53 protein-coding genes and 2 pseudogenes (1 of these 55 cut by a window edge) are annotated in these 57,055 nt (G+C 58.6%); 22 read left to right on the plus strand and 33 right to left on the minus strand.

Annotated elements, in window-relative coordinates; translation table 11 throughout:
* Positions 1-363: pseudogene (locus AC0L3C_RS10925) on the plus strand (hypothetical protein); the annotation flags it as partial.
* A gap of 658 nt (positions 364-1,021) precedes the next feature.
* Here AC0L3C_RS10925 and AC0L3C_RS10930 read toward each other — a convergent pair.
* From AC0L3C_RS10930 to AC0L3C_RS10940, 3 genes are all read right to left on the minus strand, one after another.
* Positions 1,022-1,414 (minus strand): hypothetical protein, encoded by a 393-nt coding sequence (locus AC0L3C_RS10930; RefSeq protein ID WP_473407945.1) that lies wholly within the window; start codon positions 1,412-1,414, stop codon positions 1,022-1,024.
* A 165-nt stretch (positions 1,415-1,579) separates the two neighbouring features.
* The gene (locus AC0L3C_RS10935; protein ID WP_473407946.1) at positions 1,580-1,858 is read right to left on the minus strand and encodes a hypothetical protein; all 279 of its coding nucleotides are present in this window, start codon (positions 1,856-1,858) and stop codon (positions 1,580-1,582) included.
* A gap of 234 nt (positions 1,859-2,092) precedes the next feature.
* Positions 2,093-2,344 carry a hypothetical protein gene (locus tag AC0L3C_RS10940; RefSeq protein WP_473407947.1) on the minus strand — a complete coding sequence of 84 codons (252 nt, stop codon included), beginning with the start codon at positions 2,342-2,344 and terminating at the stop codon, positions 2,093-2,095.
* 657 nt (positions 2,345-3,001) lie between these two features.
* Here AC0L3C_RS10940 and AC0L3C_RS10945 point away from each other — a divergent pair.
* From AC0L3C_RS10945 to AC0L3C_RS10955, 3 genes are read left to right on the plus strand one after another with little or no spacing between them, the layout of a single operon-like run.
* On the plus strand, positions 3,002-3,820 hold the full coding sequence (locus AC0L3C_RS10945) for a YqaJ viral recombinase family protein (RefSeq protein WP_473408079.1): 819 nt from the start codon (positions 3,002-3,004) through the stop codon (positions 3,818-3,820).
* Positions 3,804-4,943: an ERF family protein gene (locus AC0L3C_RS10950; protein ID WP_473407948.1), complete on the plus strand. Its 1,140-nt coding sequence runs from the start codon at positions 3,804-3,806 to the stop codon at positions 4,941-4,943. Before AC0L3C_RS10945 ends, AC0L3C_RS10950 begins: the two co-directional genes overlap by 17 nt.
* Complete coding sequence (locus tag AC0L3C_RS10955) at positions 4,940-5,563, plus strand: hypothetical protein (RefSeq protein ID WP_473407949.1); 624 nt, start codon at positions 4,940-4,942, stop codon at positions 5,561-5,563. Before AC0L3C_RS10950 ends, AC0L3C_RS10955 begins: the two co-directional genes overlap by 4 nt.
* Before the next feature lie 701 nt (positions 5,564-6,264).
* Here the strand turns inward: AC0L3C_RS10955 and AC0L3C_RS10960 are convergent.
* Together AC0L3C_RS10960 and AC0L3C_RS10965 are read right to left on the minus strand one after the other, a co-directional pair.
* A complete protein-coding gene (locus AC0L3C_RS10960; protein ID WP_473407950.1) occupies positions 6,265-6,996 on the minus strand; it encodes an FkbM family methyltransferase in 732 nt (243 codons plus the stop codon).
* A gap of 391 nt (positions 6,997-7,387) precedes the next feature.
* Positions 7,388-8,800, minus strand: a complete 1,413-nt coding sequence (locus tag AC0L3C_RS10965) for a mannose-1-phosphate guanylyltransferase/mannose-6-phosphate isomerase (protein WP_473407951.1) — start codon at positions 8,798-8,800, stop codon at positions 7,388-7,390.
* A gap of 214 nt (positions 8,801-9,014) precedes the next feature.
* Between AC0L3C_RS10965 and gmd the strand changes: the two genes are divergently transcribed.
* Positions 9,015-10,106 (plus strand): GDP-mannose 4,6-dehydratase, encoded by a 1,092-nt coding sequence (gene gmd / locus AC0L3C_RS10970; protein ID WP_473407952.1) that lies wholly within the window; start codon positions 9,015-9,017, stop codon positions 10,104-10,106.
* A gap of 56 nt (positions 10,107-10,162) precedes the next feature.
* Entirely contained in the window at positions 10,163-11,662 is a 1,500-nt protein-coding gene (locus AC0L3C_RS10975) for a phosphomannomutase/phosphoglucomutase (RefSeq protein WP_473407953.1), read from the plus strand.
* A gap of 40 nt (positions 11,663-11,702) precedes the next feature.
* Here AC0L3C_RS10975 and AC0L3C_RS10980 read toward each other — a convergent pair whose 3' ends face one another.
* The 9 genes from AC0L3C_RS10980 to AC0L3C_RS11020 all read right to left on the minus strand — a co-directional run bounded on the left by AC0L3C_RS10980 (position 11,703) and on the right by AC0L3C_RS11020 (position 23,660).
* A complete protein-coding gene (locus tag AC0L3C_RS10980; RefSeq protein WP_473407954.1) occupies positions 11,703-13,013 on the minus strand; it encodes a glycosyltransferase in 1,311 nt (436 codons plus the stop codon).
* Positions 13,014-13,128: 115 nt separating this feature from the next.
* On the minus strand, positions 13,129-14,298 hold the full coding sequence (locus AC0L3C_RS10985) for a glycosyltransferase (protein ID WP_473407955.1): 1,170 nt from the start codon (positions 14,296-14,298) through the stop codon (positions 13,129-13,131).
* Between the two features lie 55 nt (positions 14,299-14,353).
* Positions 14,354-15,664: a hypothetical protein gene (locus AC0L3C_RS10990; protein WP_473407956.1), complete on the minus strand. Its 1,311-nt coding sequence runs from the start codon at positions 15,662-15,664 to the stop codon at positions 14,354-14,356.
* A 69-nt stretch (positions 15,665-15,733) separates the two neighbouring features.
* A complete protein-coding gene (locus tag AC0L3C_RS10995; RefSeq protein ID WP_473407957.1) occupies positions 15,734-16,972 on the minus strand; it encodes a lipopolysaccharide biosynthesis protein in 1,239 nt (412 codons plus the stop codon).
* 31 nt (positions 16,973-17,003) lie between these two features.
* Positions 17,004-18,290 carry a pectate lyase family protein gene (locus AC0L3C_RS11000; protein WP_473407958.1) on the minus strand — a complete coding sequence of 429 codons (1,287 nt, stop codon included), beginning with the start codon at positions 18,288-18,290 and terminating at the stop codon, positions 17,004-17,006.
* Positions 18,291-18,305: 15 nt separating this feature from the next.
* Positions 18,306-19,517, minus strand: coding sequence for a glycosyltransferase (locus AC0L3C_RS11005; RefSeq protein WP_473407959.1), 1,212 nt, complete (start codon positions 19,515-19,517; stop codon positions 18,306-18,308).
* A 45-nt stretch (positions 19,518-19,562) separates the two neighbouring features.
* Complete coding sequence (locus AC0L3C_RS11010; RefSeq protein ID WP_473407960.1) at positions 19,563-20,903, minus strand: glycosyltransferase; 1,341 nt, start codon at positions 20,901-20,903, stop codon at positions 19,563-19,565.
* Positions 20,904-20,913: 10 nt separating this feature from the next.
* Complete coding sequence (locus AC0L3C_RS11015) at positions 20,914-21,891, minus strand: GDP-L-fucose synthase family protein (protein ID WP_473407961.1); 978 nt, start codon at positions 21,889-21,891, stop codon at positions 20,914-20,916.
* Between the two features lie 761 nt (positions 21,892-22,652).
* Positions 22,653-23,660, minus strand: coding sequence for an ABC transporter substrate-binding protein (locus tag AC0L3C_RS11020; protein ID WP_473407962.1), 1,008 nt, complete (start codon positions 23,658-23,660; stop codon positions 22,653-22,655).
* A 185-nt stretch (positions 23,661-23,845) separates the two neighbouring features.
* Between AC0L3C_RS11020 and AC0L3C_RS11025 the strand changes: the two genes are divergently transcribed.
* On the plus strand, positions 23,846-25,402 hold the full coding sequence (locus AC0L3C_RS11025) for an undecaprenyl-phosphate glucose phosphotransferase (protein ID WP_473407963.1): 1,557 nt from the start codon (positions 23,846-23,848) through the stop codon (positions 25,400-25,402).
* A gap of 58 nt (positions 25,403-25,460) precedes the next feature.
* Here the strand turns inward: AC0L3C_RS11025 and AC0L3C_RS11030 are convergent, their stop codons facing one another.
* From AC0L3C_RS11030 to AC0L3C_RS11060, 7 genes are all read right to left on the minus strand, one after another.
* Positions 25,461-25,859, minus strand: a complete 399-nt coding sequence (locus AC0L3C_RS11030; protein WP_473407964.1) for a hypothetical protein — start codon at positions 25,857-25,859, stop codon at positions 25,461-25,463.
* Positions 25,850-26,599, minus strand: coding sequence for a hypothetical protein (locus AC0L3C_RS11035; protein ID WP_473407965.1), 750 nt, complete (start codon positions 26,597-26,599; stop codon positions 25,850-25,852). Before AC0L3C_RS11035 ends, AC0L3C_RS11030 begins: the two co-directional genes overlap by 10 nt.
* A 25-nt stretch (positions 26,600-26,624) precedes the next feature.
* Positions 26,625-28,880, minus strand: a complete 2,256-nt coding sequence (locus AC0L3C_RS11040) for a polysaccharide biosynthesis tyrosine autokinase (RefSeq protein ID WP_473407966.1) — start codon at positions 28,878-28,880, stop codon at positions 26,625-26,627.
* 287 nt (positions 28,881-29,167) lie between these two features.
* A complete protein-coding gene (locus AC0L3C_RS11045; RefSeq protein ID WP_473407967.1) occupies positions 29,168-29,782 on the minus strand; it encodes a hypothetical protein in 615 nt (204 codons plus the stop codon).
* Positions 29,783-29,923: 141 nt separating this feature from the next.
* On the minus strand, positions 29,924-31,411 hold the full coding sequence (locus AC0L3C_RS11050) for an O-antigen ligase family protein (protein WP_473407968.1): 1,488 nt from the start codon (positions 31,409-31,411) through the stop codon (positions 29,924-29,926).
* 69 nt (positions 31,412-31,480) lie between these two features.
* Positions 31,481-32,140, minus strand: a complete 660-nt coding sequence (locus tag AC0L3C_RS11055; protein ID WP_473407969.1) for a hypothetical protein — start codon at positions 32,138-32,140, stop codon at positions 31,481-31,483.
* Positions 32,141-32,219: 79 nt separating this feature from the next.
* Positions 32,220-33,422: a polysaccharide biosynthesis/export family protein gene (locus AC0L3C_RS11060; protein WP_473407970.1), complete on the minus strand. Its 1,203-nt coding sequence runs from the start codon at positions 33,420-33,422 to the stop codon at positions 32,220-32,222.
* A 250-nt stretch (positions 33,423-33,672) separates the two neighbouring features.
* On the opposite strand from AC0L3C_RS11060, the gene AC0L3C_RS11065 reads away from it, so the two are divergent.
* The 3 genes from AC0L3C_RS11065 (at position 33,673) to AC0L3C_RS11075 (ending at position 36,036) form a co-directional block, all read left to right on the plus strand.
* Positions 33,673-34,233: a hypothetical protein gene (locus AC0L3C_RS11065; RefSeq protein ID WP_473407971.1), complete on the plus strand. Its 561-nt coding sequence runs from the start codon at positions 33,673-33,675 to the stop codon at positions 34,231-34,233.
* 73 nt (positions 34,234-34,306) lie between these two features.
* Entirely contained in the window at positions 34,307-34,582 is a 276-nt protein-coding gene (locus AC0L3C_RS11070) for a hypothetical protein (protein ID WP_247776593.1), read from the plus strand.
* 173 nt (positions 34,583-34,755) lie between these two features.
* The gene (locus tag AC0L3C_RS11075) at positions 34,756-36,036 is read left to right on the plus strand and encodes a hypothetical protein (protein ID WP_473407972.1); all 1,281 of its coding nucleotides are present in this window, start codon (positions 34,756-34,758) and stop codon (positions 36,034-36,036) included.
* A 10-nt stretch (positions 36,037-36,046) separates the two neighbouring features.
* On the opposite strand, the gene AC0L3C_RS11080 is transcribed toward AC0L3C_RS11075, so the two are convergent.
* Positions 36,047-36,670: a transglutaminase-like cysteine peptidase gene (locus tag AC0L3C_RS11080; protein WP_473407973.1), complete on the minus strand. Its 624-nt coding sequence runs from the start codon at positions 36,668-36,670 to the stop codon at positions 36,047-36,049.
* A gap of 192 nt (positions 36,671-36,862) precedes the next feature.
* Between AC0L3C_RS11080 and AC0L3C_RS11085 the strand changes: the two genes are divergently transcribed.
* Together AC0L3C_RS11085 and AC0L3C_RS11090 are read left to right on the plus strand one after the other, a co-directional pair.
* Positions 36,863-37,600 (plus strand): metallophosphoesterase family protein, encoded by a 738-nt coding sequence (locus AC0L3C_RS11085; RefSeq protein ID WP_473407974.1) that lies wholly within the window; start codon positions 36,863-36,865, stop codon positions 37,598-37,600.
* Positions 37,601-37,659: 59 nt separating this feature from the next.
* A complete protein-coding gene (locus AC0L3C_RS11090) occupies positions 37,660-38,322 on the plus strand; it encodes a hypothetical protein (protein ID WP_473407975.1) in 663 nt (220 codons plus the stop codon).
* Between the two features lie 39 nt (positions 38,323-38,361).
* Here AC0L3C_RS11090 and AC0L3C_RS11095 read toward each other — a convergent pair whose 3' ends face one another.
* On the minus strand, positions 38,362-38,811 hold the full coding sequence (locus AC0L3C_RS11095; protein WP_473407976.1) for a hypothetical protein: 450 nt from the start codon (positions 38,809-38,811) through the stop codon (positions 38,362-38,364).
* Positions 38,812-38,953: 142 nt separating this feature from the next.
* Here AC0L3C_RS11095 and AC0L3C_RS11100 point away from each other — a divergent pair, with 142 nt between their 5' ends.
* Complete coding sequence (locus AC0L3C_RS11100) at positions 38,954-39,346, plus strand: hypothetical protein (RefSeq protein WP_473407977.1); 393 nt, start codon at positions 38,954-38,956, stop codon at positions 39,344-39,346.
* 843 nt (positions 39,347-40,189) lie between these two features.
* On the opposite strand, the gene AC0L3C_RS11105 is transcribed toward AC0L3C_RS11100, so the two are convergent.
* Positions 40,190-40,441 carry a hypothetical protein gene (locus AC0L3C_RS11105; RefSeq protein WP_007595529.1) on the minus strand — a complete coding sequence of 84 codons (252 nt, stop codon included), beginning with the start codon at positions 40,439-40,441 and terminating at the stop codon, positions 40,190-40,192.
* Positions 40,442-40,624: 183 nt separating this feature from the next.
* Here AC0L3C_RS11105 and AC0L3C_RS11110 point away from each other — a divergent pair, with 183 nt between their 5' ends.
* Positions 40,625-41,860, plus strand: a complete 1,236-nt coding sequence (locus AC0L3C_RS11110; RefSeq protein ID WP_473407978.1) for a hypothetical protein — start codon at positions 40,625-40,627, stop codon at positions 41,858-41,860.
* A gap of 20 nt (positions 41,861-41,880) precedes the next feature.
* Here the strand turns inward: AC0L3C_RS11110 and AC0L3C_RS11115 are convergent, their stop codons facing one another.
* The 3 genes from AC0L3C_RS11115 to AC0L3C_RS11125 all read right to left on the minus strand — a co-directional run bounded on the left by AC0L3C_RS11115 (position 41,881) and on the right by AC0L3C_RS11125 (position 43,112).
* Positions 41,881-42,156: a hypothetical protein gene (locus AC0L3C_RS11115; RefSeq protein ID WP_473407979.1), complete on the minus strand. Its 276-nt coding sequence runs from the start codon at positions 42,154-42,156 to the stop codon at positions 41,881-41,883.
* A gap of 195 nt (positions 42,157-42,351) precedes the next feature.
* Positions 42,352-42,768, minus strand: coding sequence for a hypothetical protein (locus AC0L3C_RS11120; protein WP_473407980.1), 417 nt, complete (start codon positions 42,766-42,768; stop codon positions 42,352-42,354).
* Positions 42,769-42,809: 41 nt separating this feature from the next.
* Positions 42,810-43,112 carry a hypothetical protein gene (locus AC0L3C_RS11125; RefSeq protein WP_473407981.1) on the minus strand — a complete coding sequence of 101 codons (303 nt, stop codon included), beginning with the start codon at positions 43,110-43,112 and terminating at the stop codon, positions 42,810-42,812.
* Between the two features lie 984 nt (positions 43,113-44,096).
* Between AC0L3C_RS11125 and AC0L3C_RS11130 the strand changes: the two genes are divergently transcribed.
* Both AC0L3C_RS11130 and AC0L3C_RS11135 read left to right on the plus strand, forming a co-directional pair.
* Complete coding sequence (locus AC0L3C_RS11130; RefSeq protein ID WP_162847250.1) at positions 44,097-44,270, plus strand: hypothetical protein; 174 nt, start codon at positions 44,097-44,099, stop codon at positions 44,268-44,270.
* A gap of 663 nt (positions 44,271-44,933) precedes the next feature.
* Positions 44,934-45,299: a VanZ family protein gene (locus AC0L3C_RS11135; protein ID WP_473407982.1), complete on the plus strand. Its 366-nt coding sequence runs from the start codon at positions 44,934-44,936 to the stop codon at positions 45,297-45,299.
* A gap of 30 nt (positions 45,300-45,329) precedes the next feature.
* On the opposite strand, the pseudogene AC0L3C_RS11140 reads toward AC0L3C_RS11135, so the two are convergent.
* Positions 45,330-45,422: pseudogene (locus tag AC0L3C_RS11140) on the minus strand (CHRD domain-containing protein); the annotation flags it as partial.
* 46 nt (positions 45,423-45,468) lie between these two features.
* Complete coding sequence (locus AC0L3C_RS11145; protein WP_473407983.1) at positions 45,469-45,753, minus strand: hypothetical protein; 285 nt, start codon at positions 45,751-45,753, stop codon at positions 45,469-45,471.
* Positions 45,754-46,145: 392 nt separating this feature from the next.
* Between AC0L3C_RS11145 and galE the strand changes: the two genes are divergently transcribed.
* The gene (galE, locus tag AC0L3C_RS11150) at positions 46,146-47,138 is read left to right on the plus strand and encodes a UDP-glucose 4-epimerase GalE (protein WP_473407984.1); all 993 of its coding nucleotides are present in this window, start codon (positions 46,146-46,148) and stop codon (positions 47,136-47,138) included.
* A 40-nt stretch (positions 47,139-47,178) separates the two neighbouring features.
* Here galE and AC0L3C_RS11155 read toward each other — a convergent pair whose 3' ends face one another.
* Positions 47,179-47,637 carry a hypothetical protein gene (locus tag AC0L3C_RS11155; protein WP_473407985.1) on the minus strand — a complete coding sequence of 153 codons (459 nt, stop codon included), beginning with the start codon at positions 47,635-47,637 and terminating at the stop codon, positions 47,179-47,181.
* 614 nt (positions 47,638-48,251) lie between these two features.
* Between AC0L3C_RS11155 and AC0L3C_RS11160 the strand changes: the two genes are divergently transcribed.
* Together AC0L3C_RS11160 and AC0L3C_RS11165 are read left to right on the plus strand one after the other, a co-directional pair.
* The gene (locus AC0L3C_RS11160) at positions 48,252-48,923 is read left to right on the plus strand and encodes a hypothetical protein (protein ID WP_473407986.1); all 672 of its coding nucleotides are present in this window, start codon (positions 48,252-48,254) and stop codon (positions 48,921-48,923) included.
* Positions 48,924-48,941: 18 nt separating this feature from the next.
* The gene (locus tag AC0L3C_RS11165) at positions 48,942-51,092 is read left to right on the plus strand and encodes a CHASE2 domain-containing protein (protein WP_473407987.1); all 2,151 of its coding nucleotides are present in this window, start codon (positions 48,942-48,944) and stop codon (positions 51,090-51,092) included.
* Positions 51,093-51,127: 35 nt separating this feature from the next.
* Here AC0L3C_RS11165 and pobA read toward each other — a convergent pair whose 3' ends face one another.
* On the minus strand, positions 51,128-52,300 hold the full coding sequence (pobA, locus tag AC0L3C_RS11170) for a 4-hydroxybenzoate 3-monooxygenase (protein WP_473282275.1): 1,173 nt from the start codon (positions 52,298-52,300) through the stop codon (positions 51,128-51,130).
* Positions 52,301-52,348: 48 nt separating this feature from the next.
* Between pobA and AC0L3C_RS11175 the strand changes: the two genes are divergently transcribed.
* A complete protein-coding gene (locus AC0L3C_RS11175) occupies positions 52,349-53,254 on the plus strand; it encodes a helix-turn-helix domain-containing protein (protein ID WP_473407988.1) in 906 nt (301 codons plus the stop codon).
* A 5-nt stretch (positions 53,255-53,259) separates the two neighbouring features.
* On the opposite strand, the gene pcaG is transcribed toward AC0L3C_RS11175, so the two are convergent.
* On the minus strand, positions 53,260-53,886 hold the full coding sequence (gene pcaG / locus AC0L3C_RS11180) for a protocatechuate 3,4-dioxygenase subunit alpha (RefSeq protein WP_473407989.1): 627 nt from the start codon (positions 53,884-53,886) through the stop codon (positions 53,260-53,262).
* 4 nt (positions 53,887-53,890) lie between these two features.
* Positions 53,891-54,679, minus strand: a complete 789-nt coding sequence (pcaH, locus tag AC0L3C_RS11185; RefSeq protein ID WP_473407990.1) for a protocatechuate 3,4-dioxygenase subunit beta — start codon at positions 54,677-54,679, stop codon at positions 53,891-53,893.
* A gap of 94 nt (positions 54,680-54,773) precedes the next feature.
* Between pcaH and AC0L3C_RS11190 the strand changes: the two genes are divergently transcribed.
* Both AC0L3C_RS11190 and pncB read left to right on the plus strand, forming a co-directional pair.
* Positions 54,774-55,718: a LysR family transcriptional regulator gene (locus AC0L3C_RS11190; protein WP_473407991.1), complete on the plus strand. Its 945-nt coding sequence runs from the start codon at positions 54,774-54,776 to the stop codon at positions 55,716-55,718.
* Positions 55,719-55,769: 51 nt separating this feature from the next.
* Positions 55,770-57,055 carry the 5' portion of a nicotinate phosphoribosyltransferase gene (gene pncB, locus AC0L3C_RS11195; RefSeq protein ID WP_473282265.1) on the plus strand. Its footprint extends 19 nt past the window's final position, so the window shows 1,286 of its 1,305 coding nt (coding positions 1-1,286); the start codon lies at positions 55,770-55,772; its stop codon lies beyond the right edge, outside the window.

The following is a 57,055-nucleotide window of genomic DNA, read 5'->3' on the forward strand; positions in this document are numbered from 1 at the left end:
TCCAACTTCGCCGACACCATCACCGGATCCTCAGGCGCCGACTTCCTCAACGGCAACGGCGGCAACGACACCATCAACGGTGGCGGTGGCAATGACAATCTGAACGGCGGCGGAGGCAATGACAATTTCGTCTTTGTCTCGGGAGCAACTGCTGGTGCTACCATCACTGACTTTACCGGCAATGGACCTTCCCAAGGAGATACGCTGGAATTTCACGGTTTTGGGCTGGCCGCCGACGGCGCGACCCTGACGCAGATTGGGTTGAGCAATCAGTGGCTCGTGCACTCAGGTCTGGACGCACACGAGGAGACCATCACGATCAATGGCGCTGTGTATGCCACGGACTTTCATTTCCTGACATAGCCGCCGTTTGATTTTCTAAACTGCTTGCGGCCTCAGCGTATCACGCTGGGGCCGTTTCTTCGTCGCGCAGAAGTGCGGCTCCTGTCTGCTGTAAAAATGGCACGCAAACGACGCCAGAGCTCCGCTCCATTGCGGCAACCGGACGCCCACCAGAGATCCTCCAAACTGCACTACAAGAGAGGTGAGTTGAGCAGCAACGCGCGATCACCAGTTCCAGGAGCTCACGACGGTGTCTCACTGAGCTCCCAATGAGTTACAGGATCAAGCCATATCGCTGGACTTCCGCACCAAGCAAAGCGTGCATGCGAGGGTTCAAACCTCCAGCGGAATCGGATCTCCTTTGACCGCGGAAATTATAGATGGAGCCGTCAAATCGCATCTTGCGGAAACCCAAGTCAAGCTGAAGGCAGCCGAGCAGATCGCCAGGGAAGCGCTGGCCTGCGCAGAGGCAGGTGGGCAGCTGAGACGATTCAGGTTTCCATAGATATCGAGCAATTGATCTGCCAGGCCGGACAGCTTCACGATACCGCCACGTCTTTGCGCCGTATGGCGCACGATTGCACAACATCAAGGTTCTCACATTTTGCGCGATCGACAGGGCACGGAATCGGCAAGCTCTCCAAGCGCAATGCCCCCAGCCGCCCGCCCTTTCCTCTTGTCATCCTTGCTCCAGCCATCGCTTCAGCACGCGCCGTTGCGCGGCCCGGACCGGCCTTTCATAGCGCTCCAGTCCCGCCAGACGCTTCGCTAGCTTCGGGCTTGGGCATTCCAGGAACGCAATAAGCATGTCATGGCGGGTCTGCCGGATGCGACCAAGCCACAGATTGGTGCGGACGAAATCTTCCATGTTTGACGAGTTGTGTTGCTGTCCGAAGCTTGCCCCGATCGCCCGCACGAGTGGGCGGGAGTTAGCATCGCCCTCAGCCTTTAGGCGCGAGAGCCCATGTTGACGGGCATTGCGGCTCGACTTCGCTTTTCCCGCGTTCGTCTTCGGCCCCGTGCTTCGTTTGGCGTTCAGCCTGTTTGTTTCGATCTTTCGTTCTGAGGTCATGAGGCCGCGTTCTCTGATGTCTGCTCTACCTTGGTCTTCCCTCCGTCCGGCGAGGAGTTCAACCATGTTTTTGAGCGAAGCATTGCTGAACACAACCAAGGCAAGCCAGCTTTCGACACAACGCGGTGTGGCGAGATCCCTTCACGCGCGAGCGTAGGATAATCCCTATTCGACTGGACGAACTTCAGTGGCTACCAGATGAGAGGCGGACGCTGAGGATTTTGCTATTTCTTTGTCTTCCTGAAAAGGCGCTTGACGACGCTGATCAGCCTGACTACCGGCGCGGTCCCTCGCGACTTGCGCGGCGGAATCACAATCAACACAAAAGCCAAATTCAGCAGCAGCCAGCCGCCTAACACAATCAAAAAGACCCGCATCTGAAATCCGGGAAAAAAGAGCAATCAAAAGTGAAATGAAGCGTTTAACGGTCTGATTGAAACCCAAGCGGGATGCCAGTTCAAGTCCTCGGCTTGGCGTGCGGGAGCGACTGTCGGTTATGTCTCGAATAAAATCGGATCGTACGCGCCTCGCGTTCCGACCCAGCCAGGTCGCACGCCTTCTGTGGATCATGGGTGCCGGCGCTTTTCGCTAGTGCTCTAGATGGACTGGACCGGGATTCTTTAACCCCGACTATGAGCTCGGAGCGAACTCGATCGGAACGTAATATGCGCCGAATGATTAGGTTGAGGACTTCAGCGATTCAATGGGCGCCTCGGCTGCACGACTACTCCTGTTGGAGCGTTCGGGCCAGTCGATGCGTTTGCAAGAGAGCCCGCGGCGTTCGATCGCCGTGGACAGTCGCTCGGCCCGCTGTCTCGCGGCGCCGCCGACCAGGCTCGTGCCAGCCGAGGCGTCGGCCATGACTTCGTTTCGGATGAACTCGTACATCCGCAGCAGGAAATGATCGGAAAGGCCTTCAAAATCGTTCATGGTAGGCACAATCAAATTCAGGAAATAATCCAGACTATCAATCGAAAGCTTACCCAGCCAAGCGCCACAATCCAAGCAATCATGGCGAGGCCGACGGCTCCGAAAAGGACAGTAGGCAAGAGATAGTCGCTAATACCCCTTTGCCGGCTAGCCGGCTCAACGGTCTGCTCAGTTCGATCAAGCATTCTGACCTGCCCTTGGGAATTCAAGGAAATACAGGCCGAGTGATGAGACGACAAACGATAGCTGCGATTAACCTCACCGGTCAACGTTAAGGGCTGGCGGAAGAGGCCGATCCCGCCGCAGGAGCGAGGCTCGAACCCTACGTTAGCGCCGCCCCCTCAGGTGACTCCGTGGCTTTGTTGCTTTCGCCCCACCACTTGGCTTCGATTTGTCGCTTTGCTCTGGGGGGGGGCGCTGACCGCCGATCGCTGCGCGAATTAGAGCCCATATGAGCAATATGATTGCTGCAGAAACGACTGGCATTCCACTCCGATTGGAGCGTTACTGAGTCGGCCGGGGGCAATGGCAGCGCCGGTATCTCACCTCGCGAACGCGGGGCTTCAGGCAGTGCGGCGAGGAGCGCCGCTATTCTTGGAGTAGGAGATACCCGTGCGTAGCGTACAAAGTGAAGGCCCCGACGGGCCACAGCATCAGATCATCAGATTCAACCCGAACGACCGGCGGCATTTCATCGGCGGCTCGGATGCCCGCATCATCATGGGGGACGACCAGGAGAACCTCACCCGCCTTTGGCGGGAAAAACGCGGCGAAATCGAATCGCAGGATCTCTCAGACAATCTGATTGTCCAGCTCGGGACCGTGACGGAGGTCTTGAACCGCGCCTGGTACCAGCGCGCGAGCGGTCACACGGTGAAGGACATCCAGAAACGGGTTCGTCATCCCATCCACAAATGGATGGCCGCAACGTTGGACGGGACGGTCGAGCAGACCGGTGCCGTCTTCGAAGCCAAGTTCATGCTGCCGTGGGCCTTCACGGAGGAAGCTGCCGCCGACAAGCACATGGCCCAGTTACAGCACAACATGTGGGTCACCGCGTCTCGCAGCGCCGTTCTCTCGATCATCACTGGTGGCGGCAAATGGGTCGAGATCAACATCCACGCTGATCCGCTTTATCAGCACCTACTGCTGACGGCCGAAAAGAAGTTCTGGCGGTGCGTCCAAAGCGGCGAGCCGCCGATCCTCTTTAATATCGAAACGCCCCGCCCTAGACTCGAGGCGGTCAAGGTCGTCGATATGTCGACCTCCAACCAATGGGCTGACCTGGCAGCGACCTACCTGCGGACGCGAGAGGCCCATGGCGAGCACGAGACGGCCAAAGCGGATCTGAAAAAGCTAATGCCGGAGGATGCCAAGGAAGCGACCGGGCACGGCATCAAAGCCAAGCGTTCCAAGTCGGGCGCGATCAGCTTCGAGGCTCAAGCGGCGGAGGGCTCCCATGCACCAGTCCAGTGAGCGCATCGGGACCATCGCAGCCGCCCTCGCCCGAGCCCAAGCCGAACTGATGAACCCGGAGAAGACTCTGACCGCCGTCATCAGGTCGCCCTTCCCGCGGGAGGACGATCGGACGTTCCGCTACGCGTCCCTCGCGAGCGGCCTGGACATCGTCCGCAAGACGCTGAGCCAGCAGGAAATCGCCACGATCCAGACCACCCGGATCGAGCAGCCAACCGGCCAAATTCACCTCACCACCTTGCTCGCCCACGCCTCAGGAGAATGGATTTCCTCGGACCTTCCGGTCTGCGCCTCCAAGGAGGTCGAAGCGCCGCACCGGATGGGAGCGGCGCTAACTTACGCCCGCCGCTATGCGCTGTTTGCCATGGTCGGAATTGCCGGAGAGGACGATCTGGACGCCCCGGACCTGATGACGGGGTCTCCCACCGCGGTTGAGCTACAGATCGCACCAGCACCGAAGGGAAAGCCGCCCAAAGGCGCTCCGAACCGTTCTGCCCTTCTGCCGCCTGACCGCTCCGCTGAGCTGTTGGATCGGCTTTTGGGCGAGCTTGCCGAGCGGGAAGCCGGCGACGACCTGCTCGCCTGGGCCAAGATCAGCCTCCCGCTCAAGAACACTCTTCTGGAGGCGCACGCCCGCATGCTCGAGGCTGCCTACCAGAAGAGGTTCGAGGAAGCCGCCCTTCCCGATCTCGATATATCAGACCAACAGCCGGTGGTAGCGATCAGACAGCGCGACGTCGAGGGTCCCGCCAGCGCCTCATCCGGAGCAGAGGTCGGCCTAGCCTTCCCGAAAGAGCCGGCTCGGAGACGAAGCAAGGATCACCTCGGCTTCATTCGCAACCAGGGTTGTCTGGTCTGCCAGAAGACCCCCGCTGATGCCCATCATTTGAAATTCGCTCAACCGCGAACTCTGGGGCGCAAAGTCAGTGATGAGTTTACCGTGCCGCTGTGCCGATCCCATCACCTATCTCTGCACCGGCACGGAGACGAAAGAGCCTGGTGGACCAATCTGCAAATTTCACCATTGCCCATTGCGAAAGAACTTTGGGATGCCAGTCCTGTCCACCTGATGAACGGAGCAAATCTGGCTGGAGAGATCGGCTCGGAGGCGCGGGGTCAATGAATGCTCCTGTCAGCCTACCTCCGCGTCAGTCGAAGAGCGTCTTGCCGTCTGAGTTCGAGGCCCTGTGTCCGCCGCCTCAGCTTTTGCCCGGAGAGAACATCGACCAGTATGACGCACTTCAGGCCGCCATCTTCCGCGACCTCTGTCCTCGATCTGCCATCGAATGGCTGCTCGCCATCGACATCGCAGAACTCTCCTGGGAGATGCAACGCTACCGGATTCTGCGGCATAGGCTCCTGGACACCTACCGCCACAAGGCGATCGAGATGACGCTTCGCCGCATCGACGTGGTGGGCGTCGCCCCGGACTTCCAAGGTGCGGCCGAAACTTACACCATCCATAACGCGCTGGAATGGCAACTGGATGCTTCTGCTGCGAGCGATATCGAAGCCCGTCTTCGATCGTACGGTTTCGATGAACATGCCATCAGCATGGAGGCTTACGTGCAGGCGCGCGAGATCCTCGTTCTGTTTGAATCGCTTCTGAATGGGGCTCAGCTTCGACGCCTAATGCTGCTGAAGGAGATCAACAACTTTCAAAGGTGGGCTGATCCCGCCAATGTCCCTGAGTGCAAAGGTCAGCCAAGAGACGTCAATTTTCCGCGAGGAAGATCTTGCTGACAAGACCTCTCATGGATGCCAGCCATGCGCATGCTGGGCATATTGCACTGCGTTTCCAATCGGCCCGCCTTAGCCAAAGCTCACACCGAACTAAGCAACCAGCTTGCGGCAATCCAGAGTACCCGCATCGAGCCCTGCAAGGGCAGAGCCAATCTTACTATCCTAATCGGCCACGGCACGGGCGAATGGATCTCTTCCGACTTGCCGGTTTGCCCCGCCAAGCGTCTCGAAGACACACGAAATGGTAGCGGCGCTAACTGGTACTAGTCACTACTCCCTCCTGCCAAGTCGGAAGCCAGCTAGGAACGACCGGACGCGCCCGACAAGATCGCCGAGCTGCCGAGCTTCACCGAACAGCGCTCTGCGCTGGGATCCAAGGGCAGCCTCCCCAAGGCTTTCGCACTGGCTGCCCTTCCTCGGATAAGACCCAGCGGCCTCTGCGAGCGCCTCTAGGCGAACTTCGCCGGCACTAACGATCTCCTCTTGGAGGCAAGGCGAGGCTCGCCCGTCAAGGGCAACCTCCACGAGACCGACGCCAAATACGCCGAGACCGCTTACCAAGCAAGGCATGAAGTGAGCCCGGCTGCCCGCCTAAGCTCTGGATGATGAGCCGGCCCATAACAACGAGTTGAACCTTGATCGACGAAGCGAGGTAGCGACCCCGATAACGAGAGGCTGCATCTACAAGCGAAGACCTTTAGCTATGACAACGCCTTGGGACGACGAAGCAAAATTGACTCGACCGGCCAACGAAGGTCATTGAGAATGCTAGCATCGGAGCAGAGCACCAGATCCGCATGCTCAGGAATCTCTCCGATCTCATTTACCCTAATCAGTTCGCGTCCCGACAATAACCTTACTTCGCCAAGCCTTTTTAGAGATTCTAGCACCTTCTGTGGGTCGCTTCCCGCTAGCGACAGATATCGCCGATCGAATTCCAACACACCTAAAAAGGAGCTCACCGCCCGAAGGGTCAACATCATGCCGGAAAGCACTTTTGCTTCGTATCCCTCTACGTCAATCTTAAAAAGAAGTCTGTCGGCGTCGAGTTCGCTTCTTCCTTCGAACAGATGATCGATTGTGGTGGAACTAACCGATATTTCGCGGAAAGACTCCGCACCAGTCCCCTTGAATCCAATATCGTCTGATATCTTCCCAATCGCCGATGACGTTCCCGACCATTTTTCATCCAGGTGAAGAATTTGATCGCCAATTTGATCAGAAACCAACTCGGTCTGAAGTAACATATGGGTGGCATTGATATGCGTCTTGATACTCCGATCGAGGTAGGCCTTAATATTTGGATTTGGCTCGAACAGAAAAATATCGGCACCATTCGCGTAGGCCGCCGAAAGAATAATCTCTCCGTAGTTTGCACCGATGTCTAAGACGAGTGTCGGTCGCAACGCCGCAATAGCGGACCGCCAAAACATTGTTATCCAAGGCTGGGTAGCTCCAGCCGAGGCGCCAATGAATCTTCCTCGGTTTTCATTGGCGTCATAATATAGGTTGCTGATTCCAATGAATCTTACCGAGGCACGGCCCGGAAGAGTACGAAGGACGAACGAGTCCAAGACGAATCTAACCGCCCGCTTTGCACTTAACACAATCGCCCCCTTTAACCTGAGCAAGCTGTACTACACGCCAGAGCGCAGGATCTATCAAATTATCACAACCGCTCTTGCCCGCTGCGCCTCACCTGCTCCAGTCAGCATTTTAACGAAGACTCGCCACTTCGATCGCGGTTCTCATCTAGACCGCCAGCAAGACAAGACGGCTTTTGTTTCTGACACTTAGTCGCCCAAGCCTTATTCAACAACTTCTTTATGAGCGCTGGTAGTCGTCTTCAATCCGGATGATGTCGTCTTCCCCGAGATAGCTTCCGGTCTGGACCTCGATCAGCTCCAGCATGATTTTACCGGGGTTCTCCATCCGGTGCACCGCGCCCATCGGGATGTAGATGGACTCGTTCTCGTGCACGCTTTTGACGGTCTCGTTGACGGTGACGCGGGCTGTGCCGCGGACCACGATCCAGTGCTCGGCGCGATGATGGTGCTTCTGCAGCGACAGACGCCCGCCCGGCTTCACCACGATGCGCTTGACCTGATGGCGCTCGCCATTGTCGACCGACTGGTAGCTGCCCCAGGGCCGATGCACCTTGAGATGCTCCTCGGTGACCTTCGGCGCGACCGCCTTGAGTTTTGTGACCAGCCGCTTCAGCCCGTTGGCATCCTTCTGACGCGAGACGAGAACCGCATCGGCAGTCGCGACCACGATGAGATCGTCGACGCCTTCGAGCGCGACCAGCGCGGAGTCTGTGGTGACGTTGCAATTGCGGCTATCTTCGAACACGGCGGTGCCGTGCGACGCATTGCCTTGCGCGTCCTTGTCCGACAATTCCCACACCGCGTGCCAGGAGCCGACGTCGGACCAGCCGCAGGACACCGGCACGACCGCGGCGCGCGCGGTCTTCTCCATCACCGCATAGTCGATCGAGATCGCCTTGGCCGCGCCGAACGCCTCGGGCTCCAGCGTCACGAAGCCGAGATCGCGGCCGGCATTGCTAACAGCATTGGAAATCGCCTCCACGCTCGCCGCATCGACCTTGCGGTATTCGTCGAGCAGCACGCTGGCCGGAAACATGAAGTTGCCGCTGTTCCAGAGATAGCCGGAGTTGACGTAGTCGGCCGCCTTCACCGCATCCGGCTTCTCGACGAAGCGCGCGACCGCGTGCACCTCGCCGGAGATGACCTCACCCGGGCTGATATAGCCGTATTCGGTCGCCGGCCGTTCCGGCTTGACGCCGAAAGTGACGATACGCCCGGCGCTCGCGGCGATGAGGCCCTGGCGGCACGCCGCGACGAAGGCCGCGTTGTCCTGCACCACGTGATCGGCGGCGAGCGCGAGCACGATCGCCTCACTGGTGCGGTTCTGCGCGAACACCGCGCCGGCGGCGATCGCCGGACCGGAATCCCGCCGCATCGGCTCGAGGATCACATCGGCCGCGATGCCGATTTCGGCGAGTTGTTCTAGCACCATGAAGCGGTAGGAGGCATTGGTGATGACGATCGGGCGATCGAACAGCAAGGCCTCCGAGACGCGCAACAGCGTGTCCTGGAAAGTCGAGCGCGTGCCGAACAGCGGCAGGAATTGCTTGGGCCGCACCTCGCGCGAAGCCGGCCATAGCCGCGTTCCGGCGCCACCACACATGATCAGGGGGATTATCGGGCTTGTCATTGTCGTCTCACAAATTGTAAAGGATATAACAAACTTGAAAATGCGCGTCAGGGCTGTTCGTATTTAAGGTGAATCGAGGAGGGAGCGCTTCTTGTCCCTTTGTAACGCTCCACAAAATCTTCCACGTTAATGTAAAGTCTATCACTTGGCAATTTTGGATCGCTATCAGCACTGCTTTCAGCTATGAGAAGCAAAGCAATTCCATGGGAAATTCATGACAAAGAAGCGAGCATTGATCACGGGCGTAACCGGTCAAGACGGAGCCTACCTAGCTGAGTTACTCTTAGCTAAGGGCTACGAGGTTCATGGCATCAAGCGCAGAACGTCGCTGTTCAATACAGATCGAATTGACCATCTTTATCAAGATCCTCACGAAACCAATCCACCGTTTAAGTTGCACTATGGAGATCTAACCGACTCCTCCAGTCTTATACGCATTGTTGGTCAGACCCAACCCGACGAGATATACAATCTCGCCGCACAGAGCCACGTCGCGGTTTCGTTTGAAGAACCCGAGTACACTGCCAACTCCGACGCTCTCGGCGCTCTGCGCATACTAGAAGCAATGAGAATAGTCGGCATTGAGCGGAAATCCAGATTTTACCAAGCTTCGACCTCCGAATTGTATGGCTTAGTACAGGAGACCCCTCAGAAGGAAACAACGCCCTTCTATCCTCGGTCTCCCTACGCGGTCGCAAAACTCTATGCCTATTGGATCACAGTGAACTACCGCGAAGCTTATGGAATGTATGCGTGCAACGGCATTCTATTCAATCACGAGTCGCCCGTGCGCGGCGAGACATTCGTCACGCGAAAGATCACACGGGCGTTAGCCCGCATCCATTTGGGTCTTCAGGATCGCCTCTATCTTGGCAATCTTGATGCGCTCCGCGATTGGGGGCACGCCCGAGACTATGTTGAGATGCAATGGCTGATGATGCAGCAAGCTGAACCAGAAGATTATGTGATCGCTACTGGGACTCAGCATTCGGTGAGGGAATTTGTCGAGGTCGCGGCCGGAGAAGTCGGCATTCAAATTTCTTGGAACGGAGAAGGGATAGAAGAAAAAGGCATCGATCAAAACACAGGTAAATGCATAGTTTCTGTAGACCCAAGATACTTCCGCCCGACCGAGGTTGCTACACTATTAGGCGACCCCAGCAAGGCGCGCGAGAAGTTGGGTTGGCAACCTAAGACTACGTTCGAGGCGCTTGTCCAAGAGATGATGCGCGAAGATTTGAAGAGTGCCAAGCGAGACGAGCTCGTAAAGCAACACGGCTTCAGGTATTTTGAGAGGCGTGAATAAGCAGGATACAAAGCTTGAGTGTTCTTCCGAGGGCCATTAGTTTGAATTGCCCGGCAATGTTCCCCAAGCCGAAATCCGTGTTGCTGCCCAACACCTATGCCTTCGAATCCGAGCCGATGGTGAAGGCCACGGGCTTTCGCGAATACGACGCGCGCTGGTTGTTCCAGAAGGAAATCAACCTGATGGGAATTCAGGCGCTCGGCATGGGGCTGGGCGCGCTGATCGCGGAGCTCGGCGTCAGCCAAGAGATCGTCACCGGTCATGATTTCCGCGGCTATTCGGCCTCGATCAAATATGCGCTGATTTCCGGCCTGATGGCTGCAGGCTGCAAGGTGCACGACATCGGGCTCGCGGTGACGCCGATGGCCTATTTCGCCCAGTTCGACCTCGACGTGCCCTGCTGCGCCATGGTCACGGCCTCGCACAACGACAATGGCTGGACCGGCGTGAAGATGGGCGCCAACCGCCCACTGACCTTCGGCCCCGACGAGATGACGCGGTTGAAGGAGATCGTGCTGGGCGCCGAGTTCAAGAACAAGGCCGGCGGCTCCTATCAATTCCACGAGAATTATCCGGCGCGCTACATCGCCGATCTCACCAGCCGCCCGAAGCTCAAGCGCAAGCTCAAGGTCGTCGCGGCCTGCGGCAACGGCACCGCCGGCGCGTTCGCGCCGCAGGTGCTGGAGGCGATCGGCTGCGAGGTGATCCCGCTCGACACCGAGCTCGACCACACCTTCCCGAAATACAATCCGAACCCCGAAGACATGGAGATGCTGCACGCTATCCGCGACGCGGTGCTGCAGCACAAGGCCGATGTCGGTCTCGGCTTCGACGGTGACGGCGATCGCTGCGGCGTGGTCGACAACACCGGCGAGGAGATCTTTGCCGACAAGGTCGGCGTGATGCTGGCGCGCGACATGTCCGCGATCCACAAGGATGCGCAGTTCATCGTCGACGTGAAGTCGACTGGCCTTTTCATCACCGATCCGGTGCTGCAGAAGCAGGGTGCCAAAACCACCTATTGGAAGACCGGCCATTCCTACATGAAGCGCCGCACCCACGAGACGGGTGCGCTCGCGGGCTTCGAGAAGTCCGGCCACTTCTTCTTCAACAAGCCGTATGGACGCGGCTACGACGACGGGCTCGTCTCGGCGCTCGCGATCTGCGACATGCTCGACCGCGCCCCCGGCAAGTCGATGGCCGATCTCAAGAACGCGCTGCCGAAGACCTGGTCGTCGCCGACCATGTCGCCGCATTGCACCGACGAGGTGAAGTACGGCGTCATCGACAAGGTGGTGAAGCACTTCGAGGGCTTGCAGACGAAGGGCGCCAAGATCGGCGACCAGTCGATCCGCGATCTCGTCACCGTCAACGGCGTCCGCGTCACGGTCGAGGACGGCAGCTGGGGCCTGGTGCGTGCCTCCTCCAACAAGCCCGAGCTCGTTGTCGTGGTCGAGAGCCCGGTCTCCGAGCAGCGCATGCACGACATGTTCGAGATGGTGAACAGCGTGCTGCGCACCCATCCCGAAGTCGGCGAGTACAATCAGAAGATTTGACCTGGGATCGGCATTCCCGTGTACGTTGGGCCCAAGTAAGTTAGCAATCGGCTCCCCTTGCTCTCGCGAGCTGTAGATCCTCAACATATTGAGAGATCCGATCATAACTTTCGGCGACAACCTCTGGTGCGTGCCTCTCAACCACGTACTGACGCGCGTGATCACGCAAGGACTTGAAGCGCTCCCGATCAAGCTGCAGTTTCAGCGCTTGCGTATAAACGTCATCTGGCCCGTCACAGACGATAAGATCCCGATCCGGCACACAGTCCAGCCCATCGATGCCTCGACTTGTGGTTACGACAACTACTCCAATTGACATTGCCTCGAGAATTTTTGTCTTTACGCCAGTTCCGCCGACGAAGGGCGCCAGAAGGATACCTGGCGGGCTTGAGAGGTCGGATAGATCCGGAGCAAATCCTCTGAAATCGCAATATCTATTAAGCTGCTCTGAGCGGATCTCCCCTGGATCGTATTGCCCGAAAACGCAGATGCGTTCGGCCTCCCCGCCCTGTAATCGCCTGTCAATCGCTTGAACGAGCAACTGCAATGAAGACATATTGTGATGGTTTCGTAAATTCCCCACAAAAAGCAGACGCGGCCTCCCGATCGGATCGCTAGAGATCACGTTCGTTGCCATGCTGGAGATAGGAACAGAAAAGACATTGTCTCTTCCTTCTGAAGAGGAGAACTCCTGCGCTTCAACTGCGGACGTGAACATGACCGCCCTTGCCAGCTTGGCAACATTCTGCTCACGACGAAACATACGCGTTCCCTCGATCTTGAGAACCCGACCGGCTGCAAATCTCGCCGCAAGCTGTATCCACCGTGGAAAATCGTTCTTGCGTGTCCCGAGAAGATTTTCGGCGCCTGACAAAAGTTGCTCAGCGTAACGTTTGGATAGCAGATCATCATAGTCAACGACTACTCTCCGCGCTACGCAACTCCCGTCCAGCATCCTCGTATTTGCAAAATTCCGTATCATATCGACATAGATCATGACTGGCCGACGAGACCGAACCAATTCGAAGACCTTCGAAGCGGTTGAAGTGCCGCAGTAGTACGACTCCTGCAAAGGAAACTTGCGCACTATGAAATTCACACAAAAATCCCAGAGAGATGCTTTCTCCAGCTCCACGACTTCCGCGGCAGCTAAAAATTCAGGAATCTCCCTGGGAGTTTCTGCGCATAGGATTATTAACTTGTATCTTTGCGCCAAGTAGCTCAGATGCTGAACAATCATCCGCTCGCGGCCGCCGATGATCGGAATGGGCCATCGGCTCAGGATTGCAATAGCACAGGGAGCAAACTCAACACAGGCGCCATCAGTCTGCAAAGTGTGAAATGAAAACAACCTCGCCCCCCTACACCTAATTCAAGAAAAATCTTTTACAATTCGCCTTACCGCCGCGAGATATCACATTATCCAACCGATCGATCGACCAGCTTACAAATTGTTGCAGAAAAGCTTAATCAAGATCCGGCCCAGGAAAACCTTCGACTAAATCAGAAAACCAGTTTGATTCTCTCGTCGCACGCTCGACATGGCGGGCACAAAACCTTTTTACTACCTCTCCCGTTTCGAAGTCATCTCGAACTGCCGCCCTTGCACATGATTCGATGGCGGCGATCCATTGTTCTGCGGTTTCAACCACAATAACGTTTCCAGAGCCGAAATTTAGCCCACGAACGCCCATTCGCGTCGAGACAATCGATTTTCTGTTATAGAAAGATTCGGCCGCCTTGACGCTGACACCCGAACCAGAGAGCACGGGAACGATCAACACGTCGAAGCTATCCCAGACGTCCGTCGGCGACTCTACAAATCCGCAGATTTGCACATTTGAATAGGAATAATTGAGAGCTTTGCCTCCGCGACCGAACACCAAAAGCTCCACATCCCCCAGCTTAGGGAAAACTGATCGCATAAACCAATCCAATCCCAGTCTGTTCGGCCACCATTCCAGATTTCCAACAAATCCAAGTCTGAGAGGACTCGCGGTTTTAACCGAGGCCAACTTCCTCCTGGAGCAGTTTTGACACCCATTGATCCTGTCGGCGCACCGGTATCGGAATGTCGGAGGAATATTCACCAGATTTATTCCACCAATCTTCCGCTCAAAATAGCTCGCATCATCGGCCGAGATGCAAACGGCACGGTCGATCCAGCGTAACGCGGATAACTCAAATCTTCTAAGATACCACGCTTCTCTCCGAAGTAACCCTCCTCTAATTCCTGAAGCTTCTCTTGATCTCTGAGCCATAAGCCGCCACTCAACATTGTGGAGTATCGCCAACTTTCGATCGCAATTGGATACTTTGGCCAAGTAGCTCGTTTCGACATGATCGAGCACGAGAATGTCAGCTCGACTGAACAAGACTCGGAAAGTCGCTGTCAAAGAAAGGCAGTAGAGTATCTTCGACGAAACTGGGAGAATGCTACCTATCAAGACAGCGAGCAACAGCTTGAGCTTTCGGTAGAACCTGTTGTTCGGCAGCACCGAGACAAACGTTATGTCGGATTGTCGTCCGAATAAAATATTTGTTAGCTCTCGAGAATAGGTTCCGCCACCGCCTTGATCTGCGGCAAATGGAACGAGTCCCACCCACATTACTCGAAGAATTCGTTTCTCGGACATGACCGCTCAAAAACTGCGACAGCGCAACTGCAGCGTATGGAATGACGTTGAAGGCTTACCCGTTTCTAGTAACTCGTCGCGAAGCTGTCACGCTTGGGACCAATCTTATCAAGCAAACGAAAATAACCAGAATCTGGATCTGCAATATCAGCCCCTCGACGCTAAATCGCAGCGCAGCGATCATGATAATCGCATAATACTTTAAGAAGAACTGGACATGAGGATCGCCTACGTTCGCGTAACAAATCGCAAGCGTTAACAAACAGCCGAATATTAGGCCGGACAGCACGACACCGACAAACCCGAAATCGGTGACCGCGGTTATCGGCATGCTAAAGGTTAACGTCGATCCTCTGGAGTAGAAATTCAAGTCGAGGTTGGCTCCGAAAACGACCTGAGTCAGATATGCGTCCTTGTCGGCCCTTGGCTTTTCGAAAGGAACGATAGCTGACGGGACGAGATTAAGAGGACTAATTGTAGCCGCGAGGAATGAGAAATCTGTCGATGGAATCCGACTTAGACTGGATATTAGGTACGTCGCGTTATCGTATTGAAGATAGTCAGTCGACATATTCGCCGATCGTGACGCTGAAGACGGATCTTCGCCAACCAACGAAATTCCTTGCCTCTGCGCATTGAGAAATGCTGACAGCAACGAAGCTGGAAGCATCAAAAGAAGCGCAATGACAGCATTTCTTGCCATTTGAGAGCGCGACTTTGACCTATCGAATAAAATTACAGCAAACGCCGCAATACAGGCCAGCGTTCCAGTACGAGTAGCAGGAAACGTGATGAAGTACGTCAAGCCCAAGTATACTGCCGCTTTCAGGACACCGAGCACCGTCGTATGCCTGAGCGAAAGACCGATCAACAACACTGCGGGTATTACCGCCACACCAGTTAGCGTCTGCAAATACCAACCGCCGTTCGTCAAAGACATCATGGCCGAAAAGCGATTTACGTCTCCTGCGCCTAGAAAGTAGAGGGGATTCCCGTAGATGATCACATTGGCGGAATAAGACACAAGCAGAAATAGCCAGAATGAAAGTACTATTTGGGCCGGCTGCAAACCGCCCATTACTGCAAGATAGCGAGGAGCGACTCCACTCCTTACCATCCAACTGGAGAGGGTCGCCGCCAGGAAAAAAAGCACAATGTAGTAATTGGCCTCTTCGCAAACACCATCAGGAATGGTGGCACCAAAATACCAATACTTGGCGCTGAGCCGAATTATCGCGGGCACAATGAACAAGTTTGCACTGTAATAAAATAGGAACACTCCGATCGATGTTCGAAGCCCAAATAGGACGAACGTAGAAAACGCAGCTATTGAAGCGATCAGAATAGCAACGGAGATTTCCTGCATCTTGCCTTCTTTTCTTTTCACCTCTTAGGCGACCGACCAAATGTCCTTGACCCGACACCTCGGGTCTCTTCATCCGAAGATAGTTGGCGATAAGCCCAACATCCGCCGACTGATGTACAGAAATACAAAGGTACGTGCCACAAGCACGCTACCCACGAGCACAGTAACACCGTACAACCCGCCAACAGCGGAGCCTACAGGCAACATTGCCGCGACAAATAAAACGCTCGTAGCCATGGCAATAAGAGAAAAGTGTTGCCGTCCAGCCATATCGAGCACCATTCCGGCCGCCGGGCTAGCCATAGAAAACAACCGCGCGACCAAGAGCAGGGCAAGGATACTGTAGACTGCATCATAGCTCGGGAATGCTGTTTTGAGAACGTAACGACCAACTGCGAGGTAGATAATGAAACCGACGCACGCGACCGCGAAATTCAACCGGATAGGACCTACCAGCATCGCCCGAACCCTATCGAACCGGCCCAGATGCAGCTGCTCGGCTGCTCTCGGCTGGAGCATTGCTAGATAAGTACTCGTCAAAACGCCTGAGAACTCAAATAGCTGCGACGCAATACGGTAACTTCCAAATTGATGGGGGGCAAACACATGGCTGACAAAAAGAAGATCAATTCTGTTCGACAAGAGAAATAATAGAGCGATACCTAAGAACTGGAGTCCATTCAGACACCAGGTCGAGAGCATTGATCGAGAAGCGGCTGCAAAAACCACCCCCTTAGAAAATCCGGAGGCAGCTATTGCGCCGGAGATGACCACGTTCAGAATAGAAGCTACTACATAGCATTCGATGGCATAGCCTGCTCGCAAACTTTGGGATGTTAGCAAAGCAGCAACAACAAGCAGCTGCACGTTGAGCGACTCAGCACATTGGGCGGCAACAAATTTTGCGTGCGCCCTAAGGAGAGCTACCAATAAAAGGCATACAGCCTGCGCGCCAAGGACCCCGAACACTACGGAAAACGGGAGATGAATTTGATAGAAGTCGGACAATATCCAATTTGCAAAGAACGTGGACGGCACTAACACACCAAGAACGCACACGAGCGAGAATGCAATCATCGTGCGCTGCACGCCAGGGTCTCTGAACTTTCCCGAGAATTCCCGCACAATTAGACTATCAAATCCCAATCCAGCCAACGTGCCGAATACTACGCTCAGAATAACGACGACCGAGTAAGCCCCAAACACGTCAGAACTTTCGCGGCTCAGGATGACAGAGATTCCGAGCCCTGCTGCAGCACCCAATGCACGCAACAAAAAAAGGGAATACGCATATAGCGGGCTACTCATAAGAGGCTCCGGCTTTGCATAGCGACCGCATTCACCGAAACTTCTCCTTGCTCAACACTCCAAGTTTGTCAATTTCAGCCGAGCTTTCTTCCAGCGCGATGCGCTCGCAATTGATCACAGCAATCTGGCCTATTTCAACTTGAGTATCGGCGGACGCGAATACGACCTTAAACGCCCTGCCCCCCCTTGCGCCAACCAATCGAATTTGATCCGCCTTCGAAATCCTAAAGATAGGAGTATCTTGGGCCTTGGCCGCACAATGAAACCGAGAATTTTCGATAGACACAGAGGGGAAATTCTCGATGCGAGACCCCGGCGCAGCCCGCAAAGAAAAGACCGATTTGGAATCGGAGGGAGCATCGAAATCGCTGAACTCAAACATACACCCCAGGAAGCACGCATTCATGCGCATATTGGGAGCCCCAACCATCTCAACAGCCACACGCGAGTAGCCGAAATCGCAACCAAGAAACGTATTGGTTTGAGAGTGATAGTTTAGGGTAAGAGCAACCTCACAGTAACGAAAGATGCTGGATCGAAATGTACTGTCTTCCGCACCAGAGTTACACACTACGCCGCGGCGGCAGTTAAACACTTGCACCTGACCGATTGATGAGAGCCACGCTGTGGAGTGAAAATGAAGCCCGACATCAAAGCCATGCATGTAAATATTTTCCAAGGAAATATAGCGCGCATCTTCAATATAGATTCCCTCGCCCGTACGACCCGTCCCCTCTATCGCAAGAGCGCAAATACGCACTCGTTCAATAGGAGTATTCTTGTTGAGGCCCTTCACTTCAATAGCGCGAACTCCCCTTTCGCAAAGCAATCGGCTCCCAGCGGATACTGCGTAGGAATTTGGAACGGTATAAAATCCACTACCTACAATACTCTGACCAGACAGTACTCTGATCGTGCTCTTGACGAAAAACTGTTGAGCGGGAAGCTCGACTGTTCCTGGCTGCCCACCTAGACTATCAATTGCTCTTTGTATGGCGACGCCGTCGTCCCCGAATGAAAGTACGTTAACGTGGCTTTCAAAGAGCTTCCACAACGAACCATCGTTAGAGCGAATGATTCCGATATGACGCTCTGCCCCTTGGTAGCGAACATACTGCGTAGGAAATAGCGGCCCAACGCGTTCAAACCTCCCGACAATGACGCATTCCGTCGTGGCCGCAATAGAGGCTGACGCCAAGTCGTCGCGAGTTTCAAACCAGTGGAGATTCATGGGCGCAGTGGAGCCGAACTGCGACGAGCAGACCAATGAAGGGCTGGCAGCCCCCAAAAAAAACTCTCTCCGAGAAAGCGGATTCATCCTGGCTTTTCCGGGTCATCCCACTAGGCTGCGATAGAGCGCAGAATATTGCTGAACGACAGTCTCTCGGCGAAACCGATGTGCAATGCCGCTAGATCTAGGAAGCGAATCCGTTTCAATCTTAGTCGCAACCTCTAAGAGCACATCTTGAAGCTCGCGCTCGCTCGACACAAGCTTACCATCGGATCCCGAGATGATAATTTCCTGAGCAGCAGTGTTTCGGAAGCCAATAACCGGAGTACCACATGCGAGGGCTTCGAGCGTGGTCTTTCCGAAAATCTCTTGCTGCGATGGCATTACAAAAAGCTGCGCGCAGGAATACAGCGCCCGAAGCATGGCACCACTGTCGATAGGACCAAGATGACGCGCCAGCGCAGCGTCGGAACCTTTGTATGGGCGGCCGAATGTCAGCAGTTCGATACCTGCAGAACGCAGCCTGTCAGCAACACGTGAATATGCGCGATAAAAGATATCAAAGCCCTTGTAAGCGTCATTCTGATCGAACGCCCCGACCAATATATATCGACGGGGGAGCTGTAGGCCTTGACTACTCAAGCGTTCCCTTGCTGCGGGCTCTGGATAAAACGCCGTTTCATCAATGATGTTGTAAATGAGATGCTTGTGAGGATATCCCCGCAGCAACGTAGACTCCTCGGCAGCGGCGCGGCTAACCTCGCTCATGAACACAAAGTGAATTTTTTCCTTAGAGTATAAAGATCGCTTCGCGTCGAAAGCTAGTCCGGTCCAGTCAGAACACTTGTTTAGCCCTTTAAAGCCAGGGCACGCACTGCAGTTCGATAAGAACCCGTCGCACTCAAGAGAATAGTGGCAACCGGCTGTAAATGGCCACATATCACGCACGGTCCAAACAATCGGTAGATCGACCGCATCCAAAACATTGAGAGCAACGCGTCCGCCGCTCACCCAATGAACATGGAGAATGTCTGCGCCACCGAGAATTGACTTCGGCACTCTTGCTAGTGAAGAAATCGCCTGAGAAAAGTATTGTCTTCCTCTGACCTTTTGACGGTTCTTCTCCTCAAGCCATCTTGATATCTGCACTTTAGTTTCGTACGCAATCTGTCGATTGAAGAACTCCGATGGGCCGCTTGGATCACACAAAAAGCGGGATTCCACACCTTGCTCAATTAAGCCGAAATGCAAATTTTGAGCCCCACGCACGGCGCCGGAAGAGAGGTTTCCGCTCGAAAGATGAAGCACACGCATTCTTTTTTTCTTCTAGTTTCCGCAAAAAGATAGGCAGTCAGGCGTCTAAGGAGCAAACCAATACTCTTGCCTGCAGTCATAATTGAGCACAGATTTCCGCGTGCCAACTTCGCGAGCCGGATTGCCTCCGAATATTTTCATCTCCGGGACATTTGCCGTCAAAACGCTTCCGGGTAGCACGACCGCCCCGCGACCGATCTGCACACCTGGCTGAATTGTTGCGCCAGCAAAAATAACTGAGAAGTCTTCAATAATAACAGGCCTCTTATTAAAAGCAAAACTGGGACCATCAATATCATGCCCGCCGGTGTAAATCTTTACATCGTGGGCCACCGACACGTTCGCGCCAATTATGATTTCGGCTCGATTGTCGAGATAGCAATTTCGGTTGACCGCGCTACATGCGCCGATCTTCACCTTACTCAAACCAAACAGGCGGACGGGACTGTGTACGGTCGCCCCCTCGGCCAGAGACATTCGGAAAAGCGGAGCGAGGCGACGGCGAAGCCAAAACGAGGGGAGCAGATTGTAAAGAACGTTGATCAACCGAATGTAGATCAAGACCGTCTGCTTCGCTGCCACAGGAAAGCGTCGCTTTAAGTAATCCAAGATCAAAATCGCTTCGTGACGACATTTGGCTAACAAGCGATGGCGCGAAGAAAACCCATGTGTTCGAAGCAGCGCTAGATATTCGTTGTACGCTCGTCTTTTATAACGATCGGAGACGCCTCCCACACGCATTCGGATCTTTTGGCGTGCCCGAACAAAGGGAATTCCCAAAAAGTGAGCGCGAAGCAACCATTCCGTGTCCACCGCTATTCGAACATCCGGATTGAACAATCCGACCTCTTCGTATACTGCTTTAGGGATCAGGCAGGTTGTGTGCATAAAACCAAAGCCATTCACAAGGCGGGCTTCATCGAACGTCCTCGCGTTCACTCCGATTTCATGTCCATCCTCGTCGATCAATTCAGCAGTGCCATAGAAGACTGCCCGGGCCGGACCAATCGATATAATTTTTCTAATGCTAGAAACAGTGTCATGCGCTAACTCGTCATCCGCATTAAGCAACAGAATATATTTTCCAGTCGCGAGCCGAAGCGCCTTATTCCACGCGTCGCCAATCCCCTTGTCTTTCTCGGAGATCAGAACGTCAATTTCCGCCGAATGCCGTTTCGTGATTTCCAACGTCTTGTCCGTCGAACAACCATCTATGACGATATACTCAATGTCGCAGTTCTTTTGCTTGAAGACGCTAAGAAGGGTTCGCTCGATAGTTGTCTGCGCGTTGTAGGCGACCGTAATGATCGTCAACAAAGGTCGCGACGCTATGAGATTCTCAGTAGGGTCAAGTCCAGCGGTGGCTCGCTTTTCGCCGAATGTCATTTCGGCTCCCTCAGCTCTGAGCCGCGACTTGGCCGCTCTGGCCCCGGTGTCTTGAGAGGAAATCCTCATAAGCGGATGATAGACCTTCCCCAAGGGAGACATGAGGCCGCCACCCAAGAGCTTGGATGCGGGAGCTGTCTAGCAACTTCCTAGGGGTACCGTCAGGCCTAGAGGTGTCGAAAACCAATGCTCCCTTATAGCCAACTACCTCCGCAATACGAGTCGCGAAAGCTGCAATCGAGAGCTCTTCTCCGCTCCCCACATTAATCGGCAAATCATCAAAGTATTTTTTTAGAAGGTGCACGCATGCATCAGCGAAATCGTCGACATTGAGAAACTCACGCAGCGGCGTTCCCGTGCCCCACACTGTGACCTTGGGCAACTTGGCAATCTTCGCCTCGTGGAAGCGCCTAATCAGCGCTGCCGGAACGTGACTATGATCGGGATGATAATTGTCGCCGCGACCGTAAAGGTTAGTTGGCATGACTGAGATAAAATCGTCGCCATATTGCCGGCGGTAAGCTTGACACATTTTTAGCCCGGCAATCTTCGCCAGTGCATACCATTCATTGGTCGGCTCGAGTGGACCGGTCAACAGTTCGCTTTCTGCGATCGGCTGCTTGGCGTGCTTGGGATAGATACAGGACGAGCCCAGGAACAACAGGCGTTGCACACCGATTGTGTGGCTCGCACGAATGACATTCAGCTCCACTGCAAGATTGTCGCAGAGAAAGTCGACCGGAAAATTGCTGTTGGCCGCGATACCACCAACCTTTGCCGCTGCGTGAACCACGATTTCAGGACGATTGGCCTCAAGCCATCTTAGCGTGGGCTCTTCCTTTGTGAGATCCAATTCGCGGCGGTCGGCAACCAAAATGGTGCAATTCTCTGACGCTAGCCTTCGGACGACAGCCGATCCGACCATGCCTCGGTGACCCGCGACAAAGACACGTTTGCCCGAGAGATCGTAGGTTGAAAGCCTTACCATCGTATCCTCTATCAGCGGTGGGTCGCCGGAGCGTCGCTGCTCCCGGACGATCTGGCTACCGCACTACGCAATCACACTGCCGATGTAGCCGCGCCAAACTGGTAACACACTCCTCACCATGCGACAGCCTGTCCCAGCCCTCCAAAGATATTCATGATGAACCTGCGCTATGCGCACAAAAGGTAAGCACACTTTGGGCAAAAACGAGCAAGGCAGCCGCGTCAGCTGTGCGACTGCCTCAAACATTCTCAAAACGGCAACTTCCGTGGGTTAGCTCAACCTCAATACGCCCGGCGCAGGACAGGCCCGACAGGCGCGCAGACCCGATCCATATACCAGCCATAAGGCGTCTCGACCCGTACCAGCGGGCAACGGCGCCACGGCGCATATCGATATGGATAGGGCTGCGCCCAGAAGGTAATAGGCGTCACCTGGCTCTCACCCGTGAGCAAAGCTGGCGGTGGGGGCATCTGCATCGCGGCACTCGCTCCGCTGGCCGCGCACAATGTAACAGTTGCGGTTAAAAGCCCCGCTCGTATCAATGTCTTAAACATCCCAAAAAGCTCCTTGCCCCTGCGGATTTGATCCCCGATGCGTGCTTGTCAGACCCCGGCCGACCAACGTCACGATACGCAAGACACTCCGCCACTAGCCCAAATAGTGAACCGAACTTTACCAAGACGACCGACGGAAATGCAACTGGTGTCGGGCCGCCGAGAGCCTTTTGGGATGACATGGCGTACAACTGTGACTTCTGAGCCCTATTTTTCCTCGCTCCAGGCGCCGGGGGTCGCGAGGTCGGGTGAACGGCGGTACACATCCCGAAGGAACTGATAGTTCACCGTCTGAGCCAACGGCACATCCTCCTCGCCGAGCTTTGCGAAGAGTAGGATATCCCGAAGCGTCCGCCAGCGGCTTTCATCGTAGTCGCTGATGCGGCCGCCCGTGGGAAGCACGAGCGGACGTTGCTGCTGCAACTCGAATTTCAACCGCTCGAAATTCAACCTGGCCGGGCCGGCACCGGCGAGAACGGGCACGCTCCGTGCATAGTCTCCATAGGCAAATTGCCATCCTCGAATGATGCCCTGAAGGGCGTCGGCGATTACGGACGGCTGATCATGGATGAGATCATTGCTCGCGAAATAGACTTGCCCTGGGACATGGATACCGTAGTCCTGCGGCTTGATCACGCTCAGTTTCACGAAAGCCGGACTCGAGGGATCGGGCTGCTCGTCGATGGCGGCAATGATCGCATCCACGTCCCCAGCCCGCAGAGCATCGAAGCTGTCGCGGTCGGGGACCTTGGTAATCTGGCTGCGGGGAAGCCCGAGCTGCGCCATCATGGCATCGAAGACGACCTCTCCCTCACTCGCTCTGCGATACCCGACTCGCTTCCCGATCAGGTCGGCCGGCCGCCGCAATCCCAAGGTTTCGAGTGTGAAGATGGCGACCGAGGTATCGAGAAAGCTGGCGGCGAAGGCGGTGACGGGGACGCCACGCCAGCTTGCGAGCAGGAACTTCTGGCCACTCGTCACGCCGATGGCATGTTGGCGTGCAATCGTCTGGACGAAATCAGGGGCGGGTTGGGCGGCCAACTCGATGCGAGAGGAGAAGTATCCCTGCTTCGATGCAGCGAGTTCGCCGGCAAAGCGCGCGCCATATGGCCCGTCGAGGAGGAGCTTGACCGCAACAGCCGCGTAAGTGGTCGGAGCTCGTATCGGGGTTGCGTCGGGGCGAAGAAGGAGAAGCACGGTTCCGATCAGCGCCAATGTAACGAGGCCAATGGCGCGATAGCGCTTTCTTCTCGGCCGGGCCCGACGCAGGGACCGGGGTCGAGACAACGAGATGATCTTCCTAACGGGTTGCAAGTTTAACATATCAGTCGTGGCGAGATGGGCTACAATACAGGGTGGGGTAAGGTTAATTTTTCCTGCGCCTTGTTTTAACAGCGATTTTGACCGATAGCACGGTTTATTCGGATAATGAATTTTGCGTCAGTGAGTTTGGCAGGATGACAATTCTTTCCACTCGACCGGTTCCGATGGCTGATTCTGCGGCGGAAATTCGTGTGATCGAGCCAATTGTAGCGACAGCTGCAGGGTTTCCGACGAACTGGCTGCGACCTACGCTCGTGGAACGGCTAATGGCTGTGGTCGATGCGGCGCTGATCGTGACCAGCGGGATTGGCTGCGCGGCCGGCTATCATCTCGCCACTGCTGGCACGCTCGGCAAGGCCGATGTTTATGCGGCGGCGAGCGTCCTCGTCGCGATCAATTTCATCCTCCTGACGGTCGTACAGCAGGGCTACCGCCTCAAGAACATCACAGACTTGTCCCGCACGTTCCGGACGACGCTGGCGACATGGACGGGGCTCTTCGGTGCGCTACTCGCGATCGCCTTCACGATGAAGGTCAGCGACGAGTTCTCGCGCGGCACGACGATATCGTTCTACCTGGTCGGCCTTGCCGTCCTGCTCGCCTGGAAGATCGCGGCGGCGCACTGGACCGCACACGCCTTGCGCACCGGCGCCTTCGCCAACGGCCGCGCGATCATGATTGCCGAGTTCGGTTTGGCGAGTTCGTCCAACACAATCGACGACCTCGGCCAGCACGGCTACCGCCTGGTGCGGATGATGGAGATCCCGGCCAAGGACCTCGCCTCGCCGCTGCTGCTGTCCTCGCTGGTGCCGCGGTTCGAGGAGCTGATAACTTTCGCTCGCGAGAATCGGATCGAGCACGTTTTCCTCCTGATGAACTGGAGCCGCCAGCACGCGATCGATAGCATCCTAGACGCGCTGAAGATACTTCCCATCCCAGTGCATCTGGTGCCGGACCCCAACGCCGCGCGGTTCCTGCGCTATCCGCTCGTGAGTACCGGCGACACGTTCACCGCCGAGCTGCGCCGCGCGCCACTGTCCTTGAACGAGCGCGCGCTCAAGCGGACGCTCGACCTCGTCGGCGCGAGCCTTGCGCTTTTGGTGTTTGCGCCGGTGATGCTGATAACCGCGATCCTGATCAAACTGAGCTCGAAGGGCCCGGTGTTCTTCCGCCAGACCCGTCACGGCTTCGGGAGTCGCGCGTTCAAAATCTTCAAGTTCCGCACCATGCGCGTGCTGGAGGACGGCCTGATGATTCAGCAGGCGCAGAAAAACGACCCGCGCGTCACGCCCATCGGCAAATGGCTGCGCAAGACCTCGATCGACGAGCTGCCACAGCTCTTCAACGTGCTCAAGGGCGATATGTCGCTGGTCGGCCCCCGCCCGCACGCGGCCGCCCACAACACCGAATATGAGCAGATCATCGGCAACTACGCCTTCCGGCACCACGTCAAGCCCGGCATCACCGGCTGGGCCCAAGTCAATGGTTACCGCGGAGAAACCCGCACGCTCGACCTGATGCAGAAGCGCGTGGAGTTCGACCTGTGGTACATCAACAAATGGAGCTTGTGGCTAGATATCAAGGTGCTGCTTCAGACTGCGGCAACGGTTTTTAGGCAGCACGGGGTGTGGTGAAATAGCCAGTTCGTCCTTCATGTTGGACCGGGCGCGTCTCCCCGCGATCCATGGACACTCACTTTTGGCTCAGCGAGTATCGAAAGGCGGTGATCTTCGTCATCGTTCCAAGAGTTGTGTCAACCCTCTTGTATCCCTGAACATCAAACGCGTTACACCTGTCCGAATTGAAATAGCAAACTTTGACCTTAATGGTTTTGGGGCAATTGTTCTTTACGCTTACAACATGATCAACTACGTCGCGGTTGACTGCGTGCGCACGCGCTGCAGCCTCCACATCCAAACAAGCACGCCCTGACGCATCTCGTACAATTGATGATCCTCCCGACTGTTCGGCGCCGCCCTGCATGGTCAGCCTCGAAGGGTTCGGCACGACGGTCTGGGCAGACGACATGAAAGGGAAACCGGATGCGAGCAGCATTGCTGCACGGATAGAATTCTCGATTGTCAACGCCATAGCCTGTCATCCAATTCGACACCTGGCACGGTGACGCTCAGGCCTTCTCGCCATAACCTCCTCGCAAAGGCCTCTCTCGGAATGAGAGCCGCACTCGAAAGGCTAGCGAGAAGACGATCCCTCTGGGGCCAACCTAGCCTAATAAGATTGATCGCAGCGTCTTCTACGAAGTCGCTATCGACCAAGCCAGCGAATTCCGCGACGACTTTTGTTTGCATTGCCTCACTCAAGCTCGGAAACGCTGCGAGCGCGAGCCTGTTGCGTCGAAGGGCGATCCACCCCTCCAGGGGACCAGCTGCGTAAGATTTATCGAGAAATCCTAGGGTTCTGACGCCAAAGCCATTGTAAGAGATCTCCAAAGAGTAAAGCATGAACCAGAGAAACGAGGATGTAGGTTCGAGCGACAGCGCGGATCTCAGACGATGACCCGCCAAAGTCGAAGCACTATCCACCTCTCCTGGAGCCGTTCTTCCCGCGGCTTCCTCGGCGATTCGTAGCAGTATCAAAGCTTCTGATTTCAGAGCATCGCTGCGCGTAACTACAGGTGCGGAACCTATTCGCATCGAAGCTAACGCGACATTCAATGCTTCGGAACTGAAGCGTTCTCCGGCTCCAATCCTCGCGGCTACGCTGTTCGCCGCGATGGCCGACCAGAATACCGGTGTCACCACCATCGACCAGCTCACAGCTGCAAGACCAATAGAAAGCAATGCTGCCTTTAGGAAGTGTTGCTGAGACACGCGAGCTTTCCAGCATCTCAAACTGCTATTCTACGTAACCATAGCGAGCGTAGTATTTCTGATAATAATAGCGACCGTGGTAAGATTCGTAGCGAGACAACAGCTTCGTGTCAGCCTTGTTAAGCACCACACCAAGGAGCCTGTCCCTGATCTCCGGTGAGCCACGCAGGTTGTGACGCACCACATCAATCTTTGTCTTCCCCCACTCCACCACAAAGACATAAGAATCGACGTAAGCTGATGTAACGCGGACGTCAACAACCGGCGCCATAGGTGGCATGTCAAATACGACGTAATCGTATTTCGTACGCAACAGCGCCACAAGATCCCGCATTGGCTTGGAGGCAAGAACCTCATTCGTGTGGAGAAGCTTCGAAGTAGTGCCAGCAGACAGGAGCGTCAGTCCTGTCTGCGGATCGACAGTAGTAACACTCTCTAGTTCTGCGTTTTGCGCAACAACATCAATCAGGCCTAGCTTTGCATCTGGCAAGAGGGCGCGGGATAATGATGGATTGCGTAGATCGGCATCAATCAGGATCACTTTCGCTCCGCCATGGGCGATTAGCTGGGCTAAGTTGGTCGAGAGTGTACTCTTGCCCTCATTGGGTAGCGTCGAAGTCACCGCCAACACGCGATTTTCGCGTACAATGGAGTTGAGATCGACTGCGACCTTCAAAGAGCGCACGGCTTCAGAAAAGCGCGATAGCGGATTGTCGACGACATACCGCAAAAAGTCGGGTTCGGGGTTACTCTTTGCCTTTCCGAACTTGCCGGGAAGCACCCCGCCCGAGGCGGCAGGCCCAAGTATTGGAAGGATCGCAACACAGTTAGTACCGAGCTGCTCCTCAACCTGGCTGGTAGTCCGAAAAACTTTGTCACTGAGTTCTCGCGCGGCGGCAGCACCGAAACTCAACACCAGCCCGACGAGCAAACTTGCAGCCAAGATAACCAACGACTTCGGCGCACTCTTGATCAGCGGCGTGGTCGCCGCGCTGATGACGCGCGCCTCGGTGATTGGGAACGATTGCTGCTGCACGCTCTCCATGTAGCGCTGCAGGAAATTATCATACATCGCCTGGTAGGATTGGGCGGTACTCTCGAGCTCGCGGAGCTGAATCTGCGCTTGGTTCGTAAGCTGCGACTCCGAAACGACATTGGCGAGGCTCGACTTGATCGCCTCCTCCCGAGTCTGGGCGATGTCGTAGTCGCTCTTGTAGGATTCCTGGATGCGCCTGAGCTCATCTTGGATGTTCTTCTTGATCTCGGCCATCTGGGTGCGCAAATTCACTGCTGCGAGATGGTCGCGGCCATATTTAGCCGACCAGATCGATTCCTTCGAGGCCATGTCGACATATTGGCCGCGTAGCTTGACGATGGTGTCGTTCTTGAGCGCGTCGGTGACGTTGGCGTCCGGAATCTCCTGCTTGAGCATGTCGTTCATGCGGTCGAGCCGGGCCTTGGCCTCGGCGGTCGAGGCATGTGCCAGGATGAGCTGGCTGTTGACTTCCGCGAGCTGCTGTTCGTTCATCAGCCGGCCGCCGCTGTCGACGATGTTGTTGGCGATTTTGAAATCAACTACTGATTTCTGCGCGGCGGAGGCCTGGGTGCGCAACTCCTTGATGCGGTCCTGCAGCCAGACGCTGGCGCGGCGGGTGGCTTGATACTTCGCCTCGAGCTGATCGACGATGTAAGCATCGGCGATCGCGTTGGCGATGCGCGCTGCTTTTTGCGGATCGCGCGAGCTGAAGCCGATCTCCATCACGTAGGTGAGGCCGAGGCGTTTGATGGTACGATTGCTTTCGAAGCGCTGGAGCGCCTTGCGCGTCAGTTCGAATTCGGACGCCGCATGACCGGAGGAAAACAGACCGGCAAGCGAGCCGGTGACCGCGCCGAGCAGGCCGCCACCGTTGCCGCTGAATTCGGGGTCCTCAGTGAGGTGGAGGTCGCGGATCACCGCGAGGCTGATGTTCTCGGATTTCAGGATCTCGACTTGGGTTTCGATCGTCGCCGAATCGATTGCGATGTCTCCGAGTACTGATTGCTGCTGGAATAGCTGTACCTTGCGGGTATCGATCACCATTGCGGCGGTCGATGTGAACAGCGGCGCGGCGGTGAAGAGATAGAGCAGCGCCACGATAACGCAGGCCGACACGATCGCAATGATAGTGGGGAACTGGCGCCGGACGATGTCGAGATACGAGGTCAGCGTCTGCGACGGGGAGCTGTCAACCTCAGCGTAATCTCGGTTGATCTCCGAGGTCGGCTTGTTCACTTGCAACATCCGGCAATTCCTGAAATGGATCGATTATGTCTTGGGATCTACTGCGATCTAGTTGGGATCTAGAAGCCTGCCAACAGCTCCGCTGCGTCTCGAAGCGAACCTAATAAGCAAAGCCCACGCCGAGCGGAAGCTTAGCACAATGTCGGCTGCAATTGAACGTTGTTGATGCAGCGCGCCGTGCCCGCCCCCCGGGATCTTGCGAGAAGCTTAACGGCGCAAAAGGCAAAGCGGCGCCCAAGGGCGCCGCTTTAGAAACATCCCAGGGCTGGCTAAGAGTCGAGCCAGGTTTACTTCGCGCTCACAGGCGCACCTGACGAGCCGCCGACGGAGCCGCTGCCGGTACCGGCCCCGTTGTTCGCCGTCGTGTTGTTGCCGAAAGTGGTAAAGCCGCCACCATTGCCGCCAGTCGCAAAGCCGCCGGTACCGGTCGGACCGCCCGCACCGGAGCCGCCACCGCCACCGCCGGTCGCGGCGATCTGGACGTCGCCGGTCGCGGCCTGGTAGGCCGCGATCACGTCGGCATTTCCGGTGCCGGCGATCGCGGCCTGAATCTCATTAGCGAAGGCCTGGTCGGTCTGCGCGGCCATGCGCGCGACCTGCGCGAGGCCGCCCACGATGGCCCTGATCTGGTCCTTGGTCGTCGCGGGATCCTTGAGCAGCGCGATCAGGCCCGGGAGGGTCGTTGGATCGGACGCACCCAGATCGCGCACGCGCGAGATCATCTGCGCGCCACCGTTTGGATATTGCTGCAGCAGGCTCTGCGGTGAGCCCTTGAAATCGGAGATGGTCTGGGCCGGCAGCTGACGCTGCGGCGGGTAGACGGCAGCACTTGCGGCCGAAATCATCGTCGCGGCGAACGCCGCGGCGGCGGCCATGCGAAGCGCAGATTTGAAAACGCTCATAATAAAAACCTCCAATATCGGCTGGCCGCCTTGATCCGCTTGGCCGCGGGCAAGCGCCTGTGCAGTGCAGGAAACTATCGGAACAAAAACCGGCTGTCCACTTATTCTAAAGACTTCGTAAACGGCACAACTGCTTCAAATCTAGACACTATTACGAAGCTCTCTCGTGCGTCGGGAGGTCTGCTTAGCACCTCCCTCCCGATCAGCCGCATCCGCTCGGGCAGACACCTGTTCCGGCGGCCCCGAAGCGTCGCCTCTACGAAAGGATTGTACCAGCCCCGCCCCAAAAAGCGCAAAGAATGGAATGCTATAGCCGGGGACTTGGAGCGTGAAGTCGAGGCAGGAGTGCAGCAGAGATAGAGTGGCTGTTGCCGCCGCCGCTAGCGGGATAATGGCGTCCCGCCGCCGTTCGAATACGCCCCTCCCGAGGATGATCAACATGATCCCCCACGCCGCTGCGACCAGAAGCGCCATCGGGATCCCGACCTCCGAGGCAAGCTCCAGAGGAGTCGAATGCGCGGCATTCCACACCCCGCGAATCGAGATGTTGGGGCTGCGATAGGGCGGGAACGCCCATTCGAAGGTGCCCATCCCGGTGCCAAACCAGGGATTATCGGCGATGATTTTCAGCGTGGATTTCCAGGCTTCGATACGCCCCTCATCCACCAGCCCCTGGCTGTCAAAGCGGCTCGAGACCTGGCCACCGAGGAGCTGCAGTAAGCCTAACGCGATGATGAGCCCCACGCCCAAGGCTATCCAGATACCGGTACGTGGCGGCAAGTCTTTTCTCAGGAAGATGGTGCTTGAGACGATCATCGCGACCAGCGAAAGCCCGACACCGGCCCGCGAGGTCGTCATGAACATCGCCATCAGGCAGATCAGCAGAGCGGCAAGTTGCGGCAGGATCTCGCGCGGAGGCATCTCGGCGATGTCGCGCGACAACCGGCGCCATTCGATGTGCCGTTCGGTAAGACGCCTGCGGATCGCCTCAAGGATCAACAGCATCCAGATTGCTGCGCAAGAGCCAAAATAAGCAGCCGCCGTATTGCGATTGATGAAGGTGCCGGTGACGCTGCCAACATACGCCGTCTTGTCCCGCCACAGGATCATGGTCGGCTCGATCAGGAACGAGGAGACCCCGTAGAGCGCATAAGCCGCGCCCGAGACCGCGATCACCCACAACATGCGTCGCGCGCGCTCGCGGTCAGCACCAACCGTGATCCCTAGCAGGATCGCCAGAATATTAGCGAGCGGCGCCCCCAGCGCGAAGAATGCCTCGTTCTTCACAATCGATGCCGAAGGGGCAATCGGCACTCCTAACAAATCGGACGCCTGCTTCCAGATCGGCTGGAAAGGTGCGACCCAAGGGTGATCGGAGAGCTGTTCGTGCAGCACAAAAAGGTAGCCGGCGACGATGAGTCCGATGCCCGCGATCATCCACATGTGCGGCTGGCGCAGATCCCGTGTCGGCGCGAAGATCAATGCCACGCCAAGACACAGACACCAGAACGCGATCGAAAGGTCGTTGGTCGAGCCAAAGGGAAACGGCGCGCCGGCAACGACGAAATAAAGAAGGAAGGCAGCCGGAAGGCTCCAGGACCAGCGGATCTGGGGAAGTCGAAGGCGCATGGTCGTTCAGGAGACCTTTGCTCTAGCAAAGAGACCTTTGCTCTAGCAAAGAGACCTTTGCTCTGATTTCTAGAGGAAGCAATCGATCGGATAGATCTTCAAGTCCACGTTCAGGCGGCTGTTTCTGGTCTGCGCCCGGAAGCTGTAAAATAGCCCAAGATTATCACTCCCCTGATCGAGCTTTATTCCAGGGGTCAATTCATCGGGTGGGACCAGCAGCCCAATCTGGCGGTTGATTCCGGATATCTCGATCCGCCCTTCCCCCTCACCAAAATGCCCGCTGACCTGGGTAACCGTCACCTTGGGCAGGCCCCGTCGCTGATGGCACGCCTCCTCTTCCCATAGCTTGGTAGGTCGGACCAGCGGCTTACTCGCGCCATCGGGGAGGACGATATCCGGGAAGGACGGATGTAGCACACCAAAAAACTTGCTCTCCTTGGAATTAGCCGAGAGCCGCACCCTGAATGACAGCTCGCCCTTGGCCCCACGCATTTTTTGCCAGATCGGTGCATCGGGTTCGGCGGAGACCACCACATCGATCCGATGGCGAACGCCGAGCTGCTGAGCTTGCCCGGCAGCCTCCCCGAGCAGCATAGCTCCGCCGAGAACACTGGCCAGCAAACGCCGGACTGCTTGCCGCCCAAACCGCATGAGGCCTCGCAACACTGCGGGGTGACCGATGACCGGAGCGCCTTGCTCGGTGGAGCCTTGATCCATAGCCGAAAACATTTGCGTCTGGCTCTCTAAACGAAAATGGCACCGGGACAAAGCCCCGGTGCCATCGCTCTTGGTGGATCAAGTCGGCTGATTACGGCGCCAGCTTGATGTTGTTGCGGAAGATCAGGGCGTCGTTGGAGAGATTCACCGCATCTCCGCCGGTCGCCATGATCACCCTCAGGAAGTTGAGGAACTTGGCGGTTTCGACGTTGCGCGAGTTCGACACATAGATCACGTCGCCATTCTTCATCATGACCTTGGTAGCCAGGAAGAAGCCACCGGGATCGCGGAAGTTCACGTTGAAGATGACCGGAATTGTCTCGGTCGTATACTTGCTGACGTCGACACCGAGCTGGGCGGCAACTTCACGCGGCTCGCGTCGATAGAGATACACCGCAGCTGGATCGGCTTGACCATCCAGGAGACCACCGGACTTGCCGACAGCTTCGCCCAGGTTGATGCGCCAAGCGTCGAAGTTGAACTCGCCGCTCTGGCCGCTGGCACCGAACGCGAGGAACTTCTGCTGTTCGCGGTAGACGTAGATGCTGTCTTCGGGCCGTACATAGACGTTGTTCTCGGGCGCCATCACGAGATTTTCGAAAGGCACGGTTGCCCTACGTCCGCCGCGCTCAAGCATAACCCAGGTCTCGAAGCCCTGGCCCTTGATGCCGCCGGCGCGAGTGATCGCGTCAAGCACCTTATCCTTCGCACCCGCCGCACTCGCCGGATAACGCGCCGGCGCATTGACCTCGCCGAGCACGCTGATGAGCTGTGTACGCTGCGAGGACATCGCAACCACGACCTGAGGCTCGATGGCGCGGTTAGAGATCTTCTCAACAATCGCGCGCTGAATTTGTACGGCGGTGAGGCCGGCCGCCTTGACCTGGCCGGCGTAGGGCACCGTGATGAAGCCGTCGTTGTCGACCGACTGATCCGGGATGGTGACGAAGTTACCCGGCCTGACGCCCGCTTCCGCCGGGATGAACAGGCCGCCTGCCGCAGCTTCGAAGATGGTGACACTGACCACGTCGCCGATGCCGAACACGATGCTGGCAGGCGGTCGGCGGTCGGTGAACACGCCCGCAAGCCCCTTGGGCTCATGGGTGTGCAGAATCTTCACCGTGGCCGGGTTGAGCGGCACCAGCTCATAAGCCGGTGCATTCTCGGTCTGAATCTTGTTGTTAACGTCATCCGTTAACGGCCCGGAGCCGGGATTGGTTGCGCACGCTCCCAGCGCCAAAGCGAGCGCCAGAAACGCCGGCTTGAATACATAGGTCTTGGCAAAGGAATGCATGAATCGCCCCTAAAGTCCCCAATCCTGAAATTGGTACGAGTTAGTGGGCGGTGCGACAAGAGTTCCAGGCCGATACTGGGCCAATGAGCTGGCGAGTGTTGCGTTCGGGCCACGCAATGGACGATGGTTAAGTGTTTGTGAACATTTAATGTAAGGTCGATGCCTATGCAGAAGGCAATATGCTCGCCAAAGGGTCCCTGAAACGGCTCCCTCATCTCTGGTAGTGTACCGCCGTCTCAACAGAACGGAGGTGTCCGACGTGTCGATCTTGGGGATTGCGCTCTTAGGCTTGCTCGGATCCTCTTTTGGGGCCGCCCCATCAGAAGCCGGTTGCCCGGCGTTGCGGGCACTGAAATCGGCCTGCTTGGTTCAGGTGGCAAATCCGGCCTCGATCTGGAAATTCGCCCGCACCCAAGGCCCGAAAGAGGGCGAGAGCTTCGCTTCCATCTCCAAGACAGCCGAGACGATGCAGTCCGACCCGGAGTTCGCCGGCCTGATCGTCCGCTGCGCCCCCAAGGGCAAGATCGACGTGCTGGTGGCCTTGATCCGCCCCTTCCCGCCCAAGAGCCACCCCAAGGTCACGATCGCCTCCGCCACAGGAGGCGCCGTGACGGTCGAGGCCAGCATGGCGGCGGCCGGCGCTGCCGTCCTTCTGCCGGACGAGGTCTCCGCCTTTGCCGCCGGTAAGTGGCAGACGACGCCCTCGCTTTCCGTCCTCGTGAAGGAAGGCGACAGCGAGATCAAAGGCGTGGTGGCCCTGAACGGGCTTCGCGAAGCCTATAATTCTCTGGCGGCAAGTTGCGGCCAATAGACAAAATTTAGCCATACGACTTAAGGTCTTTTTAGGGTGGGGAACCTAAGGTCCGGAGCACGGAGTGTTTCGGATGACCGAGCTTTTGATCTTCAGCTTTCTGGTAGGCGCAGTTCTGGGCCAACGCTTTCGCGTCCTGGTGCTCCTGCCGCTGACCTTCGTCATGCTGCTCGCCGCGATCCCGGTCGGCTGGATGGCCAATCTGGGCTTTCTCGATGGCCTGAAGGGCGTCGTTTTCGCGGCCATCGCGCTCCAGGCCGGTTATCTCTTCGGCTCGGCCGCCCGCTTTGCTCTCGCCGCCGGTCGTGCCGCCCGCGTGTTTGCCCGTCCGCTCAAGACCGCCCGCTGACCTCTCTGGCGCATCAAGAGTCCGTCTGATCCGCGCAGGCGACGCTTCGTTGATGTGAGATTGGATCGGGTGGGGTTGGGGCTGGAGCTGCGTCGGCTGCAGAGCTCTGTTTGAAAACTCGCCTCCGGCTTGTATGGTGGCCTGACCCTTCAGGATTCCTTCCAGGCGCACGTTTGTCCTTCGCTTATTTTGCCCTCATCGTTTGCCTTGTTTCTGCATCCGCTCTCGACATTGCCGGCGCCAAATTCGGCGTTCAGCTCGGGATGACGGCTACGGCCCTGGGGCTATTTGCAGCGGTCTTCAGCGCACGAAAGGCCGACTACGAGCACTATCTGCGTGCCACGGTCTGGGGCCGTTGGGTCCTGATCGGCATTCCCCTTTGCATCGCAGCCCAGCTGGCGCCGTTGTGGCTGAGTTGGGCGCATCCGATCTGGGCGAGCAGCCATGATGCTCTCGGTGGCCTTTCGCTTGGGCCCGTGACGGCCGATCTCGGCCTCACCCTGAATGCGCTGTTTCAAGCCCTTGCAGCGGTCTCGTTGCTCAGCGTGACAATCGTCGTGGTGCGTGACCGCAGCCGTGCCGAACTGTTGCTGTTCGTGCTGAGCGGGGTCACAGCAGCGTCGGCTCTGACCTTGGATTTGCGCCCGCTCTCCTCCACCCTTGCAACCGCCGTTCCGTCCGATCTGGCGACAACGATGGCCGGTCTTGGCCTCATGCTTAATCTAGCCGTCATGCAGCTGGCCGCCGAGCGGGCCGAAACGCGCCACTCGCTCATTCGTTCGGTCACCATCGGCCTTTGCGGTCTTGCGGGCGCTCTGGCCAGCGCGGTTGCGGTTTTTGGCTTGTCCGGCACGAACAGCGCGATCGCCGCGGCCTTTGGCCTCGTGCTGATCTTGCTGATCCTTGTCATTCGAAGGATCGACCTATCGCCGTTGGCCGCAGGCACGCTGTCCTTAACCGCGCTGGTCGGAGCGATGATTGTCCTGAGCTTCTTGTTCGAAAAGAATGCAGGGCCGATTCTTTTGCGGCTTGTCCCGGATGTGGGGGCCGAAACCAGAGCCACACTTGAACGAATGTTGGCCGACACCAGATGGTTCGGTGCGGGCGCAGGCACCCTTTCGGCCGTTGGCAGGATTTACCAAAGCGATGCCGGTGCGCCTTTGATGGCGCCCTCGACGGCTTTTGCCATCTTCGCGGACACCGGATGGATCGGTTTTTCCGCCGCGCTGCTGGCGGGCGTGATGGCTTTGGGCCGCTTGTTTTTGGGGGCTTTGCAGCGCGGCCGCGACTCGTTTTTTCCTGCGGCGGCCGCGGCCTGCGTTGTCTTCGCGCTGGTTCAGGGCTTCGCTGGTTCAGGACTGCTGCATCCGGCAGCAATCCTTTGCCTGTCAACGATCACGGGACTCGGGTTGTCCCAAAGCATCACCCAGTCCGCACGCGGCACGGGCCATTAGTCGTTCATCGTTAGACGTCGCGATCAGCGAGTGACGCCCAGTAGGTCGGGTTCTTGGGCATTTGGATGCGAACCCACCGATAGGACTTCTTCGACCACGGCAGAATGTGTCCGGTGAGGTTATCCAGCACGAGATCGCCGGAGAAGGTGCGCACCACGACGACGAGATGATGCTCACCCCAGGTCGTCACGACCTCGCTGAGCAACACCGAACGCGCCGGGAAGCCCTTGGCAATCAGGTCGTGGCGTTTTGTCACGGCATAGTCGTTGCAGTCGCCGCTGGTCGGATGCAGCAGCCACTTCTCGCCACGCAGCCCCTCCAAATTGGGCTCGGGCCGGATCGCGCCGTTGACCCGCTGGTTGACCTCCTGAAGCTGGGCCATGCGCTCGGCCGTGAGCTTGAGACGTCCGCCCCTGAACACGATTTGCTGCGGTCGCGGCTTACACTCGCCCTCGTACTTCAGGCAAAAGATCGTGAATGCCATCGGCGCCAGGGTCGGCTGGTCGAACTTGATGTAGTGGATGGCGCCGCGCAACGCCGACGGCGCACCAACAAAGGCGGCCTCGACCTTGTGTTGAGCCGCCCCAGCCAACAGAGCGGCGGCAATCGCCAGGAACTTTAAAGTCTTGCGCATGTCGCGCTCCCCATTTCTTGTTGGGGAAACGCTACGCGAGACGTCTTGAAATCCGGCTCAAAAGCCGAGCAATCCTTTAATCAAAACCGCCGCGCCTTCGTTAGAAACAATTAAGAATACCGAGGCGTAACTTGTTCTGCTATGAGCGATCATGCCCTCCATTCATGACGCCAGACCCGATTCGATTAGCTGATGGGCCTTTCCAAGCGCTTTCGCAAGAACGTCAAGCCTCGGCTTCCCGACGGCGTGAGGATCTACGCCATCGGCGATGTGCATGGACGCGCCGACCTGCTTCAGTCGCTCTTAACCGTCATCGATGCCGACCTTGCCCGCTCCGCTCCCGAACGAGCAATTCAGGTCTTTCTTGGCGACTATGTCGACCGGGGGCCGGACTCCCGCGCTGTGATCGATCTCCTGATCGACCGCTCGAGGTCGCATGAGACAGTGTGTCTCAAGGGCAACCACGAGGTGTTCCTGCTCGAGGTCCTCAAGGACCCCGCACGCCTGGAGGAATGGCGCCGCTACGGAGGCCTGCTGACCCTTGTTTCCTACGGCATCAACCCGACGATGAATCCGACGCCGGAGCAGCAGATTGAATTGATCGAAGGGTTGAGGCAGGCGCTCCCGCCGGAGCATCTTTCGTTTCTTCAGCAGCTCCGCACGTCCTTTGCGTGTGGCGACTTCTTCTTTGTTCACGCCGGCGTGAAGCCGGGCGTAGCCCTGGAACGTCAAAAGGAGGAGGACCTGCTCTGGATCCGCGAGGAATTCCTCGAGTCCGAAAGACGCTTCGGCAAATATGTCGTTCACGGCCACACCCCGGTCAGCGTCCCGGATATCCGCTCGAACCGGATCAATATCGACACCGGCGCTTACGCCACCGGCAACTTGACCTTGCTCACGATCCAGGGCGATAGTCTGCTCGCAATTTAGGACTTTGCAGAGTTGCTGGCCAACTCCCGCGCCCCGCCACACGCGCATCGAAATTCATCATGAGCAGCATGATCCTGCTTCGCATCATTGGCGCCTGCATCGCAGTGATGTTGCTGCTTTATGCAGGATTGGGGTTTTACGGCGATCTCACGCGGTCGAACTTTCGGGCGAACGATTTGTTCTTGGGCGAGTTTCCGCCCGAGAAGGTCAAGGTAGCCGCTTCTGGCGTGCTGGCGCCCCTTTCATTCGACGGCGACTTGCTGGCGAATTATGCGGCCGCCAAAGCCGCGGACTTTCTTCACCATCCTGCAGCCGATGCGAACAGCAGGGCTACCGAGAACAAGGCGGCCCAGGATGCCGTTGTTGCGGCCCTGAAAGTATCCCCCATCCGGCCCGCGCTTTGGCTCACGCTCGGCACGCTGAAGGCGCAGGCGGGCGAGCTGGTGACGCCTGCAGTGAAAATGTCTTACCTGGCCGGCGCGGTGCCGATCGCCGTCGCCTTCGCACGGCTCCAAACCGTCACCTCGAGCGCTGCCGCAGCCGACGAAGAGATCAAGCTGCTGGCGCAATCGGACGTTCGCTCGACGCTTGCCAGCCGCTCTCGCTACGAGCAGCTCCTGATCGCGGCCTACCTGCAGGCAACGCCGCAAGGCAAGTCGCTGCTTCTGGACGCTACCCAGGGGACCGATCCGAAGTTCAATCAGATTTTGCGGCGGTACTGACGTTCGAGCGCGACTTAGCCTGCTGGCTTGCCCTCAATTTCAACGCGTCGCTTTTGGCGCGATCGGCACGAAATCCTGCTCGCGGCGCGGTTGATCCGGTCGCCCCTGGTAGACGAACATACCCTTCTTGGTCGAGACGATGTCGCCGCGCTGCAGGCTGTCGTCATTGAGGAGACGTTCGGTCGCGACAACGTCCGGATCCTCCGGGACCGGTTTATAGAGCTCGGGATGGTCCCGCCGCTCGCGCGAAACCTCCTTGGCTCGTCGCCGCGCATCTTCGATACGCTGACGCCACTCGTCACGGCCGACTTCCGGCTCGCTTGGCGGAAGATAGTCGTTGACCGAGGGCTCCGGCTCGGTCTGGGCAAAACACGAGGGCGGACCGGCGAGACCGAAGCCGATTGCACCGGCAACGGTCAGGACCGCTCCAGACAGCTGCCCAAGCCGCCTTGCATGAGCCAGTGAGGTGTGGGGTCGCGCGGTTCGCACGCTGTAACTCCAGGGCAGAGCAGCAAGAACGAGCAAGAGCCGGAAACTTCTCGTCCATTCCATTCAATGTATACGTTTGTCGATTGCACGAAAGCCAAATCGCGGGCAAGCTTCGTGCTTTAGCTCGCGAGGATATTGACCAGTGGTCCGCAACATTACTTTCCTGGTTTTGGTGATCTTTTTAGGCACTCACTTTGCGACTGCAGGCCAGATCGAATACCCGCAAGTGATCCATACGCAATACGAAGCCGTCGATCAGAAGGCGGGGGGTCACTTCGTGCTGTGGTCAGAGCGGGAAAAGATCTTCTATGGCCTCGACCAGAAGCTTTTCCCGGGAGCTCGGTTTGTCGACATCACCCAGGTCACCCCAAGCGTAGGTTCGATCACACTGACCTATGTCGAGGTGCGGACCGTCAGCAGCACGACGTCGGACTATTTGTATCTGGCGGGAAATGTCCGCTTTCGCGTCAGTGGAATGGCGCTCAAATCCAGCAACTTCCCCACCGGCGGCGGAATGACACCCAACGCACAGTAGCCAGCAGGTTGGAGGCTGCCCTCCTCCTCCCGTGGGCAAGACGATGCGGTCTAAGACCTCGTTAGGTCATCGATGTTAACCTCGGACATCCGCTTAGGGATTGCCGAGAATGTGTCGAAGGCCAAGATTGTTGCTGGCTGCATCGCAGCCTGCGCAATGTTCAGCAGGACGGCTCCAGCCAGCCCTCTCTGCGTCAAGGACCGAACGCCGTTTGCTCTGTCGGAGGATACGGTGAAGTGGATGATGACGATCCCGCCTGGAGCCGACTGCATCCAGGGGCTGCGTTGGTCGTATATGCAAATCTTCAACGTATTGGTCGTGAGCGGGCCTTCAAGAGGACAGCTGGCGCTGGTTGGATCCGGCTTCCGCTATTCAGCAGAGGCCGAAAGGCCAGGAGCCGACCGATTCACCCTTCTGATCTCCGGAAAAAACCGTCACGATTCTGGAACGTCGACGCTAGAGGTTGAGGTAAATCCTCCGTAGCAAATCCTCGGAGCCAATCCTCATAGTGCGCTTTTGCTTCGCCTAGCGCCTGCTCGAGCCACTAGTCCGCGTTCTATTTCCATAATAGGGACGTGCGCGCCCCCCGCTAACCAGGGGCGGCTGAATCTGGCTCGGGATATTCCGCGTAGCCGTGCTCGGCGAAGGCTGCGAGGGATTGACGATAATTACATTTCGACTGGGGGTCGATGGGTCATTGACACCCTGGGCCCGCGCGCTAGGGGCCCACGTGCTCGCCGTCATAAGAAGCGTAAACGCGGTCAGGACTAATCGTTTCATGAGATGTCTCCCAATCGAGAACATCGGGAGGCGATCACCGTTCCTTCACGGTTGCTTGGGGCGTTATTGCCGCGGCACGGCGATCAGCTTGCCGTCTCTCCAGACCCCCTGAGCCGCCATCCCGCTCGGCAGCTTGCCCGGCGCCAGGATCCGGACAGCTGTCGGTCGGGAGGCGCTCTGGGCCGTTTGGGTTTTCTTCGTAGGGGTGGTCACGATGCTGGTGCTGGTCAAATTGGCCTTGTCCTTGGTCCCTTGTGCAAAGGAAGGTTGCACCAGGAGAGCCACAAACGTGAGTGCTATGAAACCATCGCGCATGATCAAAACACCGGAAAGAGGAGCTCGTCGGACTGTCACAGCTTTCTGCCCAAAAGCAAGCCCCCGACGCTGTTCGACAAGGGCTGTTGCAAAGTTGGCGATCAGAGCGGCTTTCGTAGCGACGGGATTTGACGCGGAAAAGCCTAGCGAAACAGCCTATTCCGGGTTACTTGATCGGCCTTGATGACCGACCCCAGCGACACCGCCGCCGGCGCGCCAAAGACGCACGCGATCAAGGCCGGGTTTGTGCGCCTACTGTCCGGGCGGATTCGTGACATTTCTGGCGACCCGCGACAGATCCGCGAAATCGTATACGAGCTGGCTCGCATCAAGCTTCTGGAACAATTCACCCATGGCGACGCACGGGAATCCCGGGAGCTCCAGCAACTGCTCGAACGCGCCATTCGGGACGTTGAGCTATCATTTGAACGCAGCGAGCGCGACGCGCTGTCCAAAGCGCCGGAGCTGGCTCTAGACATCTCTAAAGATGTCGCTTCGCATCCCTCGCCACCCAGTCCCGCGGCTCCTCAGCCCATTCCGCATCCGGCGCACGTTCCGCCCTCGCCGCCCGTCCCGACGCCGGCGGAAACCAGGCGCGGTTCTGTCGCACCGCCCAGACCGCTCGAGCAATCTCAGCGAAGCGGCATCCTCAACTCCCTCATCCGGTTGGCCGGCATCCTGGTCATCATTGCCGGCGCCAGCGCGGCGGTTACTTATTGGCCGCGGTTGAGGACGCAATCCCTCGCATTGTGGCAGTCCGCGGCACTGCCCAAGCGCACCTCGATAAGCCCGGAGCCTCAACCCACCGTCGCCGTGACTCCACCGAGCGTTGAAAGCGTCGAACGGACACCGGATCGACCGAAGGAGCCGGTGACGGCTGCGCAACCCTCGATGCCGTTGCCGACGACCTTCGGCGTCTATGCCCTGAGCGAGGGCCAGCTCCAAGAGCTCAAGCCGGTCCCCGGGAAGATTCCGGACCGTCGTGTCGCGATCTCAGCAGCAATCACGACGCCCAGCGCGACGACACTGACGAGTGGAGATGTCAGCTTCATTGTGTTCAGGCCCGACGGTGGTGTCGATGCAACCGGGACCGAGGTTCGGGTGGTTGCAAAAGTCTCCCGAGCGATGGGCGTCGATGCCACCGGCAAAGCGGCCATGGTCACTGCGGGCGACACCTGGGTCATCCGCAGCATGTCCCACCCTTACAAAGTAGGTCCGGTCGAGGATCAGCCGAGAATGCTATCGCTGCAGCCGGAGCAGGACGGCTTTACGCTCTCGCCGGGTCGCTACGTCGTGGTCGTCAAAGGGATGGGCTATGACTTCACCGTGGCCGGGACGCCGACTGATCCCAATCAATGCGTCGAACGCATCAATGCAACGAACGGCGCGTTCTACTCACCTTGCCCGCCGCGACGCTAAAGTGGCGCGACGCGTTTCGTTTATTTTTTAGCCTTGGCGTCTTTCGGCGCATCCGCCGGCGGATCATCGACCTTGCCGTTGTTCGCGACGCATTTGCTGAAATAATCGCGCCGCTCCTTGGCTGTCCCCGCAGTGCCGGCAGCGGGATTGCCGATTTGCTTTGGGGGAAAGGCCTTGGCCAAAGCTGCGTCGCATGCACGCGCTACTTCTACTGTGACGGCCCAAGCCGTGACCGGTGCGCCAATAGCCAAAACAAATGCCAATCCCATCGACCTTTGCAAATTTCTGGAGATCACCTGGCTCGCTCCTTCAATCCGTCCGAGAACGCTGGATGGGACCATATCAAAACCGGCAGAAGAGCCAAACGGCAAGCGAATTGTCCCGGGGCAAAGCTGCTCTGCGGGAGATTATGCTTCTCGCACCGAAATATCCATTGCGCCGGGCCTGCCGCTTTTTACCAGACGGCAGGCTGACGAGCCAAACTCTCGATCCTAGCTATTGAGCTGCGGCGGCTTCAGGTTCGGAAAGCGCGTGAGCATCGCGGTCCTGATAAACCTCAGATGATTGATGGTGTTTGCCAATTCCTTGAGCCGCCGCTGACCGTTGGAGATGTCGGCCGCAAAGAGATCTTGATGATGGCTGTCGATCGGCTCCCGTTCGAGATATTCATCGGTGCCGTTTCCGAAGGTGACGGATGCACGCGCAAGCGCGTCATCAACGCGTCGTCCGAGGCCGACCTGCTCCCGCTCCGCATCGCGCAAGGCCGTATCGATCGCGACCATGACGGCATCGATTCGAACGCGATCCGTCTCCGCATCGCGCTCGACGGTGCGGGCCTTGAAGCCCTTGTCCTCACGGCGGGAGCTGAGAAAGTTGTGTGCGCGCGCTCTCAGGAACAGCTGAAACATTTGGGCCATCCCACGTTCGAGATTTGGACCGCTAACATCGGTCAGGCATAGTTAACAAAGCCTGAAGCTCGTGGATGCGCCGCCTGGCTTTGTGCCATCCACGCCCGCCAGGCTCCTTCGTGTTTGGAATAAAGCTCGAGCCATCGAGCTTCGTCCGCCGCGGCGGCTCCATCGCTTGGACCGATTTCGGCCACGGTTTGAACCGTCTCTCCCGATGTCATATCCAACGCTTCGAACTCCGCCGTTTCCGGAAGCGACAGCCCTATCAGCACCCGTTGCCCTTGCGCATCAACGAAATACCTGCGGGGCGCGTTATGCCTTTCAGTCATTCGAATGAGCCTCATCCATGATCCAAGGACCTGGAAGATCTTTCAGGTGTCGATCATAGGCGCGGACGAAAACGATCAAAATAAGGATGCAAATTATCGCGCCCAGCAAAGCAATCAGATACGTCATTTACGCCTACCCTAACGCGGGCCCCGGAAAAATCGGGGCGGCTAAACTTTCGCCGTGAATCGATATATTTTAGGTGACGTTGGCTAAGCTCTCAAGAATTGCGACAAGTTAACCTAACCGCGCATGGTTATTTCGATCACGCCACGGAGATCGTTCGGCAAACAGGCCAGGCGCGAAATTCCACCATTACGACGGCGACTGACTTCGTTCCGCCCCTGATGCCGCCGGAGTATAGGGCGCGTAGAGACGATATCTTGCCGATCGCTTGCGCGAGCGCCACGCCCTCGCACCATAGCCGCAAGCAAAACCGCCGGCGAAGATCGAACCCAAGACCACAATTGCCAACATTTGAACGTCCCATTTTTCCGGCGCGTTCCTCCCATTGCATTTCATCTTGTCGTTGTGACGACTTCAAGATCGGCACCGCTGAAAGTTTTGCCAGGTGATGATGAAGTTTGTGCAAGAGCTGATTGAAGTTTGGTCGTTGTCCGACAGCCGGGAGCCTGGAAGTGGCAAAACGTCTCACTGATTAAAAGTTAGATCCGGCCGGATGTTAATCCGGGTTCACGCAGTCCATGCAGCCTTCAGAACCGGCGGTCGACAATTCGGCTTCCACTCATTCAATGCGCGGCGACGGCTGCTGATCAGCATTGACATCTCCGTGGTAATACGGAGCAACGAAGTCCGGATTACGCGCGGTAAGGTTGAGCGGTTAGCTTAATCCGCATTGTTTGTTGCGAAGTCTCACCGATCGCTTATCCCATCGTCTCACCGGGCTCCCCCAAGCTCGGCCCCACCCAAGCAAAGCCGTCGAGCGACATGGGTCCGCTTGGCGGCTTTGCTTTTGTCGCGACGAGAGGATGATTTCGGTTATGGCGCGCAAGCCCTGGTCGTTCAAGGAAGACCGCCGGCTGATGGAGTTGGCCAAGTCTTCGGCTTCATTGGAGGAGGCGGCGAAACAGCTCGGACGCTCGCCCGATGCGATCAAGCGCATGGCCTTGCGCCTTGGTCTTTCGTTGAAAACGAAGGCGAGAAAAAAGGCCTAGCAGAGCGCGCCGCAGTGTTCCGCCAACGACGTCATGGATGAACCGCGGGCGGGCGATCGCCGGTTCTGACGAAGAACGACGCGTCGTATTGCTGATCGGACTGGAGCAAGGACCCAAACCAAGGTGACCGCCGCCGCCGGCAGAAGGTTCGAGTCCAGCTGCATGAATAAAAGCGCTATAGCCCTATTCGCCGGGGAACCGAACCAGCTCGCTTGCGTTGACGTCAACTTCATCGCGAGGTCTGGCCGTGGCACATCTTGCCATTTCCGTCATCCTGGTCTGGTTGGCTATCAATATCGCCTTCGTGGTCTTGCGCTTGCGAGCCACCCGGCCACTGCATGGTGGCGGCGCCCGGCAGGCTCCCGTCACACCCTACAATCCCTCACCCGCGTCCCTCCGCCATCGAATGGGCCGTTAGAGCTTGAGAGCGGAGGAGTAAAGGTCTCCGCCCCACTGCCCTTCCCGCGATTCAACGAGTTGGTCGAGCCACGCTGCTTGGCGCAGAGCGCTAATTTCCGACCGACGCGATGCTGGAGACCTGACCGGATTGAACCGTTACCCGAGACCGGCGAAACGCTCCGGACCGGGCGCCCTGCTCAATCGGCCTTAACGATACTCTCAGCTTTCAACACGGCCCGGCTCCGGTCCGGCTATGGTCGTCCAATGCGCCGCAACCACCTCATTGCAGCCGCAGGCGTCTGCTTCGCGCTCATCGTCTATGCCACGCTTGCGAGACTGGCGGGAAGACCCGTGCTTATCGGTCATCACGAGGCTTATTGGGTCGTCGTGATCGAGCGCTTCAGCGCTTACGGGTTGCTGGGATTTCTCTTGTCCTTCCTGTTGCCCGGTCGGCTCACCCTCGCATGCTCGCTTGTCGTGGCCGTCGCACTGGGCCTCGAAATCCTGCAAGCAATGACGCCCGATCGTGATCCGGGTTTCCTGGACGTGCTGCAAAAAGCAGCAGGCGGGACCGTCGGGGTCCTCCTCGCTCAAACAATCCTGGCCTTCTTACCGAGACCGCCCGCCTGAGCAGCACGTCCGCATAGGAAGTTGCCGTCGTTATTTCAGCATTTGTCCCTGTAGTTCACCGCCCGGGTTCGCGGCCGTATGAATGTTCGCGTACCATTTCCCGGCCAGCAGATCCGCAGCCTGCCTCAGCCTTGCCCGTTCCAGGCGAGTTGTTCGGAGCATGCGGGAGCTAAGCCGACCGGTGCCGGCCTTGGAACTGGTTCGGCGTCAGGAGTTCTGCCATCTGCCTATGGGTGGCCTGGAGCGCCTCGATGGCGCCGTCCAGATCAAAATCGGCGTCCCGGACAGAGGCGAAAAATTTGGCAGTCAGCGCGAGATCGAGCTTGACGCGGGTTGCGCCGTCGCGGCTTTTGCGGCGGTCCAGTGACAAATGGATGGCCCGCATTCGTGCCTCGGCAGGCGTGCAGCCGCTAAGCTCGGCGAGTTCGTCATAAGTCATCCAGATCTGTGCCATGTTTCAGTCACTCCCTTACTCGGCATCAGCTTATTTTTGGTGCTTAAAGCTTCGGTTGCCGCGATGCGCGCGCCGACTGTTTCGCAGCGATAGGGTCAATGAGAGCTAAACGAAGAAGGACAATCGTGCCGGGCCTCGGTGGGTTGCATACAGCGAAGATCGATCTATGCTCACCCGATCGATCAACTATTGAACTGAGGCAACCACATTGGGACAGATCACTTCGGAAGCCCTCTCCTTGAGTGAAGTCGTGTCCTGTGGCGCCACTCGGCATGTCCGCGCCTTCGGCAAGGTTTCGAATGGCTGACGCTTGCGTTGCTCGTGCAGTGTGCCGATTGGTGCTGGCCGCGGGGGCATGGATGATCGTTGATTTCACCTCGAGGTAAGCCGACATGACCGACCGACCGACTGTCCTCGTTACGGGAGGCGCCGGCTATATCGGCTCGCATGCCTGCCGCGCCCTGACCGCAGCCGGCTATCAGCCCGTCGTTTATGACAATCTGTCGACAGGTCATCGCGGCTTCGTCGCCGGTCCGCTGGTAACGGGCGATCTGCTCGACGGCGCCACGCTGACGCGCGCCTTCGCCGAGCACAAAATCACGGCGGTCATGCATTTCGCGGCGGCGAGCCTCGTCGGCGAGTCCATGACCGACCCGCAAAAGTACTACATCAACAATGTGCAGGGCACGCTGTCGCTCTTGCAGGCGATGCGCAATGCGGGTTGCCATCGTATCGTGTTCTCCTCGACCGGCGCCGTCTACGGCAATGCAGACTCCAAGGAGCTGCCGGAAGACTTCCCCTGCGCGCCAATCAACCCCTATGGCGCATCGAAATGGATGATCGAGCGCATGCTCGCCGATTACCGCGCCGCTTACGGCTTCGGCGCGTTCTGCCTGCGCTATTTCAACGCCAGCGGCGCCGATCCCGCCGGCGGCATCGGCGAATTGCGTGACAACGAAACCCATCTCATTCCGCGCGCCATGATGGCGTTACAGGGCCATGTCGATTTTGCCGTGTTCGGTGAGGACTACGACACGCCCGACGGCACCGCGATCCGCGACTACATCCATGTCACCGACCTCGCGGCGGCGCATGTCGCGGCGCTGAAACTGCTGGAACAAGGGCATGCCGGCGGCAGCTTCAATCTGGGCACCGGCTCCGGCTTTTCGGTGCGGGAAATCCTGACCGCCATCAGGCAGGAGACCGGACGCGAGGTGCCGCACACGGTCAAACCGCGCCGCGCCGGCGATCCCACCTATCTGGTCGCCGATCCCTCCGCAGCGCGAAAAGTGCTGAATTTCGTACCGCGACATTCGGATCTGCCGACTGTGATCCGTACCGCCTGGGCCTGGCACCAGCGGGCTCATCCGCTTAAGCAATCCTGACAACACCGTCGAGGTCGATCAGGCTGGATGAGACGTGGCCTTATGGTCTATTCCGTTCTGACCCGGGCGATCCCGGCGCAAAAGGATGGCGTGATCGCGAACGGCCGTCGAGCCCCTTGGGCAGCTTGTCGGCATTGAGCTTCACGACCGCACCTCTGGCGTCAGCGGCCGGCACCTCGTCCTGGCTGTAGATCAGCGTCGCCTCGAAGGTCACATCGGGCGCCTGCTCGGCCGTTCCGGAACAGGTCGCCATCGCACCGCTGCACACGCCCGAGAGCTTGACCTCGACTTCGTCGAGCCCGAACACGGTCGGCGGCCCCTCGGCATGTCGCCGCGTGGTCAGAACCGCCGTGAAGCGCTGCTCGTCGATCCGGTAAGAGCCGCCATACGTGAAGAAGCTGTCGCTGCCGGAGATTCGTCCCTCCGCCAGATGCACGACGCCCGTGCCCTGACCGCGCGGGGTCCTGAACCAGGCCGCATATTTGCCGTCTCTCAGCATGAAAGCATCCACCGTAAAACTCAAACGTATTTGCAACCAACTCTGGGGCGCGACAATGACCCGCGCGGGGAGCATTCCGCCACGGTTAACGTCCTGCAAAGCGAGCCGGTCAAATTGCTGCCGAAGCGCAGCGACGCGGGCGGGCGCACGCTCCCCCCGTGCAGCGGGTGAGAAAGCTGGACCTCGTTGCAAACGGCGTTAAAAACGATCGGCGTGCCGACCTCGTTTGGCAGCTTGCATATAACCGCTATCAACTCCAACCAGTTCGTGACAGCTAGCCTTCCTGTTGCGCTGGGACGAAGTCGTGGAGATCGCCGCCGGTCAGCAGGCGACGCCATATCAGAAGACCGAGGCCACGCTCGCGCCCATTGTGGATATAGAGAGTGCAGCGGAGGGCACCCGATCGAGGCCGTCCCAGCCGAATGATGTTATCCATCCGGCCAACAGCTTGCCGGCGCACTGTTTTCTCCGGTCGCCCGTTTGAACCTCTTCCTGATAGAGTGCACCAATATCTGAGAGTGATTCCGGTCACACTTGCCTGGGCATTTCGCTGCTAAGCATCGGGCCTGGACGGGGACCGGGCAAGTATTCGGTCGAATTGGATGAGAATTGCCATGAAAAGCCTGATCGGCGCTGTTGTCGGCGCGTGCTGTCTTGCTGCCCCGGCTTTGGCGGAGAGCCCGGCCGCCATCGTCGAGGACGTGCAAGGCAAGGTCGACGGTGTCGCGTTCATGGATTATGTGGCGCCGGGCAAGATCATCAAGCTGGGGCCCAAGGCAACCATTACGCTCAGCTATCTCAAATCGTGCCAGCGCGAGACTATCAGCGAAGGCGTCGTCATGGTCGGCACCGAGCAGAGCACCGTGCAACTCGGCGAGGTTAAGCGGGAGAAGGTGCCCTGCGATACCAACGCGGCAAAACTGTCGGAGCGCGAGGCGAACCAGAGTGCCGCGACGACCTTCCGCACCATGCGGTCGGACGCCAAGGGCAGCGCTCCGGCCAAGCTGCCGACGCTCTACGGCGTCGCGCCGTTGGTGCAGGCCAAGAGCGGCAGCACCCTGGTGATCGAACGCACCGATGGCAAGGAGCCCACCATCAGCGTTCCCCTCAAGAGCGAGACGATGGTCGGAGGCAAGTTCTATGACTTCGCCAAAGCCGGGAAGTCGCTAACGCCGGGCGGCAGCTATCTCGCCATCCTCGGCACTAAGCGCTACGCCTTCCAGGTCGATCCCAGCGCCACGTCGTCGCCGACGCCGATCGTCGGACGCCTGCTGCGGCTCGAATAGGCAGCTAGCGACAGGGCGATGCGGCGGATCGGCAGACGGGACGTCGTTGCAGCGATCCTGATTGCGCTTCTTGCAGGCGCCGTGGTCACGTCTCCGCCGTTCCAGACGCTGCAGGGCCTGTCGCTCGACATCCTCACGGCACTGCGCGGCATGCTCGTCGGCGACCACCGCGATCCCGCGACATCACCGGTCGTCGTCGTGGCCATCGACGGCGAGACCTACGACACTCCGCCGTTCAAGGGATCGCCAACGCAGACCTGGACGCGCGAGATCGGCCGGGTGCTCGGGAGTATCAGCGACGGCGGTGCCAACGTCATCGGCTTCGACGTCATCTTCCCGAGCTCGATCGAGCAGTCGGAGATTCCCTTTGGCGACGCGCCGCTCGGCGACCGTATGAAGGGTTTTGACCGCGACTATCTCATCGCCTTGCGGAAGCTTTCCGACAACGGCAAACTGATCCTCGGCGAGATCCTGAGCAACGATCATCCCGACGCGCCTTACCCCGCACAGCGATTTGCGGTGAAGAACGCTGTCCGTGCCCTCAACGTCCATACCGACACTGATGACGTGATCCGGCGAATGCCGCTGAGCTTTTCGATCGACGGCAAGCCGGTCCCCGCGATGGCGGTCGAGCTCGCCGCGCGCGCGCTCGGCGCAAAGCCCGAGATTGCATCGTCCGGGCTCACCGAATTGTCCGGTTATGCAATTCCGAGCGCGGTGCCGAATACACTGACGCTCAATTTTCGAGGACTGGGCCGCGACATTCCGACTTTCTCTTTCGCCGACCTGCGAGCCTGCGTCGAGAAGGGAGACCGCGACTTCTTCCGCCGCGCCTTCGACGGCAAGGTCGTGCTGCTCGGCACCGCCCTGAATTTCGATGATCGCAAGCTCACCTCGATGCGACTGTCCGGCGGATACGACGGAACGCCGGGGCCACGATGCGCCCAGCCCACCCCGGCAAGCACCGTGCAAAAGGCCCGGAGCGACATCGCCGGTGTCTTCGTGCATGCCAACGCGGTGCGAAATCTGATCGAACGCGATGCGGTGACCGAGCTCGGCTTTCCAATGCGGAGCATTCTCACCATCGTGTTCGCAGCGATCGTGGCCTGCGCGGCCTGCGTGCTCGCACCGGGTGGCGCACTAATCGCATGGATCGCTCTCACCGCCGTATACGCCGCTGTGGCCGTCGGTGCATTCGTCCATGCCTTGGCGCTGCCGCTGACGGAGCCGGCACTCGCAAGCCTTGCGGCGCTCGCGATGATGATCGGCTACCGTTTCGTGCTGGCCGATCGTGACGAGCGTTTCCTGCGCAGGAGCTTTGCCTTCTATCTCGCTCCCGAAGTGATCGAGACGATGGTGGCCTCCGGCAAGATGCCGGCGCTCGGCGGCGAAATGCGCAACGTCACCATGTTCTTCTCCGACCTGAGCGGCTTCTCTTCCATCGCCGAGACGATGACGCCGGGCGAGCTGGTGACGCTGATGAACGAATATCTGTCGGCCATGACCGACATCATCGAGAGCCATGGCGGCTATGTCGACAAATATATCGGCGATTCCATTGTCGCCATGTTCGGTGCGCCCGCCGACGATCCCGCGCATGCGCGCCACGCCGTCCATGCCGCGCTGAAATGTCACGAAAAGTTGGCGGAGCTCAACGCCGGGAGCGCCGCCTTCGCCGGCCATGGCCTGTCTCACCGCATCGGGCTCAACAGCGGCGAGGCCGTGGTCGGCAATATCGGCTCCCGCCGCCGCTTCAACTACACCGTGATGAGCGACACCGTGAACGTCGCTTCGCGGCTCGAAGGCGCCAACAAATACTACGGCACCGCAATCATGGCCTCAGAAACGACTGTCGCGCAGACAGGCAATACTTTCAAATGGCGCGAGCTCGACTCCATCAAAGTGATAGGACGCGGCGAGGCGATCAAGGTGTTCGAGCCCCTCGCGGAGAAGGGCACGGAGAGTGCCGGGCAGACGAAAATTGCCGCCGCGTATGCGGAAGGGCTGGCGTGCTGGCGGGCAAGGGAGTTTGCGAAGGCGGCTGATGCGTTCGGGCGAACGGCGGAAATGGATTCGGCGTCAGCGCTTTTTGGCAAGCGCGCGACTGCGCTCGCTACAAATCCACCGGCGTCGGATTGGACGCCGGTGAATATTCTAGAAGGAAAGTAGCGCGGCGTCGCACCGCTTTTCGGGTCCACTCCACGCTAGAACGGCAACCCCACGTAATTCTCCGCCAGCAGACGCTGCGCCGTCTCGGACGACAGCAGATATTCCAGTTCGGTCTGCTGGAGCCGGTCCTCGTATTCGAGCCGGTCGGGGAAGCGATGCAGCAGCATCGTCATCCACCACGAGAATCGTTGCGCCTTCCAGATCCGCGCCAGCGCCTTGGCGGAATAGCCCTGAAGCCCGGAATCATCGCCGTTCTGATAGTGCGCGAGCATGGCGTGGTAGAGATAATAGATGTCGGAGGCGGCGCTGTTCAGCCCGCGCGCGCCGGTCGGCGGCACGATGTGGGCGGCATCGCCGGCGAGAAACAGGCGGCCGTAGCTCATCGGCTCGGCGACGAAGCTGCGCAACGGCGCGATGCTCTTCTCGATGGACGGCCCCGTGATCAAGCGGCCGCCGACCTCGTCCGGCAAACGACGCTTCAGCTCGGCCCAGAACGCATCGTCACCCCAGTCCTCCACCTTGTCGGTGAGCGACACCTGGACGTAGTAGCGGCTCAGCACTTGCGACCGTAGGGAACACAGCGCGAAGCCGCGCTCGTGCTTCACATAGATCAGCTCCGGCGACACCGGTTTCGTGCGCGACAGCACGCCGAGCCAGCCGAACGGATAGATCTTTTCGTATTCCCGCAGCACGTCCTTCGGGATCGACTTGCGGCTGACGCCGTGAAAGCCGTCGGCGCCGACGATATAGTCGCAATCGACTCGAACGGTTTCGCCATTCGAACGATAGGTCACGTACGGCCGGTCCGAGGTCAGGTCATGCGGCGTCACGTCCTCGGCATTATGCACGACGTTGCCGCCGAGGCGGTCGCGCGCCTCGTAGAGGTCGCGCGTCAGCTCGGTCTGGCCGTAGACCAGCACCGAATTACCGCCGGAATGCTTGTAAAGGTCGATCTGGGAGAGCACGCCGTCATGGGCGATCTCGAATCCCTTGTGGATCTCGCCCTCCCGGTCCATCCGGTCGCCGCACTGAGCCTCGCGCATCAGCCTGGCGAAGCCGTGCTCGAGCACGCCGGCACGGATCCGGGCAAGCACGTGGTCGCGGCTGTACTTTTCCAACACGACCGTGTCGATGCCCTTGAGGTGCAGGAGCTGGGACAACAGCAGCCCGGACGGCCCGCCGCCGATGATACAAACCTGAACTTTCATTTTTACGTCCTCCTCGGCACTTTCTTGCAGATTCAGCGCCGCTGACCGATGGAGGCTTTCGTCTTTATCTTGTACTATTCGAACATGAGAAACGCAGCCCCCGCCCCGGCGATCCGGGTCTACAATTTGTTCGGCGAGTCCGGCGATCTGCCCGATGTCGTGCATTGCGAGACGATTGCCTCGCGCTCGGTGCTGCACGACTGGACGCTGGCCGTGCACCGCCACGCCCGGCTGCATCAGGTGCTGCTGATCGAACGCGGCGGCGGCGAGGCTACGCTCGATGGACGCGTGGTGCAGCTGAAGCCGATGCAAATCGTCAACGTGCCTGTCGGCCACGTCCATGGCTTCCGTTTCGTGCCTGATACCCAGGGCTGGGTGCTGACCATCGCCGCGGAAATATTGGACGAAGCGCTGCTCGCCTCCGAAGGACTGCGAGGTGCCCTGTCGCGCTCGGCCGTGATACGCGGCACGCCGCAGATCCGGACCACCATGAAGCAGATCTTTGCCGAACACGCCGCGCGCGATTTCGGCCGAGCGCATGTGCTGCGTGCACTGTCGGCGGCCATGATCGGGCTGGTGGCCCGCGCGCTCACCGGCGAGAGCGGCGGCAACGGCACGGCTGAAAGCGGACTATTCCGCCGCTTCGAGGCGCTGCTGGAACAGCATCATCTGGAACGCTGGAGCGTTGCGGACTATGCGAGTGCGCTGTCGATCACGCCGACTCATCTCAACCGGGTGACGCGGGCAGCAACCGGCGACACCGCCTCGCACCTGATCCTCAACCGGCTGATCCGCGAGGCGCGGCGCAACCTCGTCTACACCAATTTGCCGGTCTCGACCATCGCCTATGCACTTGGCTTCGAGGACCCCGCCTATTTCAGCCGGGTCTACGCCGCCGCCACGGGCGTGTCGCCGCGCGCCTTTCGCGCGCAGCTCCATGGCGACGAGACCTGAGACCATCACACGTCGAAAAACACCGTCTCTTCCGGCCCCTGCAAATTGATCGTGAAGGAATACACGATCTTGCCGGCGCGTTCGCTGCGATTTGCGATCAGAGTCGAGCGCCGGACCGGCTGCTCGATCAGGTTGAGCACCGGATCGGCGGCGTTGGCGGCCTCTTCGTCCGAGAAATAGAGGCGCGTGTTCAGACCGATGTTGATACCGCGCGCGACGATCCAAACATTGATGTGCGGAGCTCCCTTGCGGCCGGTCTTGTCGATGATCGCGCCCGGTTTGATGGTCTCGAAGGTGACGAGACCACTCTCGAAATCGGAGCCGGCGCGGCCCCAGCCGCGAAACTCCTCGTCCAGCACTCCGGGCGACCGATCGGCCGGATGGTTGTAGCGGCCGGTCGCGTTGGCCTGCCAGATCTCCAGCAGCACGTCGCGAAGTGGCGTGCCGCTGCCGTCGATCACCTTGCCCTCCAGCGTGATGCGTTCGCCTTGCGTGTTCGGCGCCACCAGCACGTTGGAGAAGTTCTTCTCGAAGATGTCGAAGCCGGCCATGGCCGGGATCAACCCGATATGGACGTAGGGCCCGGCCGTCTGCGAGGCGGTTTCCTTGAGGTAGTTGAGCGGCTGCGGCATGGACCTAGTTCCCTGCGGTGCGATTTTCGAAGTAAGTGGAGCGCTGGCCGCGCAAGACGATGTCGAAGCGGTAGGCGAGCGAGTCGAACGGTGTGGATGCGTTGAGGTCGAGCGGCGCGACGAGACGCTCCAGCGCATCCTTGTCCGGGATCGTCGTCAGGATCGGGCAGACCGGGATCAGGGGATCGCCCTCAAAGTACATCTGGGTGATCAGACGTTGTGCGAAGCCCGAGCCGAACACCGAGAAGTGGATGTGAGCGGGACGCCAGCTGTTGACGTAGTTACGCCAGGGATAGGGTCCCGGCTTCACGGTACGAAAATAATAGTAGCCCGTGTCGTCGGTCAGCGCGCGGCCGCAACCGCCGAAATTCGGATCGATCGGCGCCAGATACGTGTCCTTCTTGTGCCGGTACCGGCCGCCGGCATTGGCTTGCCAGAACTCGACCAGCGTGTTCGGTACGCCGCGGCCGGTCTCGTCCAGCACGCGGCCGTGGACGATGATGCGCTCGCCGACGGGATCGCCGTCCTTGGCGTAGTTGCGGATCAAATCGTTGTCGAGCGCGCCGAGGTCGTTGTGACCGAACACCGGCCCCGTAATCTCCGAGATCGAGTTCTCAAGCGACAGCAGCGCCTGGCGCGGCGAGCGTAGCACCGATGATTTGTAGCCCGGCGCGTGCGCGGGCGGATGCATGGAACGGTCGCGCTGGAAGAAGCCGCCGTCACCGAGCGGCGGCGTGAACGGCTCGGGGTGGTTGAGGCGGGGATCCCGCAAGGCTGGCGCCTGGGCATGCATCGGCGTTGTCTCTCCCTATCGCGCCCCGTTTGGGCGCACGACTTATCGGGAGATGATGGCGCGGGCTATTCTCAAGATAAATAGATCGATTATAATGAATTCCATGAATAAAATCGATCATTTGGCGCTCGATGGCCACGCGCTGGAGCTGTTCCTGGCGGTGCTGGAAGAAGGATCGGTGACGGCCGCCGCAACGCGGCTCGGCCTGACGCAATCCGCAGTCAGCCACGCCCTCAACAAGCTGCGGCGGATCGTCGGCGATCCGCTATTTGCCAAATCCGGCCGCGGCATTGTGGCCACGGCGCACGCCCAGGCGCTCGCGGCAAAGGCGCGGGCGCTGATCGACGAGATGCGCAGCTTTGCCGGCGGCGTCACGTTCGAACCGGCGAGCGCGCAGCTTTCGCTGACGATCGCCGCGAACGACTTCCAGCGCGACCTGCTGCTGCCGCGGTTCTTCGACCATGTCGCCGCGCAAGTGATGAGCCTGAACCTGCGCGTGACCCCCTCGCAGTCGCCCTCGCCGGCGATGCTGCGGGAAAACCGCTGCGACCTGCTGATCACGCCGCTGCCGCCGTCGGGCGTGGACATCGTGCAGAAGCGCCTGCTGCAGGACCATTACGTTTGTTACTACGACCCCAAAGCGCGTGCCGCGCCGGCTACACGCGGCGCCTATCTCGCGGGGCGTCACATCACGGTGGTCTACACTGACAATGAGCGGCTCGACTTCGATCGCCGGCTTGCAGCCAACGGCTTCCACCGCGACATCGCGATCTCGGTGCCGAGCTTCTCCGGCGTGCCGTCCTTCCTGCGCGGCTCGCAAATGCTGGCGAGCATGCCGAGCCTGCTGGCGCCCGGCGTGATGCACGGCTTCGCGCAGGTGGGGATTCCGTTGGCCTCGCGCACGCGAACCCTGGCCGAGCTGCCGATGTTCATGGTCTGGCATCAGCGCTATCAGAAGGACCCGGCGCATCGCTGGATCAGAAGCCAGCTCGAGACCGTGGCGGCGACGGCCTCGCACCCCGTCCCCGCGAAAACCTGATCCCCGTCAAACCCACTGGTTGCGCCGGGGCGGCCACGCTAGAATTCCCCCATGACAGTGACCGACATTGCGAGCCGGACCTACAATCACAGCTGGCGGCTGGATCCCATCATCCGCAGCCTGCTTGATACCGACTTCTACAAACTATTGATGTTGCAAATGATTCGGGAATCTTACCCGGATCAGCAGGTAACGTTCTCGGTCATCAACCGGTCGCGCCATGTCCGGCTCGCCGAAATCATCGACGAGGGCGAACTGCGCGCCCAGCTCGACCACGCCCGCACCATCCGCTTCACCAAAAAAGAGCTGATCTGGCTTGCCGGTAACACTTTCTACGGCAAGACCCACATGTTCTCGGCGGACTTCATCCGCTGGCTCGCCGAATTCCGACTGCCCGAATACGAGCTGCGCAAGGTCGAAGGCCAGTACGAGCTGCACTTCCATGGGCCGTGGAGCCATACCACGATGTGGGAGATTCCTGCGCTTGCCATCCTCAACGAGTTGCGCTCGCGCGCAGCGATGAAGGGCCGCGGCCGCTTTGAACTCGACGTGCTCTATGCCCGCGCCAAGGCCAAGCTGTGGAGCAAGGTGGAACGCCTGCGCAAGCTGGATGGCCTCCGGCTGTCCGATTTCGGCACCCGTCGCCGCCATGGCTTCCTCTGGCAGCGATGGTGCGTGGAGGCCGTGAAGGAAGGCCTGGGCCCGTCCTTCATCGGCACCTCCAACGTGCTGCTCGCGATGGACAATGATCTCGAAGCCATCGGCACCAACGCCCATGAACTGCCGATGGTCGCGGCGGCGCTCGCCAGCGACGACGAGGAGTTGCGGTGGGCGCCCTATCGCATCCTTGACCAATGGCGCCAGACCTATGGCGGCAACCTCCTGATCGCGCTGCCCGACGCTTTCGGCACCAAAGCTTTCCTGCGCGATGCGCCGGAATGGGTCGCCGACTGGACCGGCTTCCGTCCCGACAGCGCGCCGCCGATCCAGGCGGGCGAGGAGATCATGAAATGGTGGGAGCAGAAGGGCCGCAATCCCAGGGACAAGCTGCTGGTGTTCTCCGACGCGATGGACGTCGGCTCGATCGAGGAGACCTACCACCACTTCGCCGGCCGGGTGCGACTCTCCTTCGGCTGGGGCACCAATCTCACCAATGATTTCGTCGGCTGCACGCCGGACGGCTCGTTCAATCTCGATCCGATTTCGCTGGTCTGCAAGGTGTCGTCGGTCGACGGACATCCGGCCGTCAAGCTTTCCGACAATCCCGAGAAGGCGACCGGCCTGCCCTCGGAGATCGAGCGCTATTTGCGCGTATTCGGCGATGCCGGCCGCGTGCG

The organism is Bradyrhizobium sp. WSM4872 (genome assembly GCF_055811715.1).

Coding starts and splice junctions, on each gene's coding strand:
- AC0L3C_RS11145 (WP_473407983.1), bottom strand. CDS start 45,753: ATGGCACAGATCTGGATGACTTATGACGAACTCGCCGAGCTTAGCGGC.
- pcaG (WP_473407989.1), bottom strand. CDS start 53,886: ATGCCGCAGCCGCTCAACTACCTCAAGGAAACCGCCTCGCAGACGGCC.
- pcaH (WP_473407990.1), bottom strand. CDS start 54,679: ATGCATGCCCAGGCGCCAGCCTTGCGGGATCCCCGCCTCAACCACCCC.
- AC0L3C_RS11190 (WP_473407991.1), top strand. CDS start 54,774: ATGAATTCCATGAATAAAATCGATCATTTGGCGCTCGATGGCCACGCG.
- gmd (WP_473407952.1), top strand. CDS start 9,015: ATGACAAAGAAGCGAGCATTGATCACGGGCGTAACCGGTCAAGACGGA.
- AC0L3C_RS11005 (WP_473407959.1), bottom strand. CDS start 19,517: ATGCGTGTGCTTCATCTTTCGAGCGGAAACCTCTCTTCCGGCGCCGTG.
- AC0L3C_RS11000 (WP_473407958.1), bottom strand. CDS start 18,290: ATGAATCCGCTTTCTCGGAGAGAGTTTTTTTTGGGGGCTGCCAGCCCT.
- AC0L3C_RS10990 (WP_473407956.1), bottom strand. CDS start 15,664: ATGCAGGAAATCTCCGTTGCTATTCTGATCGCTTCAATAGCTGCGTTT.
- AC0L3C_RS11125 (WP_473407981.1), bottom strand. CDS start 43,112: ATGAGGCTCATTCGAATGACTGAAAGGCATAACGCGCCCCGCAGGTAT.
- AC0L3C_RS10930 (WP_473407945.1), bottom strand. CDS start 1,414: ATGACCTCAGAACGAAAGATCGAAACAAACAGGCTGAACGCCAAACGA.
- AC0L3C_RS11165 (WP_473407987.1), top strand. CDS start 48,942: ATGCGGCGGATCGGCAGACGGGACGTCGTTGCAGCGATCCTGATTGCG.
- AC0L3C_RS10985 (WP_473407955.1), bottom strand. CDS start 14,298: ATGTCCGAGAAACGAATTCTTCGAGTAATGTGGGTGGGACTCGTTCCA.
- AC0L3C_RS11155 (WP_473407985.1), bottom strand. CDS start 47,637: ATGCTGAGAGACGGCAAATATGCGGCCTGGTTCAGGACCCCGCGCGGT.
- AC0L3C_RS11090 (WP_473407975.1), top strand. CDS start 37,660: ATGAGCAGCATGATCCTGCTTCGCATCATTGGCGCCTGCATCGCAGTG.
- AC0L3C_RS11055 (WP_473407969.1), bottom strand. CDS start 32,140: ATGTTTTCGGCTATGGATCAAGGCTCCACCGAGCAAGGCGCTCCGGTC.
- AC0L3C_RS10940 (WP_473407947.1), bottom strand. CDS start 2,344: ATGAACGATTTTGAAGGCCTTTCCGATCATTTCCTGCTGCGGATGTAC.
- AC0L3C_RS11110 (WP_473407978.1), top strand. CDS start 40,625: ATGACCGACCCCAGCGACACCGCCGCCGGCGCGCCAAAGACGCACGCG.
- AC0L3C_RS11085 (WP_473407974.1), top strand. CDS start 36,863: ATGGGCCTTTCCAAGCGCTTTCGCAAGAACGTCAAGCCTCGGCTTCCC.
- AC0L3C_RS10960 (WP_473407950.1), bottom strand. CDS start 6,996: ATGTTTTGGCGGTCCGCTATTGCGGCGTTGCGACCGACACTCGTCTTA.
- pobA (WP_473282275.1), bottom strand. CDS start 52,300: ATGAAAGTTCAGGTTTGTATCATCGGCGGCGGGCCGTCCGGGCTGCTG.
- AC0L3C_RS10995 (WP_473407957.1), bottom strand. CDS start 16,972: ATGAGTAGCCCGCTATATGCGTATTCCCTTTTTTTGTTGCGTGCATTG.
- AC0L3C_RS11070 (WP_247776593.1), top strand. CDS start 34,307: ATGACCGAGCTTTTGATCTTCAGCTTTCTGGTAGGCGCAGTTCTGGGC.
- AC0L3C_RS11105 (WP_007595529.1), bottom strand. CDS start 40,441: ATGCGCGATGGTTTCATAGCACTCACGTTTGTGGCTCTCCTGGTGCAA.
- AC0L3C_RS11135 (WP_473407982.1), top strand. CDS start 44,934: ATGCGCCGCAACCACCTCATTGCAGCCGCAGGCGTCTGCTTCGCGCTC.
- AC0L3C_RS11015 (WP_473407961.1), bottom strand. CDS start 21,891: ATGGTAAGGCTTTCAACCTACGATCTCTCGGGCAAACGTGTCTTTGTC.
- AC0L3C_RS11130 (WP_162847250.1), top strand. CDS start 44,097: ATGGCGCGCAAGCCCTGGTCGTTCAAGGAAGACCGCCGGCTGATGGAG.
- AC0L3C_RS10975 (WP_473407953.1), top strand. CDS start 10,163: ATGTTCCCCAAGCCGAAATCCGTGTTGCTGCCCAACACCTATGCCTTC.
- AC0L3C_RS11040 (WP_473407966.1), bottom strand. CDS start 28,880: ATGTTGCAAGTGAACAAGCCGACCTCGGAGATCAACCGAGATTACGCT.
- AC0L3C_RS11080 (WP_473407973.1), bottom strand. CDS start 36,670: ATGCGCAAGACTTTAAAGTTCCTGGCGATTGCCGCCGCTCTGTTGGCT.
- AC0L3C_RS11030 (WP_473407964.1), bottom strand. CDS start 25,859: ATGGCGTTGACAATCGAGAATTCTATCCGTGCAGCAATGCTGCTCGCA.
- AC0L3C_RS10955 (WP_473407949.1), top strand. CDS start 4,940: ATGAATGCTCCTGTCAGCCTACCTCCGCGTCAGTCGAAGAGCGTCTTG.
- AC0L3C_RS11045 (WP_473407967.1), bottom strand. CDS start 29,782: ATGAGCGTTTTCAAATCTGCGCTTCGCATGGCCGCCGCCGCGGCGTTC.
- AC0L3C_RS11010 (WP_473407960.1), bottom strand. CDS start 20,903: ATGACATTCGGCGAAAAGCGAGCCACCGCTGGACTTGACCCTACTGAG.
- AC0L3C_RS11175 (WP_473407988.1), top strand. CDS start 52,349: ATGGAGGCTTTCGTCTTTATCTTGTACTATTCGAACATGAGAAACGCA.
- AC0L3C_RS10950 (WP_473407948.1), top strand. CDS start 3,804: ATGCACCAGTCCAGTGAGCGCATCGGGACCATCGCAGCCGCCCTCGCC.
- AC0L3C_RS11050 (WP_473407968.1), bottom strand. CDS start 31,411: ATGCGCCTTCGACTTCCCCAGATCCGCTGGTCCTGGAGCCTTCCGGCT.
- galE (WP_473407984.1), top strand. CDS start 46,146: ATGACCGACCGACCGACTGTCCTCGTTACGGGAGGCGCCGGCTATATC.
- AC0L3C_RS11160 (WP_473407986.1), top strand. CDS start 48,252: ATGAAAAGCCTGATCGGCGCTGTTGTCGGCGCGTGCTGTCTTGCTGCC.
- AC0L3C_RS11120 (WP_473407980.1), bottom strand. CDS start 42,768: ATGTTTCAGCTGTTCCTGAGAGCGCGCGCACACAACTTTCTCAGCTCC.
- AC0L3C_RS10965 (WP_473407951.1), bottom strand. CDS start 8,800: ATGACAAGCCCGATAATCCCCCTGATCATGTGTGGTGGCGCCGGAACG.
- AC0L3C_RS11060 (WP_473407970.1), bottom strand. CDS start 33,422: ATGCATTCCTTTGCCAAGACCTATGTATTCAAGCCGGCGTTTCTGGCG.